The following is a 54,279-nucleotide window of genomic DNA, read 5'->3' as shown; positions in this document are numbered from 1 at the left end:
CCGTTCCCATCAACGAGATCGCCGAGCGGTGGATCGGCAAATACGAGCGCCATCGGGTGCAGGCGCTTCACGATCTGAAAACCAAACTCGAAGGGAACAGCGATGACTGAGCAGTTCATCTACGTCACCTATATCCGCACCACGCCCGAAAAGTTGTGGCAGGCGCTGACCGATCCGACGTTCGTCCGCCAGTATTGGTTCGGCATGACCCAGGAATGCTCCTGGGAGAAAGGCGCGCCTTGGACCCTGAAGTTCCAAGACGGCAAGATCGCCGATGCCGGCGAGGTTCTGGAAGCCGATCCGCCGCGGCGGCTGGTTCTCAAATGGCGTCACGAACTCATTCCCGAGATGAAGCAGGAAGGGTTTTCACGTTGCGTCATGGAGATCGAGGCAAACGGCGAACTCACCAAGCTCACGGTGACCCATTCTATCGATAAGGAACGATCGAAGCTGTTAGGTTCCGTTTCCGGCGGCTGGCCGAAAATCCTGTCGAGCTTGAAGACGCTGCTCGAAACCGGCGCGCCGTTGCCGGTCCCGGCCAGCGAAGCGACTAAGATGGACGAAATGCGCGCCAAAGCGGCGGCGCATTAAAGTGCTGTCAGGGGCTTGAAAGAGCCGGGGCTGATGCCCACTTCTAAAATATCACCGTAGCTGTCGAGCAGGTCGCTTCTCGTTCCCGAGGGCGGCCTGTTCTTTTATGGAACCGTCACTTCTGGCATTTCGGGCAGTAGAAGGTACTGCGGCCGGCCTGGACGATGCGCTTGACCGTGCCTTGGCATGACGGGCAGGGCTCGCCTTCGCGGTCGTAGACCTGGAACCGGTGCTGGAAGTTGCCGAGATTGCCGTCGGCCTGCCGGTAATCGCGCAAGGACGAGCCGCCTGCCGCGATGGCTTCCGTCAGCACCGTCTTGATGGCATCGGCGAGAACCGGGATTTCTGCCGCGCGCACTTTTCCCGCCAGCCGCTTCGGCGAGATGCGGGCCCGGAACAGCGCTTCGCAGGCGTAGATATTGCCGATCCCGGCGATCACACGCTGGTCGAGCAGTGCGGACTTGATCGGAGTCTTCTTGCCCTCAAGGACGGCCGCCAGATAGTCGGCATGAAAATGGTTCGACAACGGTTCGACGCCGAGGCCTTCGAACAATTTGTCGTCGTCCAGGGTCTCGGTCGCAACCAGGGTCATCAGCCCGAAGCGTCGCGGATCGGTGAAGACGATACGCGCCGGTGCATCGGTCTCGAACACCACATGGTCGTGCTTGCCGGAACCGGCGCCCGCAGGTGCGGCATCGTAGACGTATTGGCCGAGCTTCTTGACCCCGCCTTCGGCATAGACCGCCATGCGGCCGCTCATACCGAGATGGATCACCAGCGTCTCGCCGTTGTCGAGTTCGGCCAAAAGGTATTTGGCCCGGCGCCGCAGCGTTTTCACGCGCTTTCCCGTTAACCGCTTGGCGAAATCGCGCGGGAAGGGCACGCGCAGGCCCCCGCGCCGGGTCTCGACCTTCGTTAACCGGCGACCTTCCAGAACGGGCGCAAGTCCCATACGGACGGTTTCGACTTCTGGGAGTTCGGGCATTAGACTAAGGCCATGTCTACAGAATCCTCTTCCCAGCATACCGCCTCTTTCGGTTTCCGCGACGTCCCAGCCAATGAAAAGGAAAAGCTGGTGCGCGGCGTGTTCTCGTCGGTCGCCCGCAATTACGACCTGATGAACGACCTGATGAGTGGCGGGGTCCACCGGCTGTGGAAGGACGCCATGGTCGACTGGCTGAACCCACAGCCGAGCTTCAAGTGCCTCGACGTGGCCGGCGGTACCGGCGACATCGCGTTCCGTATCGCCAAGTCGACGAAGCGCAAGGGCCGCGCCGCCGATATCACCGTTTGCGACATCAATCCGGACATGCTGGCGGAAGGCGTCAAGCGCGCCGAGGTGCTAGGCGAAAAATCGATCGGCTGGGTTGCAGGCGATGCCCAGGCGCTGCCGTTGCCCGACAACAGCTTCGACACCTACACCATCGCCTTCGGCATCCGGAATGTGACCCGCATCGACAAGGCGCTGGAAGAGGCGCGGCGGGTGCTGAAGCCGGGCGGGCGGTTCCTATGCCTCGAATTCTCGCAGGTCGTCGTGCCGGGGCTCGACGTGCTCTACGACAAGTTTTCGTTTCACATCTTGCCCAAGCTGGGCGAAGTGGTGGCGGGCGATCGCGAGGCTTATCAATATCTGATCGAAAGCATCCGCCGGTTCCCGCCGCAGGCCAAGTTCGGCCGCATGATCGAAGAGGCGGGGCTTTCGCACGTGACCATCCGCAATCTCTCCGGCGGGATTGCCGCCATGCATTCGGCCTGGAAGATCTGATGGCGGGGCGGCTGACCAATCTCTGGCGCGTCTGGAAGATGGCCCGCACGCTGGCCCGTCACGATGCGCTGTTCCCGGCCGAGTACATGACGCTGATGTCGCCACGCGTGCGCTTCCTGCGCCGGGTATTGGGCAGCGGCCGCGTCCAGGACGGCACGTCGCCCGGCGGACGGCTGGCGCGGGCCCTCGAAAGCCTGGGACCGGCGCACGTCAAGCTGGGGCAGGTGCTGGCAACCCGGCCCGATATCGTCGGCAGCGACGTGGCGCTGGAGCTGGAAGGCCTACAGGACAGGTTGCCGCCGTTTCCCTCCGCTGCTGCGCGCGCCGTGATCGCTGCCGAGTTCGGACGGCCGGTCGAAAGCATGTTTACGTCGCTCGGAGAGCCGGTGGCGGCCGCTTCGATCGCGCAGGTGCATTCGGCCGAAACCAGTGACACGCCGGCGCGACGCGTTGCCGTAAAGGTGCTGCGGCCCGGCATTGAGGAAGAATTCTCGCGCGACATGGATACGCTGGCCTATGCCGCGCATCTCGCCGAACGGTTCTCATCCGAGGCACGGCGCTTGCGGGCGACCGCTCTGGTGCGGACGCTGGCGGAAGCCACGGCGCTCGAACTCGATCTTCGTATGGAAGCGGCGGCGGCTTCGGAATTGTCGGAGCGTATGGCGGGCGACGAGCATTTCCGCATTCCCGCCGTCGACTGGAACCGCACCTCCGGCCGCGTACTCACGACCGAATGGATCGACGGCATACCGGTGCGCGATATCGAACGCCTCAAGGCCGCCGGTCACGATCCCAGAGAGATCGCGCTGATCCTGATGCGTACTTTCCTCACGCAGGCGCTGCGCGAGGGCTTTTTCCATGCCGACATGCATCCCGGCAATCTGTTCGTCGATGCTGAGGGGCGGCTGGTGGCTGTCGATTTCGGCATCATGGGACGGCTCGACGCCGGTATGCGCCGCTTCATGGCCGAGACCCTCGCCGGATTCCTGGCCCGCGATTACGTCCGGGTGGCGCAGGTACACTTCGAGGCCGGATTCGTGCCGCGGCATTTCCCGCTCGCTACCTTTGCCCAGGCGCTCCGGGCCGTCGGGGAACCGATCTTCGGCCGTCCCGCACGCGACATGAGCATGGCCAAGGTGCTGCAGCAGTTGTTCGACACCACGCGCCGCTTCGAGATGCAGGCCCAGCCGCAGTTGCTGCTGCTGCAGAAAACGATGGTGGTGGTGGAAGGCGTCGCGCGCCATCTCGATCCCGAATTCGACATGTGGGAAGCCGCCCGTCCGGTGGTGGAAGCCTGGATGCGCGATCAGCTTTCGCCGCAGAAGCAGTTGCGCGAGGCGGGCGAAGGGCTGAAGGCGTTGGGGGCGGCGCTCCGCGAACTGCCGGATTTCGTGCGCAATACGCAAGCCATCTCGTTGATGCTGGCGGAAGGCGGCCTCAGATTGCATCCGGAAACGGCGAAGGAAATCGCCGCGGCGCAGCTGCAGCACACGCGTTTTTCCCGTTTGTCGTTATGGCTGGTCGCTGCCGCGGCCGGTATCGGCGCGGTGATCTGGAGATTGTTTTAGGTCAGCCGGATCCGGCCGGCGTCGCAGAAGTGATTGCCGCCCGCACCGGAATAGATCACCTTGACCCACACCACGTGATCCCTGAGATCGGGAATGTCCGGCAGGCGGACATGCACGACACCGGGAGCGATCGTCCGTTCCGTTACCAGCACGCCGGCCACGCCCGACGAGGTATCGTCCCGCCCCGGATACATCACCACCCGGACCGCGTCGGCTTCGACCTGTTCGACTTTGGGGCAGGCGACATCGAGTGACGCGCCGCGCTTGAGTTCGGGAACCGAGGATCCGCCGCCGGCAGGATCGTCATGAATGGCGGCCGGAAATGCCAGCGCCGCGCCGGTGAAAACTGCCAAGCCAAGCAGTGCCCTAACGAGCATCATTTCCTCCGCTGGCGGGTCAGCGAGACGAACCGCCAACTCAATAAGAGTGCCGCTGTCATTAAGGCAAAAGCAAGGCCGGTCCACACCCCGAAGCCCTGCCAGCCCAGGCCGACGCCCAGTCCCAGGCAGAGCGGAAAGCCGATCAGCCAGTAGGCCGCGCCGGCGATCCACATCGGCATGCGGGCGTCCTTGAGACCCCTCAAGCTTAACGAGGCGACCACCTGGATACCGTCGAAAATCTGGAACGCTGCCGCGATCTGGAGGAATCGGGCACACAGCGCCATGACGTCCGCATTGTCGGCGCTCTCGGCGAAATAAAGGGCGGCGATCTGGTGCGGGAAGACTGCCAAAACCACAGCCATGGCCGACATGAATCCGGCCCCGATACCGAGTGCGGTGAAGCCGGCCCGGCGGGCGCCAACCATGTCCGCGGCACCGGCCGCCAGACCGACTCGAACCGTCGCCGCCAGCCCGATGCCGAGCGGCACCATGAAGGTGATCGAGGGAACGTTGATGGCAACCTGATGCGCCGCCACGGTGACGGTCCCGAAGGTCCCCATCACCAGCGTCGCGGCGTTGAACAGCGCGGCCTCGAACAGCATGGTCATGCCGATCGGCATACCGAGGCGGAACAGTTCGGCGAACTTCTGCCAGTCCGGCCGGAAGAAGCGGCGGAAGATGCGGTATTCGCTGAGATCGCGCGAGGCGAGTACCACCGCGACCATGGCGAGACAGCTAAACGTGTAGGAACACGCGCTGGCGATGCCCGAGCCGAGCAGCCCGAGCTTCGGGAAGCCGAAATGACCGAAGATCAGGGCGTAGTCCGCCAGGCCGTTGAAGATGATCGTGATCAGCATCACCCATAGCGACGCCTGCGGCCGCTCCAGCGCCGTCACGTAGCTGCGCAGGACCTGGAAGCCGAGCGAAAACACCAGTCCGACGCTCAATGGGCGCACAAACTGTGCCGCTGCCGCCGCCAGCGAGGGCTGCTGGTGCAGCAAGACGAGGATCGGTTCCGCGAACATCAAGAACGTCGTCAGCGGTATGCTGATGAGGATCGTGACCCAAAAGCCCATGCGGACGACCGCGCGCACATTGGCGCGATCGCGGCGGCGTGCGCCCAGAATGTGCGCGATCATCGGCGAGATCGCCGCCGTCGGGCCCATCCCGAACAGCCAGGCGAAATAGAAGATGGTGTTGCCCAGCGCGGCACCGGCCAGCGCTTCTTTCGACAGGCGGCCGAGCATGATGACGTCGGTGGTCAGGATAGCCATCTGGGCAAGCTGGGTAGCCACCAGTGGCATGGCGAGTTTCATCAGCTCGCGCGCTTCTATGACCCAGGGCGAGGTGAGGGGGCGGATATCGTTGGTTTCGGTGTATTCGGACATGACACTTCTCGGAAAACGACAGATAGAAACAACTCCCCCGAAGCCTGGGCTCGGGAGGGTCGGGCTAAACCGTTTTCGATTGGTCTATCCGAGACGCATCTCGCGAGCCGCGACGGCGATTACGCCGCGCTTCGGGGCATGAATGCGGAACGACGGGGTCATTCTTTGCCGACTCGCTGTGCCTGCACGAAGGCCAATCCTCCGTGCTTGGGACAGGGGCACCTACGACGGGCATCTTGGGAAGTCAACTCACCCCAGGCGACTTCCGGCGCGGCCGGTGCAAAGCGGCAACAAAGCGTGATGGCTCCGGCCCGCGAATCGACCGGCAACGCTTTGTCGATGCACTGGTTCCCTGTAAGATGAATCAATTGGTTGGGATGACGCCATGGCACCGTGGAACATCGCCCATCGTGGGGGGGCACAACTTCGGCCGGAGAACACTCTGTCCGCCTTTGCGGATTCGGTTTGGCGCGGTTGCGACGGGGCCGAACTCGACGTTCAGCTCTCGGCTGACGGCGAAGTCGTCGTTTATCACGACTGGCGCCTGAAACCCGAACATTGTCGCGACATCCACGGGTTCTGGATCAAGGAGCCCGGCCCGCGCATCAAGGACTTGACCCTCGACGAGTTGCGCCAATTCGATGTCGGCAGCGCCCGTCCCGGAAGCGAATACGCGCGCAAGCATCCCGGTGTGCATTGGCAGGACGAAGAATCCGTGCCGCTGCTGTCGGAAGTGGTCGCGGTTGCCAAGACGGCGCGCCGGGCTTTCCACCTGATCGTCGAACTGAAGACCTCGTTCGCCAATCGCGACGAGTCCGCCGATCCGCAGGAGTTGGCGGAAAAGACGATCGCGGTGCTCAAGGAGCAACACTATCTCGATCATACGATTTTCGTAGGATTCGACTGGGCGGCGCTGATCGCGGCCAAGAAACTGGCGCCGGAGATCGAATGCTGGTTCACGACCATGCCGCAAAGCTGGTTTGAGCCGGGTACGCCGTTGCCGGAAAGCGATCCGCCGTCGGAACCGGCGTTGCAGATGCTGCGCTATTGGGCGCAGGAAGGCATCTCGCCGTGGGCGGCGGGCTTCGATGCCATCACGTACGAAGGCTCCATCTTGAAGGCGATCAAGGCAGCGGGTGGCGACGGTTGGGATCCGATGTGGGTGGATATCACGCCGCAGAACGTGAATGCGGCGCGCGAACTCGGGCTGAAGCTTGCAACCTGGACGGTGAACGAGCCGGCCGAAATGGTGCGCCTTGCCGGTTGTGGTTTGGATGCAATCTACACCGACCGTCCAGACCTGCTGATGGCAACACTTACCTCGTAGCGGGAAAACGGCCTATTGTTGCGCGAGATGCCGCCATGCGGTCGCGCAGCGCGTGCAACCGGTTCGTACGTACTACACGCAATGCCTTGGTTTCACCACGCCTGTCAGAAAACGGCCCGTATTTGTTAACGGACGGGTGAGGCGCCCCCGGTAGCTTCGCGAGGCTATCAGGACCTGCAGCCCCTCATGGATACGCTTGCCCGCTGGATCGAGAACGAGAACACCGAGTCCGAATACCGGGCGATCGATACGCTGACGCATCCCGATGCAACGACCGCATTGCGTTTCTGGGCGCGGCGCCCACAGGACGGCATCAGGATCGGACGCGACGTGCCTTCGCGCGCGATCGCCCGTTTGCTCAGTCATGTGGTGGTTTATACGCCGCTGAAAGATGGCAGCGATGCCGTCGTGCATCTTGCCGGCACCGGGCTGCGGATGCGGTTTGGGCGCGATATTACCGGCTTGAAGCTTTCGCAGATATTCGTGCCCGAGGATTTCAATGTGCGCCTTGCGGCGCTCAAAGACGTGATCGGACGCGGCGAACCGCGATTGGCCGAGGTCGTCCATCGCACCGGTGACATCGAAGTGCTCCGTCTGGAGCTTCTGACGTTGCCGGTGGTGGCGCCCAACGGCCAAGACCGCTGGGCGCTCGCCTTCGCATTCTACTTCTGACTCACACTCCCTCGAACAGCGCCGTCGACAGATAGCGTTCGGCGAACGATGGAATGATGACGATGATGGTTTTTCCCGCCATATCGGGCCGTGCGCCCACTTCCAGCGCGGCCGCCAGCGCCGCACCGGAGGAAATGCCGACCGGAATGCCTTCGCTTCTCGCCAGCTTGCGCGAGGTTTCGAAAGCCGTTTCGTTGGAAATCGTCACGACCTCGTCGATGATGCTGCGGTCGAGGATGGCCGGAATGAAACCGGCGCCGAGCCCCTGAATTTTGTGCGGGCCGGGCTGACCGCCGGACAGCACCGGCGAGTCCTCCGGTTCGACGGCGACCATTTTGACGCCAGGCTTTTTCGCCTTAAGCACTTGGCCGATGCCGGTGATGGTGCCGCCGGTGCCGACGCCCGAGATTACCACGTCGACCTTGCCTTCGGTGTCGTTCCAGATTTCCTCGGCGGTGGTGCGCCGGTGGATGTCGGGATTGGCGGGATTTTCGAATTGTTGCGGCATCATCGCGTCGGGATTTGCCGCTACCAGTTCTTGCGCCTTGGCAATCGCGCCCTTCATCCCTTTGGATGCTTCCGTCAGCACGATCTCTGCGCCGAGGAACGCCAGCATCTTGCGCCGCTCGATCGACATCGACTCTGGCATCACCAGTTTGAGGTGATAGCCCTTGGCGGCGGCGACGAAGGCGAGGGCGATACCGGTGTTGCCGCTGGTCGGCTCGACGAGAACGGTCTTGCCGGGCGTGATCTTGCCCTGGCGTTCGAGGGTCTCGATCATCGAAACGCCGATGCGGTCCTTGACCGACGCCAGCGGATTGAAGAACTCGAGCTTAAGAAGGATGTCGGCTTTGACTCCGGCTTCGGCCGGCAGGCGCGCGAGACGCACCAGCGGCGTATCGCCGATGGTTTCGGTGATCGAATTGAATATCCGGCCGCGGCCGGGCTTACGATCCGTCATGGCAATGTCCCTTTTTTCGGAGCGCTTCCCGATAAGTGGGCACCGGTTATCGGAAAAGAAGCGCGACTACCCTAAATCGTGAAATCGGCAGTGGTGTGGTCGTCGGCACTGACACCGGCGGCTCGAGCCTTCTGACACAGGTCTTCAACGGTTATGGCTTCCAATCGTGCCATCAACTCGTCCTGCAGCGATTGGATGAATGGCGTCACGATCCGCGCGCCCAGTTCGGAACGTGGCTGAGCGTCCTCGACGGTCTCGTCCTCTGCGAGTTCCGCGGCCCGTACGATATCGCCGACCGAAATGCGCCGCCGCTCCTTGGCGAGGCGATAGCCGCCCCGCGGACCGCGAACGCCTTTCAGGATGCCGGCGCGCACGAGCTGCTGCATCACCTGTTCGAGATAGCGTTGCGGCACACCTTGGCGGGCGGTGATTTCCTTGGCCTGAACGGGCTCGGGTCTTGCGTTGAAGGCGATGTCGATCACCGCTTCGAGGGCAAGGAGGGTTTTACGGGAAAGTTTGAGCATGGTTGTTACCGACGATGTGTTCCGGTGGACCCGAAGCCGCCCGCGCCGCGTTCGCTCGCGGGAAGTTCGGAAACTTCTTCGAGCTCGGCGATCTCGTGGCGGGCAATAATCATCTGGGCGATCTTCATCCCGCGCGTAATGCGGAATGGCTCGTCGCCGTGATTGATCATCGGGCATTTGATTTCGCCGCGGTAGTCGCTGTCGATCGTGCCGGGCGAATTGATGAGCGTGATGCCGTGTTTGAGGGCAAGCCCCGAGCGCGGTCGCACTTGGGCCTCGTAGCCGAGCGGCAGGGCGATGGAGAGTCCGGTCGGCACCAGCTTGCGTTCGCGAGGCTGGAGTACGATCTCGGCATCGACGGCCGCCAGCAGATCGAGACCTGCGGAGCCTTCGGTGGCATAGGTCGGCAGCGGCAGATCGGCGGCGTGGGGCAGGCGGAGAATGGCGAGTTTCATGCGTGTTCCAGAGTTTTGACGATGCGCGCCACCAGCCGCGACGCGATTTCGTTTTTATCCATTTCGGGCCACTCCTCGTGGCCGGCGGCGTCGATGATATGAACCTGGTTGCGATCGGCGCCGAACACGCCGTCCGCCACCGCACCGCCGACCTCGTTGGCGACGATCCAGTCGCAATCTTTCTTCGCGCGCTTCTGGGTGGCCTGAGCCACCACATCGTTCGTCTCGGCGGCGAAGCCGATCACCAGGCGCGGGCGCCGTCCGGCGTGGGAGACCGTGGCGAGAATATCGGGATTGGTGGCCAGTCGGATGGCGGCCGGCGCACCCGAAGTTTTTTTGATTTTGCTGTCGGCGACGTCTTCCGGACGCCAATCCGCGACGGCGGCCGTAAACACCGCGATATCGGCGGGAAGCGCAGTTTCGGTCGCCGCCAGCATGTCGCGTGCGGTTTCGACTTTGACGAGATTTACGCCGGCCGGCGGATCGAGCGACACAGGTCCGGAAATCAACGTCGTTTCGGCTCCGGCCTTGGTGAGTGCAGCGGCAATGGCATAGCCCTGTTTGCCGGAAGAGCGGTTGCCGAGGAAACGCACGGGATCGAGCGGTTCGTGGGTGGGTCCGGCCGTTACCAGTGCCTTCATGCCTTTCAGCGGCTGCGGACCGGAAATCAGCGCTTCGATGGCTGCGAGAATTTCATGCGGCTCGGCCATGCGTCCGGGCCCGTATTCGTTGCACGCCATCGCGCCGTCGTTCGGGCCGACGAAATGCACGCCGTCTTCGCGCAGACGCGCGACGTTGCGCTGTGTGGCCACGTGCTGCCACATCCGCACGTTCATCGCAGGAGCCATCAGCACCGGCTTGTCGGTCGCGAGCAGGGCCGTGGAAGCAAAATCGCTCGCCAGCCCATTTGCCGCCTGAGCGATCAAGTTTGCCGTCGCCGGCGCGACCACCACCAGATCGACCACCCGCGTCAGCTGGATGTGCCCCATCTCGGATTCGCTGCCGAGATCGAACATGTCGGTATGGGCTTTGTGGCCCGATAGCGCCGAAACGGTCATCGGCGTCACGAATTCCGTGCCCGCCTTGGTGATGATCACGCGCGAGTCGATGCCGCGCTCCTTGGCGCGCCGGATGAGGTCGAGGCTTTTGTAGGCAGCGATCCCGCCGCCAATGATCAGAAGGATACTGGCCATAATAGATGTCCCAAAACCCGAAACTATGATCGGGTTATTTAAATATAACGACCCGTCTGTGTAGTTTCCAGTATTTTCCGGGCGGTTCCTTAACCACCTGCTTACCTGCCCGTGCTGGAATCGGCAACGTCCGCGAGAAGGGGCTCTCCATGGCCATTTCCGCTTCCGAGCTTTGCCATCTAGCCGGTGAACTAGCCGCCGAACACGGCTTTTTGGCGCGCGATTACGCGCAACGCGCTTACCGGACCCTCGACGTCGAAGGCTTTCACGACCGGGCCCAGTTCTGGTTTGCGCTTTCGATTCTCGTGGATGACGTGCTGTCGCACGGCTTGGATCCCGACGCCGATCCATCCATTCAATAGTTCCGGCCTTGCGCGACGTTGCGCAGCCTGTTCAGACTGACCCGGCAGTTAACCGACGACGCAACCATGCCTCTCGATCCTCTGGTGCGGGCGTTTCTCGACCAGCTTCCGCCCCGGCCCAAGGCCTGGGAGGTGACGCCGGAGGAGGCGCGCACCGGCTTCACGGCGATGGTGAAAGCTTACGGCGTCAAAGACGTTCCGATCGGCAAGGTCGAGACGGTGAGCATGCCCGGTCCGGGCGGTACCATGGCGCTCCGGATCTACACGCCGGTCGCGGCCGGCGGCGAGGCATTGCCCGCACTGGTCTATTACCACGGTGGCGCTTTCCGGCACGGCGACTTCGAAGCCTATGAAACCACCTGTCGCTTCCTGGCAGGCGAAGCGGGCTGCCGTGTGATTGCCGTCGACTACCGCCGCGCGCCGGAGAATCCGTTTCCAGCCGCGGTGGAGGATGCAGCCGCTGCTATCGCTTGGATCGAAACCAATGCCGTGACGCTGGGCGTCGATCCCAACCGCATTGCCGTCGGAGGAGATTCCGCGGGAGCCAATCTGGCGGCAGTGGCGTGCCAACTGGCGACGGCCGCGGGGCAGCCGCATGTTCTGTACCAGATGCTGCTATTCCCGGTGACGCAATTCGGCTCCACGTTCGCGTCGATGTCGGCGTGTGCGGAAGGCTACAATCTTGACCGGGACAGTCTCGAATACTGCTTCGGGCTGTACGCGCCGAAAGAACTCTGGAACGATCCGCGCGTATCGCCGCTGCAGGCGGAAAAGCTCGCCGGCCTGCCGCCTGCGTTCGTCCTTTTGGCCGAGTACGATCCGCTGCACGACGAAGGTCTCGCCTACGCCGAAAAGATGCGCGCCGCGGGTGTTGCGGTCACGCTGGTCGATTGGCCCGGCGCGATCCACGATTTCATCTTGTATCAGGCGATGTTGCCGCAAGCCCGCGAGGCGCTGGTGGAAGCGGCGCGCGCGGTGAAAGAGGCTTTCGACGAATTCTAGTCAGGCCGCCCAGATCGCGGCATTGCCGGCGCGGCGCCAGATGCGCAGGAAGGTGAGTGCAGCTTCGGCGGCGTCGGGCTTGCGTATCATGAGGGCACTGATTTCCCGCGTCCCCATATCGGCGGTGATGCAATCGCGCCGGACGAGCCATGCGCCTTCGATGGACGGCCCGCGGAAGCTCGAATACACGCGTCCAATGCCCAGCCGGCGCAATACGGCGAGCACACGGCGGTCGCAATGGCCGTAGGGGATTGCGACGGATCGCACCGGCGCTTTGATGATGCCCGCCAGACGTTCGATCGACCGGGTCACGTCGTTCGCGATTTCCGCATCACCGGCGTGGAGCCAGTTAAGATGGGCGCAGCCGTGCGAACCGATTTCCATTCCTGCTTGGTGAAGTTCGAGAATGTCATGTTCGGTGACGTAGCCCGGCGTGCCGATACGGTCGGAGGGGATGAAGAATGCGGCGGTAAGCCCGGCTTCGACAAGTTTGGGCAGCACGATGCGCGCGTCGGTGTCGTTGCCGTCATCGAATGTGAGGCAGGCTCCGTGTGCTTTCGTTTCGGCCAGCACGCAGGCGAAGGCGGCTTCGCTGATCCAGTAAGGCCGCTCGTCGAGTTCGACGCGCTCCGGTGCGGGACCGATCCCGTGCAGCATCAGGCAGACACTCATGCGGGTGCTCCCGCAGTTTTGCCGCCCGAGCGAAAATCGGCGCCGACATGCGCGATCAGTGTCAGGGCTAGGCGGCCCTTCAGCGTCAACGGCACCACGGCGTCATAGGTATCGGCGAAATAGCCGCCGAACGATTGCTTGAAATGGGCGATGTTGATCTGCTCGCGGTCTTCGGTGCCGCGATAGACGCCGCCGAAATCGTAGATTTTCACGCCGTCCGCCTTGAAGCGGAGCATGTCCTGCCAATGGTGCAGACGATGGGCGCGGCCGACCATGTTGTTCCATTTGGAGTCGCGCGTCGGGTCCATGTCGGAAATCGTGGTGTGCAGCCGCACCCGCTCCGGTGTGCGGACGTAGGCATGCCACGACAGGATATGGCCTTCGGCGCTGCGGCTGACCGTGAGTTCGAAGCGGTGCTGGGCAATGAGATCGCGGATCTGCCCGATACCGAGCGCGCCCGCATTCGCTTTGCGCCGCCACAGTTTCCAATAGGATTCGAGAAAGTGGTCCCAGATGGCTTGGTTGAGCGGCAGGACCGAAGCAACCGTGACGCCTTCCCGCACGGCTTGGCGCAGCACCTTGCGGGTATGCGCGTTGACGGCAGCAAGGAGCGCGTCCTCGGGCTGCGTCAGGTCGATCAGGATCGTCGGGCGGTATTCGTTGGCGACGTTGGGATAAGGGGCGGGCAGGTCGCACAGCTTCAGCACGTCCACGTGCGGCGGCGAGGCGGGCACAGCGAAGTATGCGACTTCGGTCCGCACCAGATGGCGCCATATACGCCACGCAAACGACGTGTGAGGTACGAAAGACATGTCGGCCAGGCTGGGTTTCCGGCCGCCACTTTACGCGTGCGGGTGGTAACGGCTGGTTAAGGACATGGCCGCGGGAGGCGCCTTCACCAGCGCACGTTCAAGGCGCGCGGCAGGATTTCGAAGGTAGCGGGCAGTCGCCCGACACACTGACCGTCGGTTTCGAGCAGGACGGGACGGCCATGCGTGTCGGCTACCGGCGCGGCGACGACTTTGCGGCCGCGCACCACGCGCACATTGGGGTTACCGATGTGCTCGCCGGTGTAGATCAGTTTCATGTCCTTGATCGTGCCGAACCCGGCGTCGATGACGACTACGTCAAACTGGCCGTCGTCCGGTTCGGCATCGGGCGCGACGTGCATGCCGTCGCCGAAAACGCGCCCGTTCGCGACCGCCACCGTCGAGACGTTCAAGATCTCGTCCATGGCGCCTTCGACGATCAGGCGCACCGCGCGGCTGCGATAGCGCAGCAATGCCAGTGCGCTGTGCGCTCCGAATGTGAAACTCGGGCCGAAGCGGCGCAGCACCCGCGAACGGTTCACGGAACCGACGATCAGTCCGGAGAGGCCAAACGAGGCGACGTTCGCGAAGTAGCGCATGCGCGGCACACCCTCCCGCGACAGGTAGCGCACGCGACCGACATCGATCGACCGGATGTGCGCCTTGCGCAGATGGGCGACGGCATCCTCGTCGCGCGCCACGGGTTTGCGGCCGAAGGTCTTGTCGAAATTGTCTCCCACCGGCGCCAGCACGGCATCGGGCGATACGGCGCCGTCGGCATCGAAGAAGCCGTTGATCGCTTCGTTGATTGTGCCGCCGCCGCCGACTGCGACGATTTCGGAATGACCTTCCTTAAGCGCAGCGGCAACAAGTTCGGTGATTTCTCCCCGCCGCCGCGCAAACGCCACCGACATGTAGGGATACATCGCCGCCAGCGCGGGTTCGAGCGTCCGCCAATTGCGGCGCACATTGCCGCCGGGAGATCGCGGATCGACGATGACGAAGGCGCTCATGCGAACGGAAGGCTCGTTTCGCTGCGACCTCTTGTCAAGCGTGGTGGCGGCATCGAAACTCGTCGTCCGGCGCTTTCGAAAAATGCGATGGCCGATTTCCGGCCAAAAAGCTCGGTAAATTCGCGGAGATTTGATGACGCGATTTCATGTCAATGGCGTGGAGATCGATGCCGACGTCTTCGGACCCAGTGACGGAATCCCCCTTCTGATGATCCACGGCTTCGGCCAGCAGTCGATTTCCTGGGGCGACGACTGGATCGCCGGTTTTACCCGCGCCGGATTCAAGGTGATTGCATACGATCATCGCGACACCGGGCTGTCGCAGAAATGGGATGGCGTGCTGCCGGATTATGCGGCGATCTCGCAGGCGATGCGGGAAGGACGAAAGCCGCCCGCGCCTTACACGTTGTCGGACCTTGCGGCCGACGCGGCGGGGCTGCTGGATGCGCTCGGAATTGAAAGCGCGCACGTCCTGGGCGCGTCGATGGGCGGGAAGATCGCGCAGCTTGTGGCCCTCGATCACCGTGCCAAGGTGCGTTCGCTGACCGCCATTTTTTCTACGACGGGCGAGCGGGACTTGCCGCCCTCGACGCGCGAAGCCCAGGTCGCGCTGCTGTCACAGCCGGAGGGCGAGGATCGCGCATCGGTGGTCGCCCATATCGTGGCGAGCCGGCGTGCTTATGCCTCGACGGGGTTTGCGAGCGATGACGCGAAGTCCGCCGAGCACATCGGACGCTGCTACGACCGCATGTATTATCCCGAAGGCGCGCTTCGACATTGGGCGGCGATCCTGGCGTCGCCCCCGCGCGGCGACCGCCTCAAGAGCCTCGATATTGCGGCGCTGATTCTACACGGCGCTGCCGATACGCTGATTCCGCCCGAGCATGGCCGCCGTTTGGCGGCGCGCATTCCCGGCGCGGTCTATCACGAGATTCCCGGCTGGGGGCACGACATGCCGCCGGCGCTCATCCCGCGTCTGCACGAGCTGATCGTGCCGTTTCTGCGAAAGGTGGAGGAGGGCCCAAAATGAAAACGGCCGCCGAGCGGCGACCGTTTCCTGGCGTTCGAGACGCCGAATTCTGCAGGACAGGCAGATTACTTAATCTTGCCTTCCTTAAATACGACGTGCTTGCGCAGCACCGGGTCGTACTTTTTGACCGTGAACTTCTCGGTCATGGTGCGGGTGTTCTTCTTCGTCACGTAGAAAAAGCCCGTGCCGCCCTCGCTGTTGAGCCGGATTTTTGCCGTTGTCGGCTTCGCCATAGGGATCTCCAAAAGAAAAACGCCCGAAGGGCGCGTAACCTACTGACAGGGCGCGGGAAGTCAAGGCGGCGAGACATAAAACAACGGGCTTTGCGGTCACAGGCAGGGAAATTGGCCATAGCAGCCAAAAACCTTGTTAAACCAATGCTGTAGAGCCAGTAGTCCGATCAAGGCCGCGACCATGGCGGTGCCCGCCAGGACCTGTTTGGCCACCGAAATGGGGCGGTGTGGCGCCCTGTACTCCTTGAAACAGCGCTCGCAACGGAGAATCCATCCCACCGGTGGCAGCACGCTGCTCGTCATCATCGATAGCGCTACGGCGAGAGCCGCCCGCGGAAATGGCCGCCGTTTCCGGTATTCGGTGCCGCCGCAATAAGGGCAGACGGGATCGTCAAGATCGCCCAGCTCCTGCCGCAGAATCTCCCGGTAGTCCCCCCGGCAGCAGGCGCGTTCGACTTCGCGTGCCAGTTCAATTTCATCCGCGGAAACCTGCACCTTCACGCCGCCGAGCGCGTTCGACAGCATCCATTTATTGGCGACATGCATCTCGTGCGACACGACAGCAAAGATGCCTTCCGCCTCCAGCCGTCCGCGGAAGAGATGCGCTTCATAAGGTTCGCGAAAAGCCGAAACCGTGACCAGCACGCCGGCGCCCCCCGCCACTAGATTGGTCGCGCTTTCGAACGGAAAACCGGACTCCACTTTTCCTGAAAGCGCTCCGTGCGGAGCAACTATAGCGCGATTTTGGGATGAGGCCTAATTGCAGCCCTCGGCGGCGGCGATGACCGGGGTGTCGCCGGCGCGGATGCTTTTGACCGTTTTGCCGTTGGTTTCGAAGATGATCCCGCGGCTGCGGTCCGGGCTCTGCACCACGATGGTATGCCATGTCGGATCGGCAGGATTGGGCTTGATGACGGCGTCCGGATAGGCTTTCAGGACGTCTTCTTCCTTGGCGCGGAGCCCGATTCCTTTATCGGTTTGCGCCGAGGTTTCGACGGCGCCGGCGTCGAAATCGACGTCGATGCGGACGAGCTTGCTCTTCTCCAACATGAAACGCAGGCCCATGGCTCTGAACTGGGGCAGCGTGAATTGCTCGCACGCGTCCGAGGCTGCGGGGTTGTAGGGCTTTTCGTCTTGCAGGAGGCGCAGCACCCGTTCGGCCGGCATGCCGAACTTAAGCGACCCGTAGCCGTCGAGCGAGAGCGTCGGGTCCGCAGCCCAAGCACCGGTGCAGAGAAAGATCGTCGCGCACGCGCAAGGCAAAACGTGTTTCACGAAATCATCCTCGTCATTTTTCGCGGCTAGTCGCAGCCGTTGGGGTAGGCGATAGCCGGATAAGCGCCCGCCCGCATACTTTTGACCGTCTTGCCGTTGGTTTCGAACACGATGCCTTTGGTGTGATCAGGCGCATCGGCGATGATGGTGTGCCACGTCGGATCGGACGGATTGGCTTTCACGCGGGCGCCGGGATAGGCCTTCATAACGTCCGCTTCGGTCGAGCCGAGACCGACGCCGGTGGTGGTCTTGATCGTCTCCGGGATGGCGCTCTTGCCGAAATAATCGACATTGATGCGGGTCAGAAATTTGGACTCGATCATCACGCTGAGGCCGGACGGCTCGAGTTTTTTGGTCGTGAGCGTCGAACATCCGCGGCTGATGAACTGGTTGTAGCCAAGCTTGTCGCGCAGCAGCAGTTCGACCTTGTCGACCGGCATGCCGATCTTGACGTCGCCGATCCCGTCCGGGCTGAGACCGTTCGGAAACTCGTCGGCCAGAGCCGGCACGGCCGCGGTCAGAACCATCGAGAGAACCAGCGCGCGCTTCATCGACCACTCCCAACAAACAGACCCATCCTATTTAGGCGAAGCTCTGGTGGAAGTCCTGTCCGCGTCAATGGTAATCGCACATTTTGCGACAATCTTACCGCCGCCGTTTGCTGCGCGGGCGGACAACGGGAGCCCGGCGGCGCGGCGGAGGGGCTTCGCTTTCTTCGGCAAGGTCGAATCTCAGTCCGCCCGTCAGTGGCGCCGCTTCGGCCAGCTTGACGCGGAGCTTGTCGCCGAGGGCGTAGCTGGTGCCGGTACGGTCGCCGATCAGGGCGTGTCGGCGCTCGTCGTGCCGGAAATACTCCTGGCCCAGGACACGAGCAGGCAGCAGCCCTTCGGCGCCGGTGTCGGCAAGCCTCACGAACAGACCGAAGCGGGTCACGCCGGTCACGCGGGCATCGAAGCTGGCGCCGACGCGGTCTTCCATGAAGGCGGCAACGTAGCGATCGGTGGAATCGCGCTCCGCCGCCATGGCACGGCGCTCGGTCATCGAGATGTGCTCGGCGGTCTCGGAAAGCCGCACGACTTCCTTGTCGGTCAGCCCGCCGTCGCCAAGCTTCAGTCCGCGGATAAGGGCGCGGTGAACCACCAGATCCGCATATCGGCGGATCGGCGAGGTGAAATGCGCGTATTTCGCGAGATTGAGGCCGAAGTGGCCGACATTGGTATCGTCGTAGATCGCCTGTGCCTGGGTGCGCAGCACGACGTCGTTCATGACGAGTTCGTGCGGGCCGCCTTTGGAATTGGCAAGGATGCGGTTGAACACCGCCGGCTTCATCACCTGTCCTTTGGCGAAGCTGACGCCGATGGTGCGCAGGTAATCCGAAAAGCCGAACAACTTCTCCTTCGAGGGTTGATCGTGCACGCGATAGATTAGCGGCGTGCGGGCTTTCTCAAGGGTCTCCGCCGCGGCGACATTGGCCAGCACCATGAACTCCTCAATGAGTTTCATGGATTCGAGGCGTTCCTTGAAGGCGATGGAGGCGATCTTGCCGTCCGCGCCGATTTTGATCTGGCGTTCGGGCAAATCGAGTTCGAGCGGATCGCGGCCGGCGCGCTCTTTGAGTAGGACGAGATACGCCCCCCACACGTCGTGAAGTGCCTTGCGCACGGTCTCGGACATATCAGCATCGGGCTTGCCGTCGAACGCGCGTTGCGCCTGGGCATAGGTGAGCCGGGCGGCCGACCGCATCATGCCGCGCAGGAATTCATGGCGCCTCTTGCGGCCGTTGGCGTCGAACACCATGCGCACCGCCATGCACGGCCGGTCGACGCCTTCCTTCAACGAGCAAAGATCGGCCGACAGCTTTTCCGGCAGCATCGGCACCACCCGGTCGGGGAAGTAGACCGAGTTGCCGCGCTTGTAGGCTTCACGGTCGAGCGCATTGCCGGGGGTGACATAATGGGCGACATCGGCGATCGCGACGATGGCAACAAAGCCGCCTTTGTTCGCCGGATCGGTATCGGGCGCGGCCCACACCGCGTCGTCGTGGTCGCGAGCATCGTCGGGATCGATGGTGAGGAGCGGCGTATTCCGCAAATCGGTGCGTCCGGCCGCAGTTGCGGGGCCGGCGGCATTGGCTTCGTCGAGTACCTCTTTGGGAAACTCGGTCGGAATGCCGTGGGCATGGATGGCAATGAGCGAAACCGCCTTGGGCGCATCCATCGAGCCGATGCGTTCGACCACGCGTGCCCGCGGGAAACCCGACGACCGGCCGGCGAGGGGCTCGCACACCACCAGTTCGTTGTTTTCGGCACCGAAGAGGTCGCGATTGTCGACGTTGAATTCGGATTTCGACTTGCGGTCGATGGGGGCGATACGGGCGAGACTGCCGCTGATCCGCACCACACCCAGCACCTTGTGCGCCGACGCGCCCAGCCGCTTGATAACTTTGGCTTCGAAGGTTTCGCCGACCGGCGTCAGCCGCGCCAGCACGCGCTCGCCCTGGCCGATGGCATCCTCGGTAACGACGATGATCTGCGGCGGTTCTTCGTTGGAATCCCACCGGCTCGGCCGCGCGAGAAGCTCGCCGTCGGGGTCTTGGCCGATAATCTCGAGTACCGCGATCTCGGGGATGGTGCCGGGTCGCACATAGCCGCGCTTGCGCGAGCCTTTCAGAAGCCCTTCGCCTTCGAGCTGCTTCAGGATCCGCTTCAGGATAATGCGGTCCGAGCCCTTGATGCCGAGCGTCTTCGCCAGATCGCGCTTGGTGGCGCCGGGATCTGCCGCCAAAGCATCAAGCACGCGCTGCCGGTCGAGAGGCGGCGCGTTCTTGGCGGGTCCGCGAGGCATCGCTATTCCGCCGCCGCTTTGACGGATTTCTTTTTCGGCGCAGCTTTTTTCTTCACGGTCTTCTTCTTGGCTGCCGGCTTTTTTGCTTCGGCTTTCGGCTTGGCGGTCTTCTTGGCTTCCGCTTCCGCCTTTTTCGCCGCGGCCTTGGCTGCCTTCTCCGCCTTTTTCTTCTGCTTGGGCGAGGGGCCCTTGGCAGCGCGTTCGGCAATCAGCGTGAGGGCCTGTTCCAGCGTCACGGCGTTCGGGTCGGAGCCATTCGGGATTGTGGCGTTGGTGGTGCCGTCGGTGACGTATGGCCCATAGCGGCCCTTCATCACCTTGATCGCGACGCCCTCGGCAGTATTGCCGAGTTCCTTGAGCGCTTCGGCGCCGCGCCGTCCGCCCCGAGCTTTCTTTTCGGCGAGGATGGTCACGGCGTGATTGAGGCCGATGGTGAACACATCGTCCGGCGTTTCCAGCGAGGCATAGGCGCCGTCATGCGCGACGTACGGCCCGAAACGGCCGAAGTTCGCGGTGATCGGCTTCTGTGTCTCCGGATGGATGCCGACTTCGCGCGGCAGCGACAGCAGCTTGACGGCGTAATCGAGCGTCACGCTGGTTGCATCGGTGCCTTTGGGCAGACCGGCGCGCTTGGGTTTGTCGGCTTCGCCGAGCTGAACATAGGGTCCGAACCGGCCCGAGCGCAGCGACACGTCTTCCTCGGTACCGGGAAATTTGCCGAGTACCTTGGGTTCTGCGGCACCTTCGCCGTTGGTCTGGCCGAGCTGGCGGGTGTAGCGGCATTCGGGATAGTTGGAACAGCCAACGAACGATCCGAAACGCCCCAATTTCAGGCTCAATTTGCCGGTGCCGCAGGTCGGGCAGACGCGCGGGTCGGTCCCGTCGGGCTGCGGCGGGAAAATGTGCGGTCCGATCACCTCGTTGAGGGCGTCGATCACCTGCGAGATTTTCAGATCTTTGGTGTCGCCGATGGCGGCAGAGAAATCGCGCCAGAAATCCTCGAGCAGCTTCTTCCAGTTGAGACTGCCTGCCGACACTTCGTCGAGTTTTTCTTCGAGATCGGCGGTGAAGTCGTATTCGACGTAATGGGTGAAGAAGTTGGTCAGGAACGCGGTGACGATGCGGCCCTTGTCTTCCGGAATGAAGCGGCCGCGCTCCAGGCGCACATAGGCGCGTTCGCGCAAGACCGACAGGATCGAGGCGTAGGTCGACGGGCGTCCGATGCCGAGCTCTTCCAGCTTGCGCACCAGCGAAGCTTCCGAATAGCGCGGCGGCGGTTCGGTGAAGTGCTGCTCGGGCAGGGTCTTCTCGATCGTGGCCGGATTACCGACGGCGACGCGCGGCAGGCGATTGCCGTCCTCGTCGGCCTCGTCGTCGTGGCCTTCCTGATAGAGAGTGAGGAAGCCGTCGAACAGCACGACGCTGCCGGTGGCGCGCAAGGTCACCTGACCGTCCTGCGAAACGACATCGACGGTGGTGCGCTCCATTTCGGCGCTTTCCATCTGGCTGGCGATGGCGCGCTTCCAGATCAGCTCGTACAGCTTGGCCTGTTCGGCATCGAGGTATTTGGCCACGCTTTCCGGGGTGCGGTGGAAGCTGGTCGGGCGGATCGCTTCGTGCGCTTCCTGGGCGTTCTTGGCTTTTGACGTGTATTGGCGCGGCGCATGCGGCACGTATTTCGCGCCGTAACGCTCGCCGGCCATGGCGCGCGCCTCCTGGATGGCGCTGCCGTCCATGGTGACGCCGTCGGTACGCATATAGGTGATGAGGCCGACCGTTTCGCCGCCGACGTCGACGCCTTCGTAAAGGTGCTGGGCAATTTGCATCGTCCGCTTGGCCGAGAATCCGAGCTTGCGGCTGGCTTCCTGCTGCAAGGTCGAGGTGATGAACGGCGGGGCGGGGTGGCGCTTGACCGGCTTGGATTCCACCGCGCCGATCGTGAACTTGCGCGACTTGATGGCGTCCACGGCCGCCTTGGCGTCCGCTTCGTTGCCGATGCCGAGTTTGTCGAGTTTCTTGCCGGCGAGGTGGGTCAGGCGGGCGGTGAACGGCGTCGGGGCCGCGTCTTCGCCATAGGCGAGCACGTTGGCATCGACCGTCCAGTACTCGTCGCTCTTGAACTTCTCGATTTCGAGTTCGCGGTCGACCACCAGGCGCAGGGCCACCGACTGGACGCGGCCGGCCGAGCGGGCGCCCGGCAGCTTGCGCCACAATACCGGCGACAGCGTGAACCCGACCAGATAGTCGAGGGCGCGGCGGGCGAGATAGGCGTCCACCAGTTCGCCGTTGATTTGGCGCGGATTGGCGATCGCTTCCAGCACGGCATTCTTGGTGATGGCGTTGAAGGTCACGCGCTCGACCGAGGCTTTGCCGAGTGCCTTCTTCTGCTTCAGCACCTCCAGCACGTGCCAGGAAATGGCTTCACCCTCACGATCCGGGTCGGTGGCGAGGATCAGTTTGTCGGCGGTCTTGACCGCATCGACGATGTCTTTGATCCGCTTCTGGGCCCGCTCGTCGACGTGCCAATCCATGGCAAAGTCCTCGTCGGGTCGCACCGAGCCGTCCTTAGCAGGAAGGTCGCGGATGTGGCCGAAGCTGGCGAGGACCTTATAGCCGGGGCCGAGATACTTATTGATGGTCTTGGCCTTGGCAGGGGATTCAACGACGAGAACGTTCATCAGATACGGAACTCAGAATGGAGCGGTGACAGGGGATATGTAGGGAGGGGGGACACTGGGGGAAGGGGCGGAACGGTGTCAACGCGCGATTTGGGGTCCAACCCCCTACTTTTGATTGCATTACGTGTGAATATTGGGCCAAATAGAACTTGTAGTTGCATTGCCGCCGCAGATTTCCTATCCTCACACTATAGTAAACCTTGCGAACCGCCCCATGGCTTCCTCTTTTCCGACTGGGTTTTCGCCCGCAGAGACCGCTCGCTATACCGAAGAAATGCTCGAAGGCTTGAGCCGGATCGCCCTGCGCCAAGGTCAATCGCTTTTGGCGCATTTGCTGGATTTGGCCGCCGTCGAAGCCAAAATTCAGGGCAGTTATGCGGACCAGGAGACCGAATTACCCGGATGACGGGTCAACTTTCCTGCCAGCTCCAGCTCCAACAGCACCGCGATCACCGCCGGCGGCGGCGCGTTGCACATGCGAATCAGCTCGTCGACCGTGACGGGTGATGGCCCCAGGGCTTCTTCCACCGCTGCGCGCACGCGGTCGACATCGGCTTCGGCGAGCGCCTCGGGGGTGGCGATCCCGTCCCGAACCGGTTCGTCGAACCCGGCGCCAAGGATTGGCCGCAGCACCGCCAGCACATCGTCGGCCGTCTCGGTCAAAACGGCGCCTTCACGCAACAGGCGATTGGCCCCGCGGGCGCGCGGGTCGAGCGGGGAACCCGGCACGGCAAAGACTTCGCGATTCTGTTCCAGGGCATAGCGCGCCGTAATCAGCGAGCCGGAGCCTTCCGCCGCTTCGACCACCACCACACCGCGGGTCAATCCGGAGATGATGCGGTTGCGGCGGGGAAAATGCCGGGCTTGCGGCTGCTCGCCGAGCGGCATTTCGGAAACGACAGCACCCTCGCGCCGCAGCCGTTCGTAAAGCGGACGGTTCTCGGGCGGATAGATAATGTCGACGCCTCCGGCCACCACCGCGACCGTACCGGACTTCAGCGCGCCTTCATGGGCCGCCGTATCGATGCCGCGCGCCATGCCGGACACCACCACCAGTCCGGCTTCACCAAGCGTCGCCGCCAGCATTTCCGCCAGCTTGCGGCCGAGGGCGGAGGCATTGCGCGCACCGACCATCGCGATCATCTCGCGCTGCAGAAGCGCGACGTGACCGAGAACCGAGATTGCCGGGGGCGGCGTGTCGAGCGCTGCGAGCCCGCGCGGGAATTCGCTTTCGCAAGAAGCAATCATACGGCCGCCATCGGCTGCCAACATCTCCAGCTCGTGCGCGATCAATTCGCGATCCGGCACTTTGGGCGGCTGGCCGCCGCCCCGCAGCGCCAGACGCGGAACCGCATCGAGCGCCGCCGCTGCCGATCCGAAGCGCGACAGCAATTGGGAGAAGGTCACTGGCCCGACATTCGGCGTCCGCGCCAGTTGCAGCCATTCGATACGCTGATGATGGGTCAGTGTGGTGCTCATTGGTAGAGTACCATGCTGAGAAGTTTGCCGCTTTTGGCGATCTTGATTTCGAGGCCGCCGCCTAGGTACGAGCCTTCGGGCGCGTCTTTATCCTCGGCCGGACACCAGATGTCCCAAACACCTTTAACCAGTTTGGCGTCGCAGCCTTTCTTCCAAGTATCTAGCGGAGCTGACGGTAGTATTTCGGGATGATGGGCTCTCATCACCGACCAGTACATCGCATGGGCGATGACAAGTGCAGCGTCAGGATCCTGAATCGCGCCGTTGGGATCGCGGAACTCGGCCGGATCGTTCGCACAGCCAACGAGGGCGGCACAAAGCGCCACAACACTCGCCACACTCGCTTTCGGCATTGGTTCCCCCCATTCGCCTAAAAGCCAGATGTCTGCCTGTGAGCCAGGTCTTAGTGTTTTTTCTCTCCGATGCGCGGTTCTTTGCCGTGCCAGAGACGGTAGATGTTCTCGTGATGGGTGATGAAGATCACGATGGTGAGGACGAGCGTAAAGACCGCCCAGGTGAGCTCGCCGAACGCCATCATGAAGGCCGGGGCGAGGGCGGCCGCGGTCAAAGCCGACAGCGACGAGTATTTCAACACGAATGCCATCGTCAGCCAAGTAACGATCACCAGCAATCCGACCGGCCAGTAGATGCCGAGCAGCACGCCGATATAGGTGGCGACGCCTTTGCCGCCTTTGAATTTGAGCCAGACCGGAAGGACGTGCCCGAACACCGCCGCGAGGCCCGCAACCATCGCACCCGAAGGTCCGAACAGTGCTCCAGCGATCAGCACCGCCGCCACGCCCTTGCCGCCGTCAAGCAGCAGGGTGAGGGCGGCCGCCCATTTCTTGCCGGTGCGCAGAACGTTGGTGGCGCCGATATTGCCGGAGCCGATCTTGCGCACGTCGCCGAGGCCGGCCGCCAGCGATATGAGAAGTCCGAACGGAATGGAGCCGAGGCCGTAGCCGATCAGCATCGCCAACCCCGCGCCGGTCCAGGTGAGGGCGGCCATGCCGTTCATCTGGGCGCTCCGCGATCGAAGACGCACTCGCCCCCGACGAAGGTTTTCATCGCCAAGCCCTGGAACAGGCGGCCCTTGAACGGCGTGTTCTTGGCGCGCGAGCGCAACAGGGCCGGTTCCACGACAAACGGCCGGTCGGTATCGATCAGCATGAGATCGGCGGGGGCGCCCTTCTTGAGGACGCCGCAATCGAGCCCCAGCAGCTTGGCCGGCGTGCAGGTCATCCGCTTCAGGATGTGCAGCAGGTCGGCGCTGCCGTCGTGATAAAGTCCGAGCGCGACCGGCAGCAGGGTTTCGAGACCCGCGGCGCCGAATGCCGCCTGGGCAAAAGGCTGGCGCTTGGTGTCGGCGGCTTGCGGATCGTGGCTCGATACGATCACGTCGATCACGCCCGAGGCTACGCCTTCGACCATCGCGAGACGGTCGGATTCCGAGCGCAGCGGCGGCTTTACCTTCATGAAGGTGTAGTAGGTGCCGACGTCGAGTTCGTTGAGCGCCAGATGATGGGCCGCGACGCCGCACGTGATCGGCAAGCCGTGTGCCTTGGCCTTGGCGATGGCTTCGAGCGAGGCGCGGCAGGAAATCTGGCCGAAATGGTAGCGTGCGCCCGTCATCTCGACGAGGCGGATGTCGCGCTCGACGATCATGGTCTCGGCGAGGGCCGGTGCGGCAGGCAGGCCCAGCCGCATGGCGTACTCGCACTCGTTGACGGCCGTGCCTTCGGTGAGATCGGGATCTTCGGCGTGGGCCACGACGAGGGCGTCGAACGAGGAGGCATAGGCCAGCGCCCGGCGCAGCACGCGGGTATTGGAAATCGTGCGGTCGCCGTCGGTGAAGGCCACGGCCCCGGCTTCCTTGAGGAGGCCGATTTCGGTCATCACCTCGCCGGCGAGGTGACGGGTCAGCGCCGCCATCGGCAGCACATGCACCTTGGCGGTGGCTTCGGCCCGGCGGCGGATGAAGTCGACAAGCGACGGCTCATCGATCACCGGATCGGTGTTGGGCATGACGATGATGGTCGTGATGCCGCCCGCCAAAGCCGCGCGCGAGGCGCTTTCGAGGGTTTCGCGGTGTTCGCTGCCGGGCTCGCCGGTGGACACGCGCATGTCGATCAGGCCGGGCGACAGCACCATACCGTGGCAGTCGATCACGTCGGGCGCGTTGCGGTCGATGTCGGCAAACAGACCGGCGCCGACGTCGGCAATCTTGCCGTTCTCGACCACAAGACCGCCCCTGGTATCGAGCTTGCTGGCAGGATCGATCAGGTGGGCATTGCAGAAGATGGTGCGCCCGTTGCTCATACGTTGCGCCCCCCAGCCGGAAGTCCGCGCGCCAGGGCGTCCAGCACCGCCATGCGGATGGCGACGCCCATTTCGACCTGTTCGTGGATCAGGCTGACTTCGATGTCGTCGGCCACGGCGGAGTCGATCTCGACGCCGCGGTTCATCGGGCCCGGATGCATTACCAGCGCGCCCGGATTGGCATAGGCGAGCTTTTCGCGGTCGAGGCCCCAATAGCGGAAGTATTCGCGGGTCGAGGGCACGAAGGCGCCGCTCATGCGCTCCAGCTGCAGGCGCAGCATCATCACGATGTCCGCGCCCTTCAGGCCTTCCTTCATATCGGTGAAGGTTTCGATCCCGAACCGCGTCACCTCGGCGGGCATCAGCGTCTTGGGGCCGACGAGGCGGACCCGCGCGCCCATTTTGCCGAGCAGGTGAATGTTCGAGCGTGCCACCCGGCTGTGCAGGACGTCGCCGCAGATCGCCACCGTCAGACCTTCGAACGATTTGCCGCGGCGCCGGATGGTAAGGGCGTCGAGCAGCGCCTGGGTGGGGTGCTCGTGGCTGCCGTCGCCGGCGTTGACCACACAGCAGTTCACCTTGCGCGCCAGCATCGAGACGGCGCCCGAATTCTGGTGGCGGACGATCAGGATGTCCGGCCGCATGGCGTTAAGCGTGGTGGCGGTGTCGATCAGAGTCTCGCCCTTGGTCACGGACGAGGTCTTGACCGACATATTCATCACGTCGGCGCCGAGCCGCTTGCCGGCCAGTTCGAAGGAACTCTGGGTCCGGGTGGAGGGCTCGAAGAAGAGGTTGATGACGGTGCGGCCCTTCAGGACGGCAACCTTCTTATCCTTGGCGCGGCCAAGAGCGACATATTCCTCGGCGAGATCGAGAAGCTTGGTGATTTCGCCGACAGAAAGCCCTTGGATGCCAAGTAAATGGCTGGACTGCAGAATTGGCGGATAGGCCGTGCTCATCGAGGGCCGGTTATAACAGGCGGACCGGTGCGGGCAAGATGGCTTCCGGTCCGGCTAACAACAATCTTCTAACCCGTCGAGCGCTTGCAGATCGACCCCGCATTGACAAATCGAAGCAGCCGAAAAGCCTTACCGGTCCAATGATAATACGCGATGCCATCCCGGCGGTCGTCTTCGCGTGGGGCCCCGACCACGATCAACAAGGCACTGTCTTTTCGGAACCTCAGCCCCCAATAGTCGGGAGTCTCGGTCTCCGGACCGATATTTGCGCCACCAATGCCCCGTAGCGATTCGTCCAATACGACCTTTCCCGTTGCGAGATCGATGATGCCCCAGTCTGTGCAGGACGCGCCGCAACCCCAGACGGCTATTTTATAGTGACCCGCGAAATCAGGTTCCTGTTGTGAGGCTTGCCGCAGCACAGTGCGGAATAAGCGCGCCTGGGGGTTGTGTCGGAGTGAAATCGACACGCGGTGCGTCGTCGTCATAGCCCTCACGGGCCAATCGGAGAATTTCGGTGCATCAGGCGGGGCATCCCGTAACGTGTAGAGGCACGGCGTTCCGTGGTTGCCATCCGGTGCTGCAGTAACTGGTGTAATCAGGGCAGCCCCCGGCAGGAAGGCGAAAACGGCGTATCGGACAATGCTTCGCATTGCTTAATGCGCCTTGCCGCTCAGTCGGTAGACGAGGACGCCGATGCCTTCGTGGACGGCCAAGTCGGTCCGTTGGAGGTTTTCAGGGAATTCTCTGAACGCGTATTGGGAACTGGTCGCCGTCATGTAGTCGGAGGGCCACGGGATCATCGGCCAGTTGGACTTGGTGGCAATTTTCATTGCGCGCGGCATGTGGAAAGCCGAGGTGACCAGCACCCATCGCTGGTCCTGCTTGGGTTTCACGATCGCCTTCGTGTTTTTGAAGTTCTCCCAAGTATTGCGCGAGGTCGCTTCTAGAACGATCTGCTCCGGGCGTGCCCCCAATTCTATGAGAATTTTTCGCGCTGCGACGGCTTCAGAGTCCCAATGGCCGATCGGAAATGGACCCCCAGAGAAAACCACGCGGGCCTCTGGGTGGAGACGGGCTATGCTGGCTGCTGCGGCCAACCTCGCCAAACCGTAACTGGCATTGGGTGCGCCGCGTGAGGTCAGGATTTCGGCATCGGTACCGCCGCCCAGGATCAGAATGCCGTCGAGGTGCGCTGGCAGTGTGGACCGGGAATAGAGATTTTCGACCGGGTGCATCAGCCACACGCTGAGTGGTGTAAATCCAGCGACGATCAGGATCGCGGCAGAGGCGATGGCGCAGCGGCGGGCGGCGCGCACCCGGTTCCGGTACAGCAACACTGCAGCAGCCAGCACCAACCAGACGGCAAAATGGCTGGGCGCGCAGAGAAACCAGAATGTCTGAGCCAGATAGTAGAACATGATCCACCTATGCGTGGTCCGGCTGCATCGCGATGTCTTCGAGTTCCCGTCCGGCGGGCTCCGGCAGCGAGAGCAGAGCGATGATGGCGATGGGCATGACCGAAATCAGCACCAGCGACGCCGGGCCGTGTCCGTGGAGGAGATCGTAGAGCGGCCCTTCCAGTGCCAGACTGACCGCGCCCGACAGGATTGCGACGAGGTAGCGAAGCCCGGAGACCGTCGCCCGATAGGCAGTCGGTACCAGTTCGGCCGACAATCCGGCGATCAGCGCATCGGCGATCAGGAAGCCGAGGAAGGCCGGAATCCAGCTCAGCCACATATTGGGAATATGCCAGCCGCCGTAGAATCCGATGAAGCCGATGGTCGACAGCACGCAGCCGGCCGAGGCCATGATGCGGCGGCCGATCCGGTCGCTCAGACGACCGGCGAAAATCGTCACCGCAACCGCCAAGAGACCGCCCGGAATGATCAGCATGGTGACTTCGTGCGGCGCCAGACCGTAATTGCTCTGCAGATATTTCGGCCACAGGAATTCGGCGGGCCAGATCGCGAACCCGAACGCGCCCGCCGCGATCAGTATGCCCGTCAAGCGGCGCGGATGTTCGTGCGCCAGCCGCCGGGTCTGTTCGAGTGCTTTGCCGACGCGCGTCGATAGCTTTTCGACGTTCTGTTCGACTTCGAAGCGCTTTGTTTCGGGCAACTGCCGGCGCATGTAGGCGACCAGGAACAGCGGGACCGAACCGATCACATACATACTGCGCCAGCCGTAAGGCATCAGCGTCACCGCCGCGAACACCGCCGAAGCGATGCCGCCGCCCATATAGTTGAGCGAGGCGAGCGTGCCGGTCGACCAGCCGCGTGCCGTCGCGCCCATCTCCTCGGCGATGACGACGTAGCACAGCATCTCTTCGGCATAGCCGAACACCCGCGTCAGGATCTGGCAGAGGATGAATTGCGGGGCGCTGGTGACGAAGCCGGTGGCGAGGGTGGCGATGGCCTGTCCGAAAATGGTGACGAGCAGCAGCCGGCGCCGTCCCACCATGTCGGCCGACCAGGCCAGGACCAGCGCGGCGATAGTAGCGAGGCGAATGAACGCCAGCGTCAGCGAAAGCTTGTCTTCGGGAATGCCGAGGCTTTCCTGGATCTGCGGTGCCGCCAGCCCGAACACGTTCATGTCGTAGCCGGCGAACAGCATCGCCACGCCGACCAGGAGGAATACGCGCTCCTGACGGACCGTCATTCCGCCCGGCGGTCGCAAAATCGGCGGCAGCCAGCGGATGTTGATGAGGCGATCGTCTCCGGCGGAGCCGCTCATATGTTCCCCCGCACTCCTTTATATATGTCGGAGTCTGTCGAGTGCGCCCTGCAGGATATAGGCAGCCGCCATTTTGTCCACGACCAACGCCCGGCGCTTGCGGGAGAGGTCGGCGTCGAGGAGGGTGAGGGTGACCGCGGCGGTGGAAAGCCGTTCGTCCACCATGGCGAGAGGCAGCGGCGAGCGGGCGGCGAAGTTGCGGGCAAAGGCGCGGGCGGATTGCGCCGAAGGGCCGTCGGTGCCGTCCATGTTGAGGGGCAGGCCGATCACCAATCCGCCGACACCTTGTGCCGCGATGATGGCGTCGAGTTTGGCCGCATCGACGGAGAACTTGCCGCGCTTCAGTGTTTCCATCGGCGTCGCCACGGTAAGAAGCGTATCCGACAACGCCAAGCCGATGGTCTTTTCGCCGAGATCGAGCCCCAACAGGCGGCTGCGTGGCGCCAGCGCGGATTTGAACTCCTCAAGAGCGGTTATAATCGGCATATCCGGCTGTCGTTGCCCAAGTACGGTGGCTGATCTATGGTCGCATTACATATCAGGGAGGGGGGCAATGGGCAAAAAGGGCTTCGCAGGGAAGGCTTTGCTTTTCGCGGCCGCGATGGTGTTCGCCGGCCTGGGGCAATCCGCATCGGCGCGGGACTGGCATACGACACCGTCGTCGTTGGCGACCGAGTACACCCAGATCGTCGATACCACGGATAAGCGCGTCGTATTCCTATGGTGGATCGCGGCGCCGGCCATGAACGAGCCGACGCTGGCACCGATCCTCGAGAAGTACTTCATCCTGGGGATCGCCAAAGCGGAGATCGACCCGGCCATCGACGTGAGATTCGTCGATCTCGAAGCACCGGGCGTGCTCGGCACCGACGGCAAGCCGCTCAAACTGGTCAAGGAAGAGGATCAGCCGCCGGGCGTGGTCACCATCCTGGCCGGCTTCAAGAGTGTCCTGGTCAGGGCCATAGGACCGATGGGCAAGGGCATGAAGTTGTTCGTGTATGAACCGGGCCCGATCGGCGCCTGCAAGCCGGGCAAGGTTTCGATCCCGCTGAACGGCGAGGTCTACACCTACGACACGCCCATTCCGGGCTGCCCCAAGCCCTGATCGGCGGCCGTTTCGCCGGTTTATGCCGTCCTATTGGGCAGACAGGCGTTTGTGCGCACAATTTGTCGCGGGGATCGCGCCGGAGGGTGCGCCGATCGCGCCAAAGCGGCTTGCCACGTCTGCCCCCTCGCGATAGCAAGTCATTGAAGGGGAAGGCCCCTTCTTCCGAGGGTTTGGCTTTCGAGGATTTGACGCCATGTCTGTAGACAAAGATACCGTCCGGCGGATCGCCCGGCTGGCCCGGCTGAAGATCGAAGAAGAACGCGTCGAGCCGATGATGGCCGAGCTGAACGGCATTCTCGACTGGATCGAGCAGCTCAAGGAAGTCGACGTCAGCGGCGTCGAGCCGATGACCAGCGCGGTCGCCCATAACCTCAAGATGCGTGAGGACGTGGTGACCGAGCCCAACAACGCCGACGCGCTGATGGTCAATGCGCCCGGCGGCGAGGATCACTTCTTCGTCGTGCCGAAGGTGGTGGAGTAGGACTTGCAGGTCTCAATCGCCCTCGAAGATGCGCTTTCAGAGGACGTGCGCGCGTTGATCGCGGCGCTCGATGCCTATCTGCGCTCGATCGAGGACGAGGGCTATTTCATGTCGGCCGAGGAGCTGGCCAAGACGGATGCGGCGGTGTTTGTCGCCCGTGTCGATGGCAAGGCGGTGGCGTGTGGCGCCATGCGTCGCCATCCCGGCGGCATCGGCGAGTTGAAGCGCATGTTCACCCTGCCGGAATACCAGGGCAAAGGCATCGCCGGCCGGATCGTCCGCGCGATCGAAGCGCTGGCGCGGCGCGAAGGGCTCACCCAGCTGGTGCTGGAAACCGGCAGTCATCATCCCTGGGCGTGGCGCCTGTACGAGCGCGAAGGATTTACCCGCTGCGGTCCGGTGCTGGATTACCCCGACGTGGCGTGGTCCGTTTTCTACGAAAAGAAGATCGAGCGGGTGCCGCTCGCGATTGCCGTCGAAAGCCCGCTGCAGGACGAGGTGCGGGCGCTGATCGCCGACCTCAACGACTATCTTCTGTCGCTGACCCCGCCGGAAGGCTGCCATCATCTGACCGTGGAGCAGATGGCGCGGCCCGACACGACGGTGTTCGTCGTCCGCGACGGCGGTAAGGCAATTGGCTGCGGAGCGTTGAAGCGGCATGCCGATGGCATCGGCGAGGTCAAGCGGATGTGGACCAACCCCGCCTATCAAGGCCGGGGCATCGGCGGGCAGGTGCTCGACCGGATCATTGCCCTGGCCAAGCAGGAAGGTTTGACCAAGCTGGTGCTGGAGACGGGCGACCGTCATCCCGCCGCCTGGAGAATTTACGAACGCGCCGGGTTCCGGCGTTGCGGTCCGGTGCTCGATTATCCCGATGTGCACTGGTCGGTTTTCTATGAAAAAGAACTTGAGAGGACGCCGGCATGAGCGATCTCACCGAACTCACATTGGCGGAGGCCCGCGATGCGATCGCGTCCAAGAAGGTTTCTTCGCGCGAGCTGACGCAAGGCTTCCTCAAGGCGATGGAAGAGGCGCGGGTGCTCAACGCCTATATCACCGAGACGCCCGAGATCGCGCTCGCCATGGCCGACGCCTCCGACAAGCGCATCGCGGCGGGCGAGGCCCGTCCGATGGAAGGCCTGCCGGTCGGCATCAAGGACCTTTATTGCACCAAGGGCGTCAAGACGACGGCGGCCTCGAAGATCATCGCCGATTACGTGCCGCAGTACGAATCCACCGTCTCCCAGAACCTGTGGGACAACGGCGCCGTGATGCTGGGCAAGCTCTCCTGCGATGAGTTCGCCATGGGCTCGTCGAACGAGACCAGCGCCTTTGGCCCGGTCATAAGCCCGTGGCGCGCCAAGGGTTCGACCGCCCAGCTCGTGCCCGGCGGTTCGTCGGGCGGCTCGTCGTGCGCCGTTGCCGCGCGGCTCGCTTTGGGTGCCACCGCATCGGATACCGGCGGATCGATCCGCACCCCGGCGGCGGTCACCGGCACGACCGGCATCAAGCCGACCTACGGCCGCTGCTCGCGTTACGGCATTGTGGCGTTTGCCTCGTCGCTGGATCAGGCCGGACCGATCAGCTCGACGGTGCGCGACTGCGCCATCATGCTGAAGGCGATGGCCTCGGTAGACCCCAAGGATTCCACCAGCGTTGATATCCCCGTGCCGGACTACGAAGCCGGGCTCGAAGGCGGCGTGAAGGGTCTGCGCATCGGCATTCCGAAGGAATACCGGCTGGAGGGCACGGCCCCCGAGATCACCGCGATCTGGGAAAAGGGCGTTGAATGGTTGAAGGCGCAGGGCGCCGAGATTGTCGACATCTCCCTGCCGCACACCAAGTACGCGCTCCCCACTTATTATATCATTGCTCCGGCGGAGTGCTCCTCCAACCTCGCGCGCTATGATGGCGTGCGCTACGGCCACCGCGCCGCCGACCCCAAGGATCTGATCGACCTTTACGAACGCTCCCGCGGCGAAGGCTTCGGCGCCGAAGTGCGCCGCCGCATCCTGATCGGCACCTATGTGCTGTCGGCCGGCTACTACGACGCCTATTACCTGCGCGCCCAGAAGGTCCGCGCCCTGATCGCCCGCGATTTCACCGAGGCTTACAAGAAGTGCGACGTGATCCTCACGCCCGCCACCCCGGCGCCTGCCTTCGCCATCGGCGAAAAAGTGGCCGACCCGATCACCATGTACCTCTATGACGTGTTCACCGTGACGGTGAACCTCGCCGGACTGCCGAGCCTGGTCGTCCCGGCGGGCGTCAACGATGCCGGACTGCCGCTCGGGCTGCAGCTCATCGGTAAGGCGTTCGACGAAGCCACCTTGTTCCGCGCCGGCCGTGCGCTCGAAATCGCGGCCGAATTCAAAGCCAAACCTGAAAAATGGTGGAGGGGCTGATGCGCAAACTCGTTTCCAGCGGTTCGAAGTTCGAAAAAGCATTGGGATTTTCGCGGGCGGTCCGGGTCGGATCGCACATCACCATTTCCGGAACAGCCGCCATCGGCGCCGACGGCAAGACCTACGGTGTCGGCGATCCCGCCAAGCAGGCCCGCCGCATCTTCGAGATCATCGGCGAGGCGCTGACCGAACTGGGCTCCTCGTTCGAGGACGTGGTGCGCACCCGCATCATGCTGCGGCACGCCGACGACTGGAAAGCGGTCGGCCAAGTCCACGGCGAAGTGTTCGGCGAGATCCGTCCTGCCACCTGTTTTGTCCAGGTCAGCCGCTTCATCGACCCCGATTGGCTGGTCGAGATCGAAGTGGATGCCTATGTCGAGAGCGATAAATCATGAGCACCGAACGCGCCGCGAAGCTGATCCAGGGGACCACCGGCGGCTGGGAAGTCGTTGTCGGTCTGGAAGTTCATTGCCAGGTCCTGTCCAACGCCAAACTGTTTTCCGGCGCGGCCACCGCGTTCGGCGCCGATCCGAACAGTCAGGTCAGCTTCGTCGATGCGGCGATGCCGGGGATGTTGCCGGTTATCAACAAGTTTTGTGTCGAGCAGGCGGTGCGTACCGGTCTCGGCCTCAAGGCGCAGATCAACCTGCGAAGCGTTTTCGACCGTAAAAATTATTTCTACGCCGATCTGCCCGCCGGCTATCAGATTTCGCAGTACAAGAACCCGATCGTCGGCGAAGGCGAGGTCTTGATCGACCTTCCCGGTGGTGAAGTCGCCCGCGTCGGCATCGAACGCCTGCATCTTGAGCAGGACGCCGGCAAATCGATCCACGATCAGCACCCCGATCACTCCTTCGTCGACCTCAACCGGGCCGGCATCGCCCTGATGGAGATCGTCACCAAGCCGGACATGCGGTCCGCGGAAGAGGCGTCGCTGTTTCTCCGGAAGCTCCGGGCCATCGTGCGCTATCTCGGCACCTGCGACGGCAACATGGAGGAGGGCTCCATGCGCGCCGACGTCAACGTGTCGGTTCGCAAGCCCGGCACGCCGTTCAATACCCGTTGTGAAATCAAGAACATGAACTCGATGCGCTTCATCGTGCAGGCGATCGAGTACGAGAGCCGCCGCCAGATCGACGTGCTGGAATCCGGCGGCACCATCGCGCAGCAGACGTTGCTGTTCGACACCAAGACGGGCGAGACCCGGCCGATGCGCTCCAAGGAAGAGGCGCACGACTATAGGTACTTCCCCGATCCCGATCTGTTGCCGCTCGAGTTCGAGCAGAGCTGGGTGGACGAGATCGCCGCGTCGCTACCGGAACTGCCGGACGCCAAGAAGGACCGCTTCATGGCAATGGGCCTCAACGCCTACGACGCCCTGGTGCTGGTCGCCGAAAAAGAAACGGCGGAATACTTCGAGGCCATGCTGGCCGCCGGCGTTGATGCAAAGTCGGCCGCTAACTGGTTGAACAATGAGTATTTTGGCCGCTTGAACAAGGCGGGACTGTCGGTCACGGAAGGTCCGGTGAGCGCGGCGGCGAACGCCGAGATCATCAAGATGGTCGGCGAGAACATCATCTCGGGGAAGATCGCCAAGGATGTTCTCGACATCGTGTGGGCCGAAGGCGGCGATCCGCGCGCGATCGTTGAGACGCGCGGCCTCAAGCAGGTGACGGATACCGGTGCGATCGAGAAAGCGGTCGATGCGGTGATCGCTGCGAACCCCGACAAGGTGGAAGCGGCGAAGCTGAAGCCTGCGATGGCCGGTTGGTTTGTCGGTCAGGTGATGAAGGCGACGGGTGGAAAAGCCAATCCGGGGACCGTCAACGCACTCATCAAAGCACGACTCGGACTGCCCGATTAGGGGTGATTCGTACAAGAACATCCCTCGAGGGGCGTCAAGCTGCAAAAGTGCGGGATTTCGTCCGTGCGCGGATGAAGTGCATTTAATATCGGTAAATTGCGGCTTTTTTGCATTTGGGCCTTGACGGACTTTTTTCCGCCAAGGGGAGGTATTGCATTCTTAACCTCAACCCACTCATATTGTTGGCGTTTTGGGGGGCGGCAGAGTCGCCCAACCCGGACGACACGTAAGAGGAGTCACTTCTCATGCCAAAAGTTGCCAAGAAGAAGGCCGCTAAGAAAGTCGCGAAGAAGAAGGTGAAGAAGACGACGAAGAAGAAGGCGAAGAAATAAGCCTTCGACGTCATTCACCGCGCGATAAACGCGGATAGTTCACGGTGGATCCCTCGGGAGAAACCGATGACTAAGGCAAAGGCCGCGGCAGCCATCTGACACTGAGGTGTCAAACGGGTGTCGCGGCCAGCCCGTTTTAGGGGGCTCGCCATGCGCATCACCCCATCACTCCTTTGTTTTTTCCTGATTTTTTCCGCTGCACCGGCCGCCGATCCGGCGCCTTCGTCGCCGGTCGACACTTATATATCCGCGCGCGACCACTACATCGCCGCGTTCAAGGACGCGGCCGAGGGCGACAAGAAGGCTGACGCGGCGCGCAACGACGTCGAACGGCTGCTGCGGGCCGCGGTCCCGGCATGGTCGGCCCCCGGATTTCCATCGACGGGCGAGGTCAACCTCAATTGCCTCGACGACAACGACCTCGGCTTTAGCGCCCTCGACGGTCTGGAGTATAGCGCCGGCGATACCTCGGTGATCGTCACCAGCCGGACGCTGCTGCTGCGCTGGCTCATCCGTCACAACGCGGAGTACGGCACCGACAAAATGCCGGTCTCGATCCCAAGGGTATTCCGGGCAGGGAACTTCTGGACCTATTCGTCGTGCCCCGACGCCGCGACGCAGCTTACCGGCATGGTCCTGGTGAAGGCGCCGCTCGGTGCGGATCTTGCCATCGCGCAGATTGCCGCCGTTGCACAGGTCCCCGCGAAGGATGAAGCACCTTCCGCGATGCTGGCCGCCGTTATGCGTGGCGACCGCGTGTTCATCGCCCGCCAGAAGCTGACCGTGACCTTCGACAAACCGGAGATGTGCAAGAAAGCCTTGGACCAGACCCTCGCCAAATCCGAGAAGGCGCTGAAGGAGTATCAGGCCGCGAAAGCGAAGGACCCGAAGGCCTTCGACACGCACCAGCAGTTGGAAGAGCAGGCCGATCGCGACTATCGCGCTTGTTTCGCCCAGCATCTGCCGGCACAGAAGACCTACACGGCGGTCCAACAACAGGCCCAGGCGCTGGTCGATCTGCTGCACTGATCCGTAAAATCCCTAACGGATATAAACCATTAAGGCGGATTCACGTTAACCGCGCCTTAGTTTCTCTGCCACACGATCTCCGTCCGCGGGAGGGGTTGTTCCAACTCAACCGGGGAAACATTTCGGGGATCTTACGGCGATGGCCTGTGTAGATGTGGATTCGCTGACGCAATACGAAACGGACGCCAAGCGGGGGCGGGCCGAAGCACTTTACAATCTCGGTCTGGCCTACTCGACTGGGAACGGGGTGGGCGTGGATTTCATCGCCGCCCATAAATGGTTCAACCTCGCGGCCATGCGGGGCGTGGATGCGGCGAAGAGCTGGCGCGCCCAGGTGGCGAGCGAGATGCTGCCGGCGCAGATCGCCGAAGCCCAGCGCCTCGCCCGCGAATGGCTGAGCATGTTCCACTGAACTCAGTTTGACGTCGTCCGCCGGTCTTTCGGCTTCTTCGTCGGCACCGGCGGAGGCGGTGGGGCGGGTGGTGTCAGCACCTTCTGCTGCGGCGGGTTGGCGTACAGGTCGTTCAGGATACGCAACGGCGTATCGCGGCCGCCCAGACGGGCCCGGTAGACCTCGAGGTTCTCGACGATCCGCTGCACGTAATTCCGGGTTTCGCCATAGGTGATGCTCTCGATCCAGTCGATCGGATCGGTGGCCGGGCTTCGGGGATCGCCGAAGGTCTGGATCCAGCGCTTGGCGTTGGTTTCGCCGGCATTGTAGGCCGCGGCCGCCACGATCACCGAATTTCCCCAGTTGGCGAGGTACGACGAGAACTCGGTCATGCCGAGTTGCATGTTGTAGGTCACGTCGGTGGTCAGTGCGTTGGGCCGGTAGGGCAGGCCGGCCCGCTTTGCGTTGGTGCGCGCCGCGGCGGGTGTGAGCTGCATGATCCCGCGGGCGTCGGCGCGGCTGACGCTTTGCGGATCGAACTCGGTTTCCTGGCGGATGATGGCGTGGACGAGGGCCTGTTCCGGCACCGGCGGCGGCCCCTTGTATTCGGGCACGGTAATCACCGGATAGGCGTAAACGGGAAAGTTCACGCCGTCATAGCCGAGCGCCTTGGCGACGCGCAGGGCCACGTCGCGAAATCCCATCTCGGTCAGCATGGCGGCCAGCTGCTTGCCTTGCGCCGGGCCGGGGTGAAGCTCGAGGTAGCGCATGGCGAAGGCGCGCAAGAGGTCCTGGGCGCCGAGATCGGCCAGCACGCGCATCGCCTTGACCAGATCGTCGTTGTTGAAGGCGGCGGCCGAAGACAACGCGTCCACTTTAGCGGTGGAGAGCCGCAGCGTCGGCGAGGGATCGATCCGGGTCAGCGCCAGCTGGCCGTAGAACGTCTCCGGCGCCTCGGACGCCAGTTTGTAAGCCTTGTAGGCATTCTCGTCGTCGCCGAGCACCTCGTAGGTCCGGCCGGTCCAGTAATAGCCGCGCGCCCGGCTGATCGGTCGCGACACGCCGTTGGTCAGCCGCTTGAAATGCGGCATGGCGCTGGCCGCGTCGTTGAGGCGTCGCAATGCGATCCAACCGGCGAGAAATTCGGAATCCGAGAACTCACTGCCGCTGGTGACGCCGGTGTCGGCCACCAGCTTGTAGGCCAGCGCCGTCTTGTTCTCCTTCAGCATTTCGCGCGCCACGATGTGGGTCTCCGCCCATACCGGCGACGGCCGCGACTTGAACAGGTCCCGCACGGCCGGGCGTGTCAGAAGCTCGGCGGCGACGTCGAAATCGCTGTTCTTGCGGGCGGCGCGGGCGCGGTCGAACAGAAGGGCGCCGTTGCCGGCGAGATCGACGGAAAGCTCCGACAGCGCTTTGCCGGCGCGGCGCGGATCGGTCTTTACCGCGATGCGGGCATTGGCAAGGCGCTGGGTATCGTCGTCGACGCGCGCCATCTCGCGGCGGGCCGCGGAGATCTGGTCGCTCCATAGCAGATTGTCGAGCCGGCGCTTGTCGACGTCGGGCGTGAGATAGGCGCCGTCCTTCTGGACGATGGCGAGTTCCTCCGGCAATTCGAACGTGCCTGCGGCCCAGCCGTCGCGGACGAGTTTCTTGCCCCATTCGGTTTTGCCGGTTGCGATCAGCGCGTCACCGAGCCGGATCATGCCGATGGCGCTGATCGGATTGCGGCCCGCGAACCACGTAATCACCGACGCCGGCGGCGTTGCAGGGTCCATCGCTTCTTCGGCACGGACCAGAATGATGTTACGCCGTGGCCAGTCGGGACTGGCCTTCACGAAGGCGTCGATTTCCGCAAAAGGCGCCTTGGCATTTTTGTCCTGGACATAGCGCCACTGCACCAGCGCCTTGGCGATCGGATTGCGTCCCTGTTGGGCCAGGGAGAGCGCCGTCGTCCAGTCGCCGCGGTTCGCCGCCTCGAAGGCGCGGGTAAACAGGTCGTGATCGGCGGCGGAAAGAACCTTGACGGTGCCGGCGCGCAATCCGGATTCCGCATCCGAGACCGTCATATCGTCGCCGATCGGCCGCATGGTGATGACGTTGCCCTGGCGTTCCACCCCAGCGGGCAGCGGTCCCGCCGCGGCGCCCCCCAAGAGGAGGATGGCCAAAACGGGCAGGGCACGGGCAGGCATTGTCATCAGTCCCAGAATTGCGCGAACGGGCGACCTTAATGTCGCGGGGGAGCACACTACAATCGTAATGTGTGGAGTGTCGCGTTTTCGCCGCGGCAAATGCCTTGCCCTTGCGGGGACAAGCGCTATTTTGCGCCCATATTTACGAGGTCGCCCCGATGCCGTTTACGCCCAAGAGCTTCAAAGGCTCCATCCCTGCGCTGATTACGCCGATGAAAGACGGCGCCGTCGACGAAGCCGCGTTCCGCAAGCTGGTCCGTTGGCAGATCGCGCAAGGCTCGAGCGGCCTGGTTCCCTGCGGCACGACCGGAGAGTCGCCGACCCTCAGCCACGAAGAACATATGCGGGTGATCGACATCTGCCTCGAAGAGACCGACGGCCGCGTGCCGGTGATCGCCGGTGCCGGTTCGAATTCGACGGCGGAAGCGATCTCGCTGACCAAACACGCCAAGGCGATGGGCGCCGATGCGGTGCTGTCGGTGACCGGCTACTACAACAAGCCGTCGCAGGAAGGCATTTACCGCCATTACGCGGCGATCGCCGAAGCGGTCGATATTCCGATCATCCTCTACAACATCCCGGCACGTGCGATCGTCGGGATCGACGTCGATACCATGGCGCGCCTGTCCAAGATTCCGAACATCATCGGCGTCAAGGATGCCACCGCCAATCTCGCCCGCGTGCTGCGCGAGCGCACCGCCTGCGGTCCCGATTGGGTCCAGCTTTCCGGCGAAGACGGCACCGCGCTTGCCTATATGGCGCAGGGGGCTCAGGGCGTCATTTCGGTGACCGCCAACGTCGCGCCGAAACTGTGCGCGGAGTTCCAGAAGGCCTGTGCCGAGAAGCGTTGGGACGACGCCCTCAAGCTGCAGACCAAGCTGATGCCGTTGCACGACGCCATGTTCTGCGAACCGAGCCCGGCGCCGGTGAAGTACGCCGCCTCCGTCCTCGGCCTGTGCTCCGACGAAGTGCGCCTGCCGATGATGGCCGCCACCGAAACCGCCCGCGCCAAGGTCCGCGCCGCGATGGAACTCGTGGGCGTTACGGCGGAGTAACACCGGGGTTTGTTCCGGCGCGCCGCCTCCCTATATAATGACGGTGTCATCAGGAGCCGCCCCGTGGCCAAGAAGAATCCAGACGACGACCGCAAGATCGTCGCCGATAACCGCAAGGCCCGCTTTGCCTTTGCCATCGAAGATACCTTTGAGGCAGGCATTGTGCTGACCGGATCGGAAGTGAAGTCGCTGCGTAACGGCCGCTCGACGATTGCGGAGTCCTATGCCCAGGCCAAGGACGGCGAGATCTTCCTGATCAACGCCAATATCCCGGAATACACCCAAGCCAACCGCTTCGGCCACGAGCCCAAGCGCATCCGCAAGCTGCTGGTCCACAAGACCCAGGTGCGGAAACTCTCCGCCGCCATCCAGCGTGAAGGCATGACCCTGATCCCGCTGAAGCTCTATTTCACGCCGCGCGGTATCGCTAAGCTGGAAATCGGCATCGCCAAGGGCAAGAAACTGCACGACAAGCGCGAGACCGAAAAGCAGCGCGACTGGGCTCGCGACAAGGCCCGGATCATGCGAGCAAAGGGGTAGGTTCCGCTCGCTATCTTATGTCTGCCCGCTTAGAATGTTTCTATGGCAGACCAAGATCCCGGCGATTTCCTGAAAGGAATCAAAGACAAGCTCGTCCGCTCCAAAGAGCAATGGGCGTCGGACAAGCGTCTGATCACCGGCCGGCCTGATCTTGGCCACGTCAATCGCCTGCCGCCGGGGCAGAAGGAAGTGAAGAACTGGCCGGTGCTCGATCTTGGCGTTCAGCCGGACGTGAAGCCGGAGAACTGGCGCCTGCAGATCGGCGGGCTCGTCGAAAATCCGATGCACTGGACGCTGCCGGAATTCATGGCGCTGCCGCAGGAGGAGTTCGTCTCCGACATCCACTGTGTCACCCAATGGAGCCGTTACGAAAATCATTGGCGCGGCGTATCGGCGAAGACGCTGCTTGATCTGGTAAAACCGAAGCCCGAAGCGCGCTACGTTCTGTTCACTGCGTACGACGGCTATACGACCAACGTGAAACTGCCGGCGTTCGCCGAAGACAATGTGCTGCTGGCCCATTCGTGGGAGGGCAAGCCGATCCCGCGCGAGCATGGCGGCCCGGTACGGGTGGTCATTCCCGACTGGTACTTCTGGAAAAGCCCAAAATGGGTGACGCGGATCGAGATTTCGGCCGAAGACCGCCCCGGTTTTTGGGAGGTCCGCGGCTACCATAACGAAGGCGATCCCTGGAAAGAGGAGCGGTATTCGTAACCGCTCCCGTGGTGCGACATCCCGGCGGGCTTGAAATATATTAGCTAGTTCTAATATACATCCCGAGCCCTGCTAGGAGATATCCCATGTATAAAGACTGGCCCAATATCGCGACCGAGATGGTCGGGCTGACCAAGCAGTTGCGCGCCGCCGACGGCACGCCGGATGTGATGAAGGCGTTTTCCGCCATGGCGCAAGCCGCCACCGCGCCCAAGGCCCTCGACACCAAGACCAAGGAACTCGTCGCGCTTGGCATCGCCGTCGCAGTCCGTTGCGATCCTTGCATCACGTTCCACGCCGAGTCGGCGCGCAAGCATGGCGCGACGCGCGAGGAGATCATGGAAGCCGTCGGGATGGCGATCTACATGGGCGCCGGTCCGAGCGTGATGTATGCCGCCCAGGCGGTGGAAGCGTACGACCAATACGTTGCGAAAAACGGCGCGAACCCGGCCGCAAAAGGCTGAGGTGCCGCCGTTCTGGTTGTTATGACCAATTGACCTAGCGGAATACGCGACATACCCTTCCCAATTGTACTTGCGTAAGGGGGTATCGTGAAAAAGCGGTTATTGTGTTGCTTAGGCATAGCAACGATGCTGGCGCTGGGTTTGTGCCCGACGCTGGCGGGGGAGACGCATCGCGCCATTGTTCCGGGAACGGTTAACGCGGCCGGTACGAACTATCAGGGAGAAAAGGGCGTCATCACGGTGGGGCAGTTCTCGAACCGCTCGACCTACATGCGTGGCGTATTCTCCGACGCGACCGATCGCCTTGGCGATCAGGCCAAAGGCATTCTGGTTACACATCTGCAGCAGACCGGGCGCTTCCGGGTGCTCGATCGCGCCAATATGGCCGAGATGGCGAACGAGGCGGCTTTGCTTGGGCAGCAGGTGAAGCTCAAGGGTGCCCGCTACATCATCACGGGCGAAGTGGCCGAGTTCGGCCGCAAGGAAACCGGCGATACCCAGATGTTCGGCATCTTGGGGCACGGCAAGAAGCAGACCGCGTATTCCGTGGTCGATCTGAAGGTCGTCGACGTGACGACGTCCGAGGTGGTGTTCTCGACGCGCGGCGCCGGCGAATACGTTCTCGGCGAACGCGAAGTGCTCGGGTTCGGGTCCACGATGGGCTACGACTCGACGCTGAACGGCAAAGTCCTCGATCTCGCAATCCGTGAAGCCGTCAACCGCCTCGTCGAAGGCGTTGACCAAGGCCGCTGGCAGCCCTGACCATGAAAAACTTGAACTTGAAAATGCTTGCGGCAGCATTGCCGCTTGCCGCGCTCGTCCTCGCCGGTTGCGGCACCCCGACCAAGTACTACTGGGGCAATTACGAGGAACTCGTCTACGCCAATTACGCCAAGCCCGGTGCGGTCGCGCTGGACAAGCAGATTCAGATTCTGCAGGGCGACGCGCAGAAGGCTCAGAAGGAGGGCAGGCCTTTGCCTCCCGGCTTCCATGCTCAGCTCGGCTATCTCTACGCCCAGCAGGGCAGTGCCGATCAGGCGAAAGTGCAGTTTGAAACCGAGAAGCAGCTGTTTCCGGAATCCACCGTGTTGATGGACCGGCTGATAGCCAACATGGCGAGGAAATGACCATGAAAAAGCATATTCTCGTGCTTGCGGTCTGCCTGGCCGCAGTGGGGCTTTCCGGCTGCGCCTCCAAGCGGAGCGTGGATTACACCGAGTTCCGGGCCCATCCGCCGCGGTCGATCCTGGTGCTGCCGCCGATCAACGAAAGCACCGAAGTCGGAGGAACCTATGGCTTCCTGTCGACCGCAACGATGCCGATCGCGGAAAAAGGCTACTACGTGTTCCCGGTGTCGGTCGTCGATCAGTACATGAAGGAAAACGGCCTGCCGACGGCGGGAGAAATGCATCAGGTTCCCCTCGAGAAGATCCGCGACATCATCGGCGCCGATGCCGTGCTGTATCTCGATCTGAAGGACTACGGCTCGAAGTATCAGGTCATCGCGAGCACCACGCGCGTCAACGTCACGGCCAAGCTTGTGGACGTGAAGAGCGGTCAGACGATCTGGACGGGGGCATCCCTTGTTGAGCAGAGCTCCAGTGGCGGGTCCGGCAACATCATCGCCGATCTCATCGCCACGGCACTCGATCAGGTCCTCAACTCGACGACCGACTATGCGCACACCGTTTCGCGCACGGCCAATTATCAGCTTGTCGCCGATCCGAATACGGGCCTTTTGGATGGACCGTATGCGCCTAAGAAATAGTCCGGCTTTCCGGGACTAGAAAAAGGGCCTCCGGTGTTGCCGGAGGCCCTGTTTTTTAGAGCACCTCGAACCGCGCCTGGAAGAAGCGCAGGTATTTCGGTTCGTAGATCATCTTGAGGCCGGTCGCCTTCTTCCGATTCTCGTAGACCTCGATCACGCTTTCGGCCGTCACGTCCATGTGCGCCTGGGTATAGACCCGGCGTGGGATGGTGAGGCGCACCAGCTCCAGTTTGGGATAGTGGTGCTTGCCGGTCTTGGGATCGCGGCCCGCCGAGACGATGCCGCGTTCCATCGCACGCACGCCGGAATCCTCGTACAGCGCCGCCGCCAGCGTCTGGGCGGGGAACTGGTCCTGCGTCAGTTGCGGATAGAAGGCGCGGGCGTCGAGATAGACCGCGTGTCCGCCGATCGGCCGGACGATCGGAACGTCGGCGTCGATCAGCTTGTTGCCGAGATATTCCACCTGTCCGACGCGGGCGCGCATGTGGTCGTCCTGCACCGACTCCACGATGCCGCGCGCCATCGCTTCCATGTCGCGCCCGGCCATGCCGCCATAGGTATGCAGGCCTTCGTAGACCACGACCAGATTGCGTGCTTCCTCGAAAATGGTCTCGTCGTTGATCGCCAGCCAGCCGCCGATATTGACCAGCGGGTCCTTCTTGCCGCTCATCGTGCAGCCGTCGGTGTAGGAGCAGAACTCCTTCAGGATTTCGCGCACGCTCTTGTTAGCGTAGCCCGCTTCGCGTTGCTGGATGAAATAGGCATTCTCGACCGCGCGCGTCGCATCCATCATGATCTTGATGCCGTGCTTGGCCGTGAGATCGCGCAGGGCGCGGGCGTTGGCCATCGACACCGGCTGACCGCCGGCCATGTTCACGGTCGCGGCGAGGCAGACATACGGAATCTTCTTGGCGCCGACCTTGGCAATCAGGTCTTCCATCTTGTTCAGGTCGACATTGCCCTTGAACAGGCTTTCGTCGGCGGGATTGTGCGCCTCATCGACGATGACATCGACAAACGTGGCGCCGGCCAGTTCCTGATGCAGGCGCGTGGTGGTGAAGTACATGTTGCCCGGCACGACGTCGCCCGGCTTGATCATGATCTGCGAAAGCAGGTGCTCGGCGCCGCGGCCCTGATGGGTCGGCACGATGTGGCGGAAGCCGTAGTATTCGCGGATCGTGCTTTCGAGATTGTAGAAGTTGCGGCTGCCGGCATAGGCCTCGTCGCCCATCATCATGCCGGCCCATTGCCAGTCGCTCATCGCGTTGGTGCCGCTGTCGGTGAGGAGGTCGATGTAGACGTCCTCGGAGCGCAGCAGGAATGTGTTGTAACCCGCTTCTTTCAGTGCGCGCCGGCGCTCCTCGATCGTCGTCATCTTGATCGGCTCGACGACCTTGACCTTCCACGGCTCTGCCCACGAACGCTTCGAATCCCGGCCCATTTTGGGTTTCCTCTGTTTGAACGGCGGGGACGATACACCGCCTTTCCGTTAGGAAAACTGGCCGAAACCTCAGCCCTGGGCTGCTGATTTTGCGAGCCCCCGGCCGAGCGCGGCGATGTGGCGCTCGTCGGTGCCGCAGCAGCCGCCGGTGACGGGCAGGGCGTAGCGCCTTTGCAGGGCACAAATCTGCGCCGCCAGTGTGTCCGGCGCTTCGGTCAGAAGATCGGTGGCGGCGGCGAGTTCTTCCGGCGAGAGCGGCGACGTGTTGGCTTGGAAGAAAACCACACGCTTGAGCAGATCCGGCGCATGTTTTTCCAAAACCGACAGCGCTTGCGCCAGAACCTTTGGATGTACGCAGTTGACCGCGTACCCGAGCGGCGGCGTCGCGGTGTTGTCGAGCGCCTTGATCGCGTCGGCCCACGGCGTGCCGTCGAGCAGAGTGCCCGCCGGACGCAATACGAAGCTCAACAGATAGGGCAACCCGGTCTCAGCCTGAGCGCGCGCGATGCCGCGGGCTTCGCGGAAAGCGGGCAGTGTAGCGGCGAACAGGAAGTCGGGTTTTGCTTCGGCCAGCGCCTGCATCTGCGGCCGATGGAAGGCATAGGCCGCATCGGCGTCGAGCGCTTCCTCGGGACGATAGGCATCGCCGCGGCATCCCGATTGCCCGCCGATGAAAATTTCATGGCCGCTGTCGTCGCGTAGCGCTTTGAGCAACGCGATGTTGTCCTGATTGACCGGCCGGTCGGCATAGGCCGATGCCGCGATGTTCTCCGCATTGGCGCGCCACGTATCGCTGAGCAGGATCAGCGGCAATCCGGTTGCGCGCGCTGCTGCGATGTAACTCGCATGGACTTCGGCTTCCGCCTTGCGTCCGGCCGGATCGTAGACCAGCACGCCGTGGCGCATCGACGGATGAAACGTGATGCCGGGATGGCGGCGCAGCCGTTCGTAGACCGAGCCTTCGGCCAGCATGACACGACGGGCTGCAATGGATTGGACGAAATCCATCAGCTCATGGCCGCCTTCTTGGCCTGTTTCACCACCGCATCGAACATCGCTTCGGTGAGTACGCCGGTATTGGTGTTGTAGCGCGAGCAGTGATAGCTCGAGACCAGCGTTACCGTATCGAGCTTGTAGGCAGCGCCGTGCTTGAACGGATACTGCGATTTGCGCACGCCCAACGTATCGCAGACGCTGTCGTGGGCCACTTTGCCGAGTGCCAGGATCGCCCGCAAATTCGGCATCGCCGAAATCTGCGCCGACAGGAAACGGCGGCAGGCCTTGATCTCGAACGGCAACGGCTTGTTCTCGGGCGGCACGCAGCGCACGGCATTGGTGATGGTACAGCCGCAAAGCTTCAGTCCGTCGTCGGGACGTTCGTCGTAATGGCCGTTCGCCAGCCCGTGCTTCAGCAGCATTTTGTACAAAAGATCGCCGGCCCAATCGCCGGTGAACGGCCGACCGGTCCGGTTGGCGCCCTTGAGGCCGGGGGCAAGTCCGACAACGAGAAGCCGCGCGTCGGCCGCGCCGAACGTGGGCACGGGCCCGTTGAAGAAATCGGGATACTCGTTCGCGTTCTCGTCGCGAAAGGCGGCAAGACGCGGACACAGGCGACAGTCGTGCGGCGGTTCCGGGATCATGGACGTCTTATACGCCAAATGTGGAGGCATGCGCTTCCACGATTTGGCGCAGTTCTGTTGCGGTTGATTCAAACCGGAATTGTTCGGCCGGAGCGGCTATGGCGACGTTTCGGTCGGGGAGTGCGGCGTGCGCTGGCCGCCTTCGCGCATGATCATCGGCTTGAGTTCTTCGAGTTCGATGAAGTTGTCGGCCTGCCGGCGCAGATCGTCCGACACCATCGGCGGCTGGGTGCGGATGGTCGATACCACGCTGACCCGGCGCCCCTTGCGCTGGGCCGCTTCCACAAGGCGCCGGAAATCGCCGTCGCCGGAGAAGATCACGATGTGATCGACCTGATCGCTCATTTCCATCACGTCGATGGCAAGCTCGATGTCCATGTTGCCCTTGACGCGGCGTCGGCCTTGGGCGTCGGTGAATTCTTTCAGCGGCTTGGTGACCACCGAAAAACCGTTGTAATCGAGCCAGTCGACCAGCGGCCGGAGCGGCGAGAACTCCTGGTCCTCAGCAACCGCGGTGTAATAGAAGGCGCGGACAAGCACGCCTTTGCGCGCGAAAAGTTCCAAAAGGCGCTTATAGTCGATATCGAATTGCAGTCCCTTGGCGGCGCCGTACAGATTGGCACCGTCAATAAACAACGCCAGCTTCTCTTGCGGGTAGAAGAGCATAATGACCTCCGATAAATATCCTAAGACCGGCCGGGCAAATCCCCCCGCGGCTGGCCATTGTTCTAGCGCAACGCCTGACCGGCGCAAGCGGTGACTGACATGATCTTGATTGCTCTGGGTGCCAATCTCAGCTCCGCCGCCGGGCCGCCGGCGATCACGATTGCTTCGTCGCTGGGTGCCATGGCGGCCCAACGCATACGCGTGCTGAAAGTTTCGCCGTTCTACAGTTCGCCCGCTTGGCCGGACCCATCCGAGCCGCCCTACGTGAACGGCATTGCGCTGGTACAAACGCCGCTCGGTCCTTCGGGATTGTTGGCGGCCCTGCATGCGATCGAAGCGGAGTTCGGCCGCGAACGGACCCACCCCAACGCACCCCGTACGCTCGACCTCGACCTGATCGATTATGATGGTCGGGTGGAAGAGGGCCCCCCCGTGCTGCCGCATCCGCGCGCCGCCACCCGCGCCTTCGTCCTGAAGCCCCTGGCCGACGTGGCGCCGGGATGGGTGCATCCGGTGTCGGGCAAGACCGTCGCCGCCTTGCTGACCGCCTTGCCGGAGGCCGATGTGGCGGCAGTCCTCAAGACAACCGCCTGAGACTAAACCCTGTTTCGATCCCGGTGCATTGCGATTTCGCGGTGCGGTCCGACGTGCTTTAATGGGCCTGGGGTAGGGTTGGGGGGAAGTGCGCATGTTTCAGGCGTTTTATCAGGCGTTTTTGGCGCCTGGCGACAACGGCTTGCCGCGCATTCTGATGATGCCGTCGTTCTGGATCGGCTTCGGCATTTTCTGTTTCATCATCGTTTCGGGATTCCGCATCGCGCAGCAATACGAGCGCGCGCTGGTGTTCCGCTTCGGTGCTTACAAGCGCACGTCGGGGCCGGGCCTGTTCTGGATCATCCCCTTCGGCATCGAATACGCTCGTAAAGTCGACATTCGCGTCCTCACCGACGGTGTCGAGAAGCAAGAAGCGATGACGCGCGACAGCGTCCCGATCCAGGTCAACGCGGTGATCTGGTACCGCATCGTCAAACCCAATCTGGCGGTGATCGAAGTGCAGGACGTGCGCGACGCCGTCATCCAGGTGGCGCTCACCACCTTGCGCAATGTGATCGGCGCCCATCCGCTCGACGATGTCTTGCGCGAACGCGAGAAGATGGCCGAATTGATCAAGACGCGCGTCGATCAGGTGACCGAGGCCTGGGGTGTCGAAGTGCAGAACGTCGAGATGAAAAACATCGAAATCCCGCAGTCGATGCAGCGCGCAATGGCCCAGGAAGCCGAAGCGCAACGCGAGAAACGGGCCCGCATCATCAAGGCCTCAGCCGAATTCGAGGCGGCCAAGCTATTGCAGGAAGCCGGTCACGAAATCATGCGTACGCCGGCCTCGCTGGAATTGCGCCGCATGCAGATGCTGACCGAAATCGGCGCCGAGCAGAACACCATGACCGTGGTGATGATGCCGAGCGAGTTTGTCGAAGCCGCCAAAGCGATCGGCACCATGGCGGCTCCCAAACCACTGCCGCCGAAGACGGAAGGGAACTAAGGTTCACCGCTCCCGTCCCGGCTGGCGGTAGTCCTGGGCGTGCGTGATCCTGAGGCCCGGAACGCCGTGGCGCTCGACCGTGCGCTGCCACGACAGGAATTCCTCGACCGAGAGGGCATAACGGGCACAGGCGTCGGGCAGGCTGATGACCCCGGCCTGGACCGCGGCGACCACGGCCGCCTTGCGGCGGCTGACCCAACGTACGGTATCCCGCGGGGGGAGATCGGCGAGGGTGATCGGGCCGGGTAGTACCATCTGATCACTGAGAAATCTGTCCATCCTGTCCTCCACACTACAGCGAAAATGAGAATCTGTCGCAGCAGGCATGTGACAAACTGGCGTAAGTGTTTTAACGAGCGGTAAATTTCGCTGGGACCTTTTTGGGACTTGGAAACCTTTAGGGTAAACGACGGGTAAACGGGCTAAGGGGCTGTAGGGGAATGAGGAATTTCGAGCGCTTGGGGTGGAGCGGGACGGTATTGTTCTTCGCTGCCTTCCTCGCCGGCTGCGCAGGCGTTAACGATCGGACTTGCCCGGCGGGGCTGAAACCGATGTCCTCCGCCGAGCTGTTCTTCGGCCGCTCCATTTCAGAGGGCAAAACCGTGAGCGACACGGATTGGCAGCGTTTTGTCGATGAAGAAGTGGCGCCGCGCTTTCCCGCTGGCTTCACCGAGTTGGACGCGACGGGCCACTGGCAAGGGGGCAGAGAAAGCCTGAAGGAGGGCTCCAAGCTGTTGCTGATTGTGTTGCCGGGTCTTGCCCGCGACCACTCCCGCCTAGACGAAATTCGGCGCGCCTACCAAATCCGGTTTCACCAGGAATCGGTTCTTTTGTTCGAGACACCCGGATGTGGCGGCTTCGGACCGGCATTGCCGGATGTCTTCCCCAAAATGTAAGGCGAGTTAGGACATCGGCGGCTGCGCCGGACACAGACGTGGGATTCCAATGGTCAAGCAATTCATGCCTTATCTGATGCCGGTTCTGGTGATGGGCCTGGTGTTCTGGCGGATGCGCAAGCAGAGCCAAGGCCGTCCGCTGAAGCCGAACCGGCTTTGGGTGCGGCCCGCAATGCTCGCCCTGTTCGCGCTGCTCGCCTTCATCCATCCGGCGCCGATCACACCGTTGTCGCTGGCGATCTTCGTGTTGTGCGCGGCCGCGGGCGTCGGTCTGGGCTATCTGTCGGCCCGCCATCAGCAGCTGACTCTCGATCCGGCGACTGGAGCCATCATTTCGAAGATGTCGCCGGTCGGCATCGCGCTGTTTTTGGCGATTTTCGCCTCTCGCTACATCGTCCGGCTGGTCGTGGAGGGTGGGCAGCCGCCGGGGCCCTTCGAGCATCCGTCTTCGAGCGTGCTCACTTATACCGATGCCGCGCTTTTGTTCGCCCTCGGCCTAGTGGCGGCCCAGGCTTGGGAGATCTGGCGGCGGGCGAAGGCGTTATTGGGAGGTGCCTCAAAATTGCCCGATTCTGTGGCCGGATAAGGCACTTGTCCCCGTCGCACGTTTCCTATAGGTTCCCCGACCTCCCTGAAAACCGCAGGATCGAGAAAGAATGGCCCGCGTCACCGTTGAAGACTGCGTAGATAAGATTCCCAACCGGTTCGACCTTGTGTTGTCGGCCGCGTTCCGGGCCCGCCAGCTTTCGGGCGGTGCAGAGACCCTGGTTGATCGCGACCGCGATAAGAACCCGGTCGTGGCGCTGCGTGAGATCGCGGCCCAGGAGCTGACGCCGGAGAATCTGCGCGAGGATCACATCAAGTCGCTGCAGAAGCACGCCGAGGTCGATGAGCCCGAGGAGGTTCGTCCCGACACCGACGACGCCCGCGAGGATCCCTCGTTCCGTCAGGTGACCGAGGAAGAGCTGCTTCGCGCGCTCACCAGCGAGGCCCAGCGCCGCGCCGAGCCGCAGCCCGAACCGGCCGAAGACTACGAAGAGTAGGTCGACTCTTCACAAAGAGATTCGCGAGAAGCCTGGGACCTGTCCCAGGCTTTTTCGTTTTGGTGCCGTGTGTCCCGTGTAAAACCCGCAGATATCGCGCAGAGGCGACACCTCGAGTGGAAAATCGAGATCGCGGGAACTTTTTTGTCGCCCGCGGCCGTTCCGGTTTTCCGATTCTAGATATCTGTGCCTATATAATATGGGAATGAACGCGTCCCCTCAGCCAGATAAAGACAACGTCGTACCTCTGATTCCGCCGCGCGCACGCAGCCGCCGCAAGCTGATGCGCCAGACGGAGCTGGTGGATCGCGTCAAGGCCTATGACCCCGAAGCCGACGAGGCTTTGCTGAACAGGGCCTATGTTTACGCGATGAAGGCCCACGGCAAGCAATTCCGGGCCTCGGGCGATCCCTATTTCGCGCACCCCCTCGAAGTCGCCGCCATCCTGACCGAGTTGAAGCTCGACGAGGCGACCATCGCCACGGCGCTGCTGCACGACACCATCGAGGACACGGTCGCCACCTACGACGACATCAAGGAGAATTTCGGCAAGGAAATCGCCGATCTGGTGGACGGCGTCACCAAGCTGACCGGCCTCGAGGTCTTTTCCGAGCGCACCAAGCAGGCCGAGAACTTCCGCAAGCTGATGCTGGCCATCACCGGCGACATCCGGGTGCTGCTGGTCAAGCTCGCCGACCGCCTGCACAACATGCGCACCCTCGGCTTCATCAAGACACCGGAAAAGCGTCGCCGCATCGCGCAGGAGACGTTCGACGTTTACGCCCCGCTGGCCGGGCGCATCGGCATGCAGCATGTCCGCGAGGAGCTGGAAGACCTGGCGTTCGCCGAACTCTATCCCGAAGCGCGCAAATCCATCGTCGCGCGCCTGGACCGGATGGATTCGAGCCGCGGCAAGCTGATCGACCGCGTTGCCGACCAGATCAAGCGCAAGCTGGCCGAGAACAATCTCGAATGCTGGGTTTACGGCCGTGCCAAGCGTCCGTTCTCGATCTGGCGCAAGCTGCAGGACAAGAAGATCAACTTCGAGCAGCTTTCCGACGTGTTCGCCTTCCGGGTCATCGTCCGCAACGAGCCGGACTGTTACCGGGCGCTCGGCATCCTGCATCTGTCGTGGCAGGCGGTGCCGGCGCGGTTCAAGGATTTCATCTCGACGCCCAAGCCCAACGGCTACAAGTCGCTGCATACCACCTTGATCGGGCCGGAGCGTCAGCGCGTCGAAGTCCAGATCCGCACCCAGGACATGCACGATGTCGCCGAACGGGGTATCGCGGCGCACTGGCGTTATCGCGACATCAAGTCCGACACCGGCGAAGGCGGCGAGAACCGCGCCTACGAATGGCTGCGCGAGATGGTCGACCTCTTGGAGCAGGGCAATACGGCCGAGGAATTCTTCGAGCAGTCGCGCCTCAATCTCTATCAGGACCAGGTGTTCTGCTTCACGCCCAAGGGCGACCTGATCCCGCTGCCGCGCGGCGCCACGCCGATCGACTTCGCCTATCAGGTCCATACCGATCTCGGCCATCGTACGCTGGGCGCCAAGGTCAACGGCACGCCGGTGCCGCTCTACACGCCGCTGCGCAATGGCGATCAGGTCGAGATCATTTCCGGCAAGGACGAAACCCCATCACCGCTGTGGGAACAGTTCGTCGTCACCGGCCGTGCCCGCGCCGAAATCCGCCGCTTCCTGCGCCAGCAGCAGCGTGGCGAGCACATCAAGCTCGGCCGCAAGATTCTGGAAAAGGTTTTCAGCGACGAGAGCTTCTCGCTGACCGACAAGGCGGTGGAAGGCGTCGCCAAGAAGCTCGGCCTCAGCAAGAGCGAAGACGTCTTTGCCCAGGTCGGCGGTGGTGCGCTGCGCGGCCGCGAAGTGTTGGAAGCGGTCTATCCCGAACTCAAGACCGATCCGGAACGGCGCAAGCGTGCGTTGGTGGAGCAGCCGGTCGAAGGCAAGCGCATTTCGATCAAGGGCCTTACCGGCGGTATCGGCTACCATCTTGGAACGTGTTGCCATCCGCTGCCGGGCGACCGCATCGTCGGCCTGATGATGCCGGGCGAGGGCGCCGTCATTCACACCATCGACTGTGCCGAACTCGAAAACGCGCAATCCAATCCCGATGTCGAATGGCTCGACGTCGCCTGGGGTACGCACGCGGCAGAGATGGGACCGAGCGTGGCGCGGCTTAAGGTGCGGGTGAAGAACGCAGCCGGTTCGCTCGGCGCGGCGATGACCGCGATCGGCAACGCCGGCGGCAATATCTTCAATATGAAGACGATCAACCGCAATCCGCTGTTCTTCGACTTCCAGGTCGATGTGGTGGTGCGCGATGTGGTGCATCTGCAGAACATTGTCGGTGCTTTGCGCGTGAATGAAGTGGTGGACTCCGTCGACCGCGTCCGCGAGCCCGAACAGGCCCAGGAGCCGAGCGCGTCGACGTAATCCGTCATGTTCTG

The 54,279-nt window shown here is 62.8% G+C and carries 61 protein-coding genes and 1 pseudogene (1 of these 62 running past the window's edge); 32 read left to right on the top strand and 30 right to left on the bottom strand.

The genetic code is table 11. From position 1 onward, the window contains the following. Positions 1–110, top strand: partial view of an ArsR/SmtB family transcription factor gene (locus FHS84_RS04610; protein ID WP_243850680.1) — the end only. The gene continues 208 nt to the left of window position 1, outside the view; the window shows 110 of its 318 coding nt (coding positions 209–318); its start codon lies beyond the left edge, outside the window; the stop codon is at positions 108–110. Beyond that, the gene (locus FHS84_RS04605) at positions 103–591 is read left to right on the top strand and encodes an SRPBCC family protein (RefSeq protein ID WP_166930890.1); all 489 of its coding nucleotides are present in this window, start codon (positions 103–105) and stop codon (positions 589–591) included. Before FHS84_RS04610 ends, FHS84_RS04605 begins: the two co-directional genes overlap by 8 nt. 115 nt (positions 592–706) lie before the next feature. Here the strand turns inward: FHS84_RS04605 and mutM are convergent, their stop codons facing one another. After that, positions 707–1,576 (bottom strand): bifunctional DNA-formamidopyrimidine glycosylase/DNA-(apurinic or apyrimidinic site) lyase, encoded by an 870-nt coding sequence (gene mutM, locus FHS84_RS04600; RefSeq protein ID WP_166930888.1) that lies wholly within the window; start codon positions 1,574–1,576, stop codon positions 707–709. A 12-nt stretch (positions 1,577–1,588) separates the two neighbouring features. Between mutM and ubiE the strand changes: the two genes are divergently transcribed. After that, complete coding sequence (gene ubiE, locus FHS84_RS04595; protein ID WP_166930886.1) at positions 1,589–2,356, top strand: bifunctional demethylmenaquinone methyltransferase/2-methoxy-6-polyprenyl-1,4-benzoquinol methylase UbiE; 768 nt, start codon at positions 1,589–1,591, stop codon at positions 2,354–2,356. Beyond that, entirely contained in the window at positions 2,356–3,924 is a 1,569-nt protein-coding gene (gene ubiB / locus FHS84_RS04590) for a 2-polyprenylphenol 6-hydroxylase (RefSeq protein ID WP_166930883.1), read from the top strand. The genes ubiE and ubiB overlap by 1 nt, the downstream gene beginning before the upstream one ends. Here the strand turns inward: ubiB and FHS84_RS04585 are convergent. Further along, positions 3,921–4,301 (bottom strand): hypothetical protein, encoded by a 381-nt coding sequence (locus FHS84_RS04585; RefSeq protein WP_166930881.1) that lies wholly within the window; start codon positions 4,299–4,301, stop codon positions 3,921–3,923. The genes ubiB and FHS84_RS04585 overlap by 4 nt on opposite strands. Next, entirely contained in the window at positions 4,301–5,692 is a 1,392-nt protein-coding gene (locus tag FHS84_RS04580; protein ID WP_166930879.1) for an MATE family efflux transporter, read from the bottom strand. Before FHS84_RS04580 ends, FHS84_RS04585 begins: the two co-directional genes overlap by 1 nt. Positions 5,693–6,077: 385 nt before the next feature. Here FHS84_RS04580 and FHS84_RS04575 point away from each other — a divergent pair, with 385 nt between their 5' ends. Next, positions 6,078–7,019, top strand: coding sequence for a glycerophosphodiester phosphodiesterase family protein (locus FHS84_RS04575; protein WP_166930877.1), 942 nt, complete (start codon positions 6,078–6,080; stop codon positions 7,017–7,019). Positions 7,020–7,205: 186 nt separating this feature from the next. Further along, positions 7,206–7,691 carry a PAS domain-containing protein gene (locus FHS84_RS04570; RefSeq protein WP_166930875.1) on the top strand — a complete coding sequence of 162 codons (486 nt, stop codon included), beginning with the start codon at positions 7,206–7,208 and terminating at the stop codon, positions 7,689–7,691. Position 7,692: 1 nt separating this feature from the next. Here FHS84_RS04570 and cysK read toward each other — a convergent pair whose 3' ends face one another. The 4 genes from cysK to coaBC all read right to left on the bottom strand — a co-directional run bounded on the left by cysK (position 7,693) and on the right by coaBC (position 10,824). Further along, positions 7,693–8,652 (bottom strand): cysteine synthase A, encoded by a 960-nt coding sequence (cysK, locus tag FHS84_RS04565; RefSeq protein WP_166930873.1) that lies wholly within the window; start codon positions 8,650–8,652, stop codon positions 7,693–7,695. 71 nt (positions 8,653–8,723) lie between these two features. After that, entirely contained in the window at positions 8,724–9,176 is a 453-nt protein-coding gene (locus tag FHS84_RS04560; protein WP_166930871.1) for an RrF2 family transcriptional regulator, read from the bottom strand. Between the two features lie 5 nt (positions 9,177–9,181). Continuing rightward, a complete protein-coding gene (gene dut / locus FHS84_RS04555) occupies positions 9,182–9,631 on the bottom strand; it encodes a dUTP diphosphatase (RefSeq protein WP_166930869.1) in 450 nt (149 codons plus the stop codon). Beyond that, the gene (gene coaBC, locus FHS84_RS04550) at positions 9,628–10,824 is read right to left on the bottom strand and encodes a bifunctional phosphopantothenoylcysteine decarboxylase/phosphopantothenate--cysteine ligase CoaBC (protein WP_166930867.1); all 1,197 of its coding nucleotides are present in this window, start codon (positions 10,822–10,824) and stop codon (positions 9,628–9,630) included. The genes dut and coaBC overlap by 4 nt, the downstream gene beginning before the upstream one ends. Positions 10,825–10,973: 149 nt before the next feature. Between coaBC and FHS84_RS04545 the strand changes: the two genes are divergently transcribed. Together FHS84_RS04545 and FHS84_RS04540 are read left to right on the top strand one after the other, a co-directional pair. Further along, on the top strand, positions 10,974–11,186 hold the full coding sequence (locus FHS84_RS04545) for a hypothetical protein (protein ID WP_166930865.1): 213 nt from the start codon (positions 10,974–10,976) through the stop codon (positions 11,184–11,186). A gap of 66 nt (positions 11,187–11,252) precedes the next feature. Beyond that, entirely contained in the window at positions 11,253–12,188 is a 936-nt protein-coding gene (locus FHS84_RS04540) for an alpha/beta hydrolase (protein ID WP_166930863.1), read from the top strand. On the opposite strand, the gene FHS84_RS04535 is transcribed toward FHS84_RS04540, so the two are convergent. The 3 genes from FHS84_RS04535 to FHS84_RS04525 form a co-directional block, all read right to left on the bottom strand. Beyond that, positions 12,189–12,860, bottom strand: a complete 672-nt coding sequence (locus tag FHS84_RS04535) for a polysaccharide deacetylase family protein (protein ID WP_166930861.1) — start codon at positions 12,858–12,860, stop codon at positions 12,189–12,191. It lies immediately after the preceding gene. Then, complete coding sequence (locus FHS84_RS04530; protein ID WP_166930859.1) at positions 12,857–13,672, bottom strand: hypothetical protein; 816 nt, start codon at positions 13,670–13,672, stop codon at positions 12,857–12,859. The genes FHS84_RS04535 and FHS84_RS04530 overlap by 4 nt, the downstream gene beginning before the upstream one ends. Positions 13,673–13,755: 83 nt before the next feature. After that, positions 13,756–14,682 carry a diacylglycerol/lipid kinase family protein gene (locus FHS84_RS04525; RefSeq protein ID WP_166930857.1) on the bottom strand — a complete coding sequence of 309 codons (927 nt, stop codon included), beginning with the start codon at positions 14,680–14,682 and terminating at the stop codon, positions 13,756–13,758. Between the two features lie 133 nt (positions 14,683–14,815). Between FHS84_RS04525 and FHS84_RS04520 the strand changes: the two genes are divergently transcribed. After that, positions 14,816–15,712, top strand: a complete 897-nt coding sequence (locus tag FHS84_RS04520; protein WP_166930855.1) for an alpha/beta fold hydrolase — start codon at positions 14,816–14,818, stop codon at positions 15,710–15,712. Positions 15,713–15,777: 65 nt separating this feature from the next. Here the strand turns inward: FHS84_RS04520 and rpmG are convergent, their stop codons facing one another. From rpmG to topA, 6 genes are all read right to left on the bottom strand, one after another. After that, positions 15,778–15,945: a 50S ribosomal protein L33 gene (rpmG, locus tag FHS84_RS04515; RefSeq protein WP_166930853.1), complete on the bottom strand. Its 168-nt coding sequence runs from the start codon at positions 15,943–15,945 to the stop codon at positions 15,778–15,780. Positions 15,946–16,041: 96 nt separating this feature from the next. Continuing rightward, a complete protein-coding gene (locus FHS84_RS04510) occupies positions 16,042–16,590 on the bottom strand; it encodes a hypothetical protein (protein ID WP_166930851.1) in 549 nt (182 codons plus the stop codon). A 111-nt stretch (positions 16,591–16,701) separates the two neighbouring features. Further along, complete coding sequence (locus FHS84_RS04505) at positions 16,702–17,220, bottom strand: hypothetical protein (protein ID WP_166930849.1); 519 nt, start codon at positions 17,218–17,220, stop codon at positions 16,702–16,704. Between the two features lie 26 nt (positions 17,221–17,246). After that, entirely contained in the window at positions 17,247–17,771 is a 525-nt protein-coding gene (locus tag FHS84_RS04500) for a hypothetical protein (protein WP_166930847.1), read from the bottom strand. A gap of 94 nt (positions 17,772–17,865) precedes the next feature. Then, positions 17,866–20,064 carry a ribonuclease R gene (gene rnr / locus FHS84_RS04495; protein ID WP_166930845.1) on the bottom strand — a complete coding sequence of 733 codons (2,199 nt, stop codon included), beginning with the start codon at positions 20,062–20,064 and terminating at the stop codon, positions 17,866–17,868. Positions 20,065–20,066: 2 nt separating this feature from the next. Continuing rightward, entirely contained in the window at positions 20,067–22,742 is a 2,676-nt protein-coding gene (gene topA / locus FHS84_RS04490) for a type I DNA topoisomerase (protein WP_166930843.1), read from the bottom strand. A 214-nt stretch (positions 22,743–22,956) separates the two neighbouring features. On the opposite strand from topA, the gene FHS84_RS04485 reads away from it, so the two are divergent. Further along, positions 22,957–23,148: a hypothetical protein gene (locus FHS84_RS04485; RefSeq protein ID WP_166930841.1), complete on the top strand. Its 192-nt coding sequence runs from the start codon at positions 22,957–22,959 to the stop codon at positions 23,146–23,148. Here FHS84_RS04485 and dprA read toward each other — a convergent pair. The 8 genes from dprA to ruvX all read right to left on the bottom strand — a co-directional run bounded on the left by dprA (position 23,115) and on the right by ruvX (position 30,721). Next, complete coding sequence (gene dprA, locus FHS84_RS04480) at positions 23,115–24,221, bottom strand: DNA-processing protein DprA (protein WP_166930839.1); 1,107 nt, start codon at positions 24,219–24,221, stop codon at positions 23,115–23,117. The genes FHS84_RS04485 and dprA overlap by 34 nt on opposite strands. Beyond that, complete coding sequence (locus FHS84_RS04475) at positions 24,218–24,574, bottom strand: hypothetical protein (RefSeq protein WP_166930837.1); 357 nt, start codon at positions 24,572–24,574, stop codon at positions 24,218–24,220. Before FHS84_RS04475 ends, dprA begins: the two co-directional genes overlap by 4 nt. A 50-nt stretch (positions 24,575–24,624) precedes the next feature. After that, complete coding sequence (plsY, locus tag FHS84_RS04470) at positions 24,625–25,239, bottom strand: glycerol-3-phosphate 1-O-acyltransferase PlsY (protein ID WP_208393695.1); 615 nt, start codon at positions 25,237–25,239, stop codon at positions 24,625–24,627. Continuing rightward, a complete protein-coding gene (gene pyrC / locus FHS84_RS04465) occupies positions 25,236–26,540 on the bottom strand; it encodes a dihydroorotase (RefSeq protein WP_166930835.1) in 1,305 nt (434 codons plus the stop codon). The genes plsY and pyrC overlap by 4 nt, the downstream gene beginning before the upstream one ends. Beyond that, positions 26,537–27,499 (bottom strand): aspartate carbamoyltransferase catalytic subunit, encoded by a 963-nt coding sequence (locus FHS84_RS04460; RefSeq protein ID WP_166930833.1) that lies wholly within the window; start codon positions 27,497–27,499, stop codon positions 26,537–26,539. The genes pyrC and FHS84_RS04460 overlap by 4 nt, the downstream gene beginning before the upstream one ends. Before the next feature lie 656 nt (positions 27,500–28,155). Next, positions 28,156–28,920 (bottom strand): YdcF family protein, encoded by a 765-nt coding sequence (locus FHS84_RS04455; RefSeq protein ID WP_166930831.1) that lies wholly within the window; start codon positions 28,918–28,920, stop codon positions 28,156–28,158. A gap of 7 nt (positions 28,921–28,927) precedes the next feature. Beyond that, on the bottom strand, positions 28,928–30,235 hold the full coding sequence (locus tag FHS84_RS04450; RefSeq protein WP_166930829.1) for an MFS transporter: 1,308 nt from the start codon (positions 30,233–30,235) through the stop codon (positions 28,928–28,930). 18 nt (positions 30,236–30,253) lie between these two features. Next, the gene (gene ruvX, locus FHS84_RS04445; RefSeq protein ID WP_166930827.1) at positions 30,254–30,721 is read right to left on the bottom strand and encodes a Holliday junction resolvase RuvX; all 468 of its coding nucleotides are present in this window, start codon (positions 30,719–30,721) and stop codon (positions 30,254–30,256) included. A 67-nt stretch (positions 30,722–30,788) separates the two neighbouring features. Between ruvX and FHS84_RS04440 the strand changes: the two genes are divergently transcribed. From FHS84_RS04440 to FHS84_RS04400, 9 genes and pseudogenes are all read left to right on the top strand, one after another. Then, complete coding sequence (locus FHS84_RS04440; protein ID WP_166930825.1) at positions 30,789–31,340, top strand: hypothetical protein; 552 nt, start codon at positions 30,789–30,791, stop codon at positions 31,338–31,340. A gap of 196 nt (positions 31,341–31,536) precedes the next feature. After that, entirely contained in the window at positions 31,537–31,824 is a 288-nt protein-coding gene (gene gatC, locus FHS84_RS04435; protein ID WP_166930823.1) for an Asp-tRNA(Asn)/Glu-tRNA(Gln) amidotransferase subunit GatC, read from the top strand. Between the two features lie 45 nt (positions 31,825–31,869). Then, positions 31,870–32,211: pseudogene (locus FHS84_RS22340) on the top strand (GNAT family N-acetyltransferase); the annotation flags it as partial. Positions 32,212–32,280: 69 nt separating this feature from the next. Beyond that, positions 32,281–32,751 (top strand): GNAT family N-acetyltransferase, encoded by a 471-nt coding sequence (locus FHS84_RS22335; protein WP_166931836.1) that lies wholly within the window; start codon positions 32,281–32,283, stop codon positions 32,749–32,751. After that, the gene (gene gatA / locus FHS84_RS04420) at positions 32,748–34,229 is read left to right on the top strand and encodes an Asp-tRNA(Asn)/Glu-tRNA(Gln) amidotransferase subunit GatA (RefSeq protein ID WP_166930820.1); all 1,482 of its coding nucleotides are present in this window, start codon (positions 32,748–32,750) and stop codon (positions 34,227–34,229) included. Before FHS84_RS22335 ends, gatA begins: the two co-directional genes overlap by 4 nt. Beyond that, complete coding sequence (locus FHS84_RS04415) at positions 34,229–34,624, top strand: RidA family protein (protein ID WP_208393693.1); 396 nt, start codon at positions 34,229–34,231, stop codon at positions 34,622–34,624. Before gatA ends, FHS84_RS04415 begins: the two co-directional genes overlap by 1 nt. Further along, positions 34,618–36,093 (top strand): Asp-tRNA(Asn)/Glu-tRNA(Gln) amidotransferase subunit GatB, encoded by a 1,476-nt coding sequence (gene gatB / locus FHS84_RS04410; RefSeq protein ID WP_425061554.1) that lies wholly within the window; start codon positions 34,618–34,620, stop codon positions 36,091–36,093. Before FHS84_RS04415 ends, gatB begins: the two co-directional genes overlap by 7 nt. A gap of 482 nt (positions 36,094–36,575) precedes the next feature. After that, the gene (locus tag FHS84_RS04405; protein WP_166930816.1) at positions 36,576–37,454 is read left to right on the top strand and encodes a hypothetical protein; all 879 of its coding nucleotides are present in this window, start codon (positions 36,576–36,578) and stop codon (positions 37,452–37,454) included. A gap of 139 nt (positions 37,455–37,593) precedes the next feature. Beyond that, the gene (locus FHS84_RS04400; RefSeq protein WP_166930814.1) at positions 37,594–37,866 is read left to right on the top strand and encodes an SEL1-like repeat protein; all 273 of its coding nucleotides are present in this window, start codon (positions 37,594–37,596) and stop codon (positions 37,864–37,866) included. Positions 37,867–37,868: 2 nt separating this feature from the next. On the opposite strand, the gene FHS84_RS04395 is transcribed toward FHS84_RS04400, so the two are convergent. Continuing rightward, positions 37,869–40,037: a lytic transglycosylase domain-containing protein gene (locus FHS84_RS04395; RefSeq protein ID WP_166930812.1), complete on the bottom strand. Its 2,169-nt coding sequence runs from the start codon at positions 40,035–40,037 to the stop codon at positions 37,869–37,871. A 158-nt stretch (positions 40,038–40,195) separates the two neighbouring features. On the opposite strand from FHS84_RS04395, the gene dapA reads away from it, so the two are divergent. The 7 genes from dapA (at position 40,196) to FHS84_RS04360 (ending at position 44,578) form a co-directional block, all read left to right on the top strand. Continuing rightward, positions 40,196–41,092, top strand: coding sequence for a 4-hydroxy-tetrahydrodipicolinate synthase (dapA, locus tag FHS84_RS04390; protein WP_166930810.1), 897 nt, complete (start codon positions 40,196–40,198; stop codon positions 41,090–41,092). Positions 41,093–41,155: 63 nt separating this feature from the next. Beyond that, complete coding sequence (smpB, locus tag FHS84_RS04385; protein ID WP_166930808.1) at positions 41,156–41,632, top strand: SsrA-binding protein SmpB; 477 nt, start codon at positions 41,156–41,158, stop codon at positions 41,630–41,632. Between the two features lie 42 nt (positions 41,633–41,674). Next, positions 41,675–42,346, top strand: coding sequence for a sulfite oxidase-like oxidoreductase (locus FHS84_RS04380; protein WP_166930806.1), 672 nt, complete (start codon positions 41,675–41,677; stop codon positions 42,344–42,346). An 86-nt stretch (positions 42,347–42,432) separates the two neighbouring features. After that, complete coding sequence (locus tag FHS84_RS04375) at positions 42,433–42,810, top strand: carboxymuconolactone decarboxylase family protein (RefSeq protein ID WP_166930804.1); 378 nt, start codon at positions 42,433–42,435, stop codon at positions 42,808–42,810. Positions 42,811–42,897: 87 nt separating this feature from the next. Beyond that, a complete protein-coding gene (locus FHS84_RS04370; RefSeq protein WP_425061552.1) occupies positions 42,898–43,572 on the top strand; it encodes a CsgG/HfaB family protein in 675 nt (224 codons plus the stop codon). Between the two features lie 2 nt (positions 43,573–43,574). Next, positions 43,575–43,937, top strand: a complete 363-nt coding sequence (locus tag FHS84_RS04365; RefSeq protein ID WP_208393691.1) for a DUF4810 domain-containing protein — start codon at positions 43,575–43,577, stop codon at positions 43,935–43,937. A gap of 2 nt (positions 43,938–43,939) precedes the next feature. Then, complete coding sequence (locus tag FHS84_RS04360) at positions 43,940–44,578, top strand: DUF799 domain-containing protein (RefSeq protein ID WP_166930800.1); 639 nt, start codon at positions 43,940–43,942, stop codon at positions 44,576–44,578. Positions 44,579–44,633: 55 nt separating this feature from the next. On the opposite strand, the gene FHS84_RS04355 is transcribed toward FHS84_RS04360, so the two are convergent. The 4 genes from FHS84_RS04355 to FHS84_RS04340 form a co-directional block, all read right to left on the bottom strand. Continuing rightward, positions 44,634–46,019 carry a tyrosine phenol-lyase gene (locus FHS84_RS04355; RefSeq protein ID WP_166930798.1) on the bottom strand — a complete coding sequence of 462 codons (1,386 nt, stop codon included), beginning with the start codon at positions 46,017–46,019 and terminating at the stop codon, positions 44,634–44,636. A gap of 69 nt (positions 46,020–46,088) precedes the next feature. Further along, entirely contained in the window at positions 46,089–47,027 is a 939-nt protein-coding gene (locus FHS84_RS04350) for a homocysteine S-methyltransferase family protein (RefSeq protein WP_166930796.1), read from the bottom strand. Beyond that, positions 47,027–47,659: a uracil-DNA glycosylase gene (locus FHS84_RS04345; RefSeq protein ID WP_208393690.1), complete on the bottom strand. Its 633-nt coding sequence runs from the start codon at positions 47,657–47,659 to the stop codon at positions 47,027–47,029. The genes FHS84_RS04350 and FHS84_RS04345 overlap by 1 nt, the downstream gene beginning before the upstream one ends. Before the next feature lie 96 nt (positions 47,660–47,755). Continuing rightward, positions 47,756–48,325 (bottom strand): LabA-like NYN domain-containing protein, encoded by a 570-nt coding sequence (locus tag FHS84_RS04340; RefSeq protein WP_166930792.1) that lies wholly within the window; start codon positions 48,323–48,325, stop codon positions 47,756–47,758. 99 nt (positions 48,326–48,424) lie between these two features. On the opposite strand from FHS84_RS04340, the gene folK reads away from it, so the two are divergent. Together folK and FHS84_RS04330 are read left to right on the top strand one after the other, a co-directional pair. Then, positions 48,425–48,919, top strand: coding sequence for a 2-amino-4-hydroxy-6-hydroxymethyldihydropteridine diphosphokinase (gene folK / locus FHS84_RS04335; RefSeq protein ID WP_166930790.1), 495 nt, complete (start codon positions 48,425–48,427; stop codon positions 48,917–48,919). Positions 48,920–49,013: 94 nt separating this feature from the next. Then, positions 49,014–49,868, top strand: a complete 855-nt coding sequence (locus tag FHS84_RS04330) for a slipin family protein (RefSeq protein ID WP_208393689.1) — start codon at positions 49,014–49,016, stop codon at positions 49,866–49,868. Between the two features lie 3 nt (positions 49,869–49,871). Here FHS84_RS04330 and sciP read toward each other — a convergent pair whose 3' ends face one another. After that, positions 49,872–50,147: a CtrA inhibitor SciP gene (gene sciP / locus FHS84_RS04325; protein WP_166930788.1), complete on the bottom strand. Its 276-nt coding sequence runs from the start codon at positions 50,145–50,147 to the stop codon at positions 49,872–49,874. A 161-nt stretch (positions 50,148–50,308) separates the two neighbouring features. Between sciP and FHS84_RS04320 the strand changes: the two genes are divergently transcribed. The 4 genes from FHS84_RS04320 to FHS84_RS04305 all read left to right on the top strand — a co-directional run bounded on the left by FHS84_RS04320 (position 50,309) and on the right by FHS84_RS04305 (position 54,265). Continuing rightward, positions 50,309–50,764, top strand: coding sequence for a DUF3574 domain-containing protein (locus tag FHS84_RS04320; RefSeq protein WP_166930786.1), 456 nt, complete (start codon positions 50,309–50,311; stop codon positions 50,762–50,764). A gap of 49 nt (positions 50,765–50,813) precedes the next feature. After that, on the top strand, positions 50,814–51,350 hold the full coding sequence (locus FHS84_RS04315) for a CcdC protein domain-containing protein (protein WP_166930784.1): 537 nt from the start codon (positions 50,814–50,816) through the stop codon (positions 51,348–51,350). Between the two features lie 70 nt (positions 51,351–51,420). Beyond that, entirely contained in the window at positions 51,421–51,807 is a 387-nt protein-coding gene (gene rpoZ / locus FHS84_RS22330) for a DNA-directed RNA polymerase subunit omega (protein WP_166930782.1), read from the top strand. Positions 51,808–52,012: 205 nt separating this feature from the next. Further along, the gene (locus FHS84_RS04305) at positions 52,013–54,265 is read left to right on the top strand and encodes a RelA/SpoT family protein (protein ID WP_166930780.1); all 2,253 of its coding nucleotides are present in this window, start codon (positions 52,013–52,015) and stop codon (positions 54,263–54,265) included. Positions 54,266–54,279: the final 14 nt, after the last annotated feature.

This window comes from Rhizomicrobium electricum, assembly GCF_011762045.1.
GTDB classification, from domain to species: Bacteria; Pseudomonadota; Alphaproteobacteria; order Micropepsales; family Micropepsaceae; genus Rhizomicrobium; species Rhizomicrobium electricum.
Note: the sequence above shows the minus strand (reverse complement) of the source record. Positions and strands in the feature narration are given on the sequence as shown.

Bases quoted from the DNA above. Each gene is read 5' to 3' on its own strand.
- FHS84_RS04585 (WP_166930881.1), bottom strand. From the start codon at position 4,301: ATGCTCGTTAGGGCACTGCTTGGCTTGGCAGTTTTCACCGGCGCGGCG.
- rpoZ (WP_166930782.1), top strand. From the start codon at position 51,421: ATGGCCCGCGTCACCGTTGAAGACTGCGTAGATAAGATTCCCAACCGG.
- FHS84_RS04520 (WP_166930855.1), top strand. From the start codon at position 14,816: ATGACGCGATTTCATGTCAATGGCGTGGAGATCGATGCCGACGTCTTC.
- FHS84_RS04330 (WP_208393689.1), top strand. From the start codon at position 49,014: ATGTTTCAGGCGTTTTATCAGGCGTTTTTGGCGCCTGGCGACAACGGC.
- plsY (WP_208393695.1), bottom strand. From the start codon at position 25,239: ATGAACGGCATGGCCGCCCTCACCTGGACCGGCGCGGGGTTGGCGATG.
- FHS84_RS04500 (WP_166930847.1), bottom strand. From the start codon at position 17,771: ATGAAGCGCGCGCTGGTTCTCTCGATGGTTCTGACCGCGGCCGTGCCG.
- FHS84_RS04360 (WP_166930800.1), top strand. From the start codon at position 43,940: ATGAAAAAGCATATTCTCGTGCTTGCGGTCTGCCTGGCCGCAGTGGGG.
- rpmG (WP_166930853.1), bottom strand. From the start codon at position 15,945: ATGGCGAAGCCGACAACGGCAAAAATCCGGCTCAACAGCGAGGGCGGC.
- FHS84_RS04450 (WP_166930829.1), bottom strand. From the start codon at position 30,235: ATGAGCGGCTCCGCCGGAGACGATCGCCTCATCAACATCCGCTGGCTG.
- FHS84_RS04580 (WP_166930879.1), bottom strand. From the start codon at position 5,692: ATGTCCGAATACACCGAAACCAACGATATCCGCCCCCTCACCTCGCCC.
- cysK (WP_166930873.1), bottom strand. From the start codon at position 8,652: ATGACGGATCGTAAGCCCGGCCGCGGCCGGATATTCAATTCGATCACC.
- FHS84_RS04535 (WP_166930861.1), bottom strand. From the start codon at position 12,860: ATGAGTGTCTGCCTGATGCTGCACGGGATCGGTCCCGCACCGGAGCGC.
- FHS84_RS04545 (WP_166930865.1), top strand. From the start codon at position 10,974: ATGGCCATTTCCGCTTCCGAGCTTTGCCATCTAGCCGGTGAACTAGCC.
- FHS84_RS04375 (WP_166930804.1), top strand. From the start codon at position 42,433: ATGTATAAAGACTGGCCCAATATCGCGACCGAGATGGTCGGGCTGACC.
- topA (WP_166930843.1), bottom strand. From the start codon at position 22,742: ATGAACGTTCTCGTCGTTGAATCCCCTGCCAAGGCCAAGACCATCAAT.
- FHS84_RS04380 (WP_166930806.1), top strand. From the start codon at position 41,675: ATGGCAGACCAAGATCCCGGCGATTTCCTGAAAGGAATCAAAGACAAG.
- FHS84_RS04570 (WP_166930875.1), top strand. From the start codon at position 7,206: ATGGATACGCTTGCCCGCTGGATCGAGAACGAGAACACCGAGTCCGAA.
- sciP (WP_166930788.1), bottom strand. From the start codon at position 50,147: ATGGACAGATTTCTCAGTGATCAGATGGTACTACCCGGCCCGATCACC.
- FHS84_RS04340 (WP_166930792.1), bottom strand. From the start codon at position 48,325: ATGCTCTTCTACCCGCAAGAGAAGCTGGCGTTGTTTATTGACGGTGCC.
- FHS84_RS04365 (WP_208393691.1), top strand. From the start codon at position 43,575: ATGAAAAACTTGAACTTGAAAATGCTTGCGGCAGCATTGCCGCTTGCC.
- gatC (WP_166930823.1), top strand. From the start codon at position 31,537: ATGTCTGTAGACAAAGATACCGTCCGGCGGATCGCCCGGCTGGCCCGG.
- FHS84_RS04305 (WP_166930780.1), top strand. From the start codon at position 52,013: ATGAACGCGTCCCCTCAGCCAGATAAAGACAACGTCGTACCTCTGATT.
- FHS84_RS04395 (WP_166930812.1), bottom strand. From the start codon at position 40,037: ATGCCTGCCCGTGCCCTGCCCGTTTTGGCCATCCTCCTCTTGGGGGGC.
- dapA (WP_166930810.1), top strand. From the start codon at position 40,196: ATGCCGTTTACGCCCAAGAGCTTCAAAGGCTCCATCCCTGCGCTGATT.
- dut (WP_166930869.1), bottom strand. From the start codon at position 9,631: ATGAAACTCGCCATTCTCCGCCTGCCCCACGCCGCCGATCTGCCGCTG.
- mutM (WP_166930888.1), bottom strand. From the start codon at position 1,576: ATGCCCGAACTCCCAGAAGTCGAAACCGTCCGTATGGGACTTGCGCCC.
- folK (WP_166930790.1), top strand. From the start codon at position 48,425: ATGATCTTGATTGCTCTGGGTGCCAATCTCAGCTCCGCCGCCGGGCCG.
- gatA (WP_166930820.1), top strand. From the start codon at position 32,748: ATGAGCGATCTCACCGAACTCACATTGGCGGAGGCCCGCGATGCGATC.
- ruvX (WP_166930827.1), bottom strand. From the start codon at position 30,721: ATGCCGATTATAACCGCTCTTGAGGAGTTCAAATCCGCGCTGGCGCCA.
- FHS84_RS04355 (WP_166930798.1), bottom strand. From the start codon at position 46,019: ATGGGCCGGGATTCGAAGCGTTCGTGGGCAGAGCCGTGGAAGGTCAAG.
- FHS84_RS04405 (WP_166930816.1), top strand. From the start codon at position 36,576: ATGCGCATCACCCCATCACTCCTTTGTTTTTTCCTGATTTTTTCCGCT.
- FHS84_RS04475 (WP_166930837.1), bottom strand. From the start codon at position 24,574: ATGCCGAAAGCGAGTGTGGCGAGTGTTGTGGCGCTTTGTGCCGCCCTC.
- coaBC (WP_166930867.1), bottom strand. From the start codon at position 10,824: ATGGCCAGTATCCTTCTGATCATTGGCGGCGGGATCGCTGCCTACAAA.
- FHS84_RS04575 (WP_166930877.1), top strand. From the start codon at position 6,078: ATGGCACCGTGGAACATCGCCCATCGTGGGGGGGCACAACTTCGGCCG.
- FHS84_RS04525 (WP_166930857.1), bottom strand. From the start codon at position 14,682: ATGAGCGCCTTCGTCATCGTCGATCCGCGATCTCCCGGCGGCAATGTG.
- ubiB (WP_166930883.1), top strand. From the start codon at position 2,356: ATGGCGGGGCGGCTGACCAATCTCTGGCGCGTCTGGAAGATGGCCCGC.
- FHS84_RS04485 (WP_166930841.1), top strand. From the start codon at position 22,957: ATGGCTTCCTCTTTTCCGACTGGGTTTTCGCCCGCAGAGACCGCTCGC.
- FHS84_RS04540 (WP_166930863.1), top strand. From the start codon at position 11,253: ATGCCTCTCGATCCTCTGGTGCGGGCGTTTCTCGACCAGCTTCCGCCC.
- FHS84_RS04400 (WP_166930814.1), top strand. From the start codon at position 37,594: ATGGCCTGTGTAGATGTGGATTCGCTGACGCAATACGAAACGGACGCC.
- FHS84_RS04415 (WP_208393693.1), top strand. From the start codon at position 34,229: ATGCGCAAACTCGTTTCCAGCGGTTCGAAGTTCGAAAAAGCATTGGGA.
- pyrC (WP_166930835.1), bottom strand. From the start codon at position 26,540: ATGAGCAACGGGCGCACCATCTTCTGCAATGCCCACCTGATCGATCCT.
- FHS84_RS04345 (WP_208393690.1), bottom strand. From the start codon at position 47,659: ATGATCCCGGAACCGCCGCACGACTGTCGCCTGTGTCCGCGTCTTGCC.
- rnr (WP_166930845.1), bottom strand. From the start codon at position 20,064: ATGCCTCGCGGACCCGCCAAGAACGCGCCGCCTCTCGACCGGCAGCGC.
- FHS84_RS04320 (WP_166930786.1), top strand. From the start codon at position 50,309: ATGAGGAATTTCGAGCGCTTGGGGTGGAGCGGGACGGTATTGTTCTTC.
- FHS84_RS04440 (WP_166930825.1), top strand. From the start codon at position 30,789: ATGGGCAAAAAGGGCTTCGCAGGGAAGGCTTTGCTTTTCGCGGCCGCG.
- FHS84_RS04455 (WP_166930831.1), bottom strand. From the start codon at position 28,920: ATGTTCTACTATCTGGCTCAGACATTCTGGTTTCTCTGCGCGCCCAGC.
- dprA (WP_166930839.1), bottom strand. From the start codon at position 24,221: ATGAGCACCACACTGACCCATCATCAGCGTATCGAATGGCTGCAACTG.
- FHS84_RS04530 (WP_166930859.1), bottom strand. From the start codon at position 13,672: ATGTCTTTCGTACCTCACACGTCGTTTGCGTGGCGTATATGGCGCCAT.
- FHS84_RS04460 (WP_166930833.1), bottom strand. From the start codon at position 27,499: ATGAGCACGGCCTATCCGCCAATTCTGCAGTCCAGCCATTTACTTGGC.
- ubiE (WP_166930886.1), top strand. From the start codon at position 1,589: ATGTCTACAGAATCCTCTTCCCAGCATACCGCCTCTTTCGGTTTCCGC.
- FHS84_RS04605 (WP_166930890.1), top strand. From the start codon at position 103: ATGACTGAGCAGTTCATCTACGTCACCTATATCCGCACCACGCCCGAA.
- FHS84_RS04315 (WP_166930784.1), top strand. From the start codon at position 50,814: ATGGTCAAGCAATTCATGCCTTATCTGATGCCGGTTCTGGTGATGGGC.
- FHS84_RS04350 (WP_166930796.1), bottom strand. From the start codon at position 47,027: ATGGATTTCGTCCAATCCATTGCAGCCCGTCGTGTCATGCTGGCCGAA.
- FHS84_RS04560 (WP_166930871.1), bottom strand. From the start codon at position 9,176: ATGCTCAAACTTTCCCGTAAAACCCTCCTTGCCCTCGAAGCGGTGATC.